The sequence below is a fragment of the Microvirga sp. HBU67558 genome (assembly GCF_018069605.1).
In the GTDB taxonomy this organism is placed as follows: domain Bacteria; phylum Pseudomonadota; class Alphaproteobacteria; order Rhizobiales; family Beijerinckiaceae; genus Microvirga; species Microvirga terrae.
Genome location: NZ_JAGPUP010000516.1, coordinates 1 through 43483, shown reverse-complemented (window position 1 = coordinate 43483; position 43483 = coordinate 1). Strand labels below are relative to the sequence as shown.

The window sequence follows — 43483 nt, the reverse complement described above, 5'->3', positions numbered from 1 at the left end:
GGCCCGTCGACGCGAAGGGGCCGGTCATCGGCAGGATCAGGCCGATCTTCAGGGGCTCCTGGGCCGACGCAGCCCCGCTCAGGGCCAGCAGGGCGGCCGCGGCGCTGGCGGCGCTGATGAAAGTCCGTCGTAACATCTGTGCTTCCTCCCGTTGCAATCTCCCCGGTATCTCCGTCGGGCACTTGTCGGCCTCTTGCAGGAACCCGGGATGGTGGTCATGTCCGCGATCCCGCGGCTATTCAGGCTTGATCCCGGCGCGTTTCACGAGATCGCCCCAGCGCGCCATCTCACTGGCGATATGACGGCGAAACTCGTCCGGCGTCGTGGTCCAAACCTCGGCGCCTTCGAGCGACAGGCGCTCGGCGATCTCCGGCGCGCCCATGGCGGCCCTGATCTCGGCGTTGAGGCGATCGACGATGGGCTTCGGCGTGCCGGCCGGCACGAGGATCCCGTACCACTGGGACGCTTCGAAACCGGGAAATCCCAATTCCGCAACGGTCGGCACGGTGGGGGCGGCCTCGAGGCGCGACAGGCCGGACACGGCGAGAGCCCGCATCGTGCCGCCTTCCACGTGCTGAACCAGGTTCGGCGCGCCGGTGAACATGACCTGCACCCGTCCGCCGAGCAGATCCGTCACCGCCGGGGCCGTGCCGCGATAGGGAACGTGGGTCATCGACATGCCGGTACGATCGCAGAGGGCGACCGTCGCGATATGCGCGGCGCTGCCGATGCCCCCGGACGCGTAGTTGAGCTTGCCCGGATTCTGCTTCGCGTAGTCGATCAGCTCCTGCAGGCTCTTGGCCGGGACGTCCGGGTGGACGACGAGCATGTTGTGCACGTTGGCGATGCCGCTCACCGGCTCGAAGCTCTTCATCGGATCGTAGGCCAGCTTGGGATAGAGCGCCGGGTTCACGGCGAACGTGCCGATATGGCCCATCACCAGGGTATGGCCGTCCGGGGTCGCGCGGGCCACGGAACCGACGCCGACGGAGCCGCCCGCGCCGGGACGGGATTCGACGATCACCGGGTTCTTCACGGCGGCCTCGAGCCGCTGACCGAGCAGCCGGGCCAGGATGTCGGTCGATCCGCCGGGCGTGAACGGAACGACCAGCAGGATGTTCTGGCTCGGCCAGGTCTGAGCCGATACCCGCGCCGAAGAGCCTGCGGACAGGCCCAGGGCGGCCGCTCCCATCAGGATCTGGCGGCGAGTGATGGCGCGGCGAGCGGAGCTCACGGGCGGATTGTCCTGCATCGATTGTTTCCTCCGGCTTGTTCTTGTGGCGTCGAGTGTCACGACTCGTGTCGTCTAGGGCGTCATCGGGTCGATCCGGTGGGCCTGGAACCGCGACGCCAGGGCGATGATCTCGATCGACTCGACGAGACCGGCCAGGGCGTACGGATCGTTCTCCGCGAAAGCCTGGGCGGCCTCGCGGGACGGCGCTTCGAGCACGCCGAAATTCCCGTTCGGCGTCTCGCCGTCGTCCTCCGTCAGGGCGCTGCCGATCAGCACCCGGGCGAGCCCTCCGCCCCCGGTAGCCACATGCCGGCGGTGCGCATCCCGGTGCTGCTCGCGCAGATCTGCCGCGTCGTTCCGGTGGCGGCAGATCATGAGCCAGTACATGGCGTCACGCGGCCGCTTCCCGGGCGGCGTCCGCCCGGTTTTCGAGGACGATCATGCCGGCTCCCGTCATGGAAGCCGGCACGAAGTAGTGCTTGTGCCGGACCACCACATCGGGATCCATGGCGCCGCGCATGACGAGCCACATCATGAGCTCGGCGCCCTCGCTGCCGAACATCTCGACATATTGCTCCCGCGACATCTTCGCGAGCCTGTCGGGATCGGCCGCGATATCGTTCAGGAAGGCCTGGTCGGCCTGCGGATTGACGAAGCCCGCGCGGGCGCCCTGGAGCTGGTGGGACAGCCCGCCGGTTCCGACCACGACGAAGCGCTCGTCGCTGTCATAGCTCTCGATGGCCTGACGCAGAACGCGCCCCATCTCGTAGCAGCGGCTCGGCAGCGGGATCGGGTACTGGATGACGTTAACGAAAATCGGCACAACCTTCACGGGCCAAGCGTCCGGCTTGCCCCAGAACAGCTCCATCGGCACCTGCAGGCCGTGATCGACCTCGATCTCCTGGCAGATCATCGGGTCGAAGCGGTTCTCGACCAGGGTGTCGATGAAATGCCACGAGAAGTCGACCGCTCCCTCGAACGGAGCGATCGCCCGCGGCCCCCAGCCCTCGTCGACCGGCCGGTATTCCTCCGCGCAGCCGACCGCGAAGGTCGGCACCTTGTCGAGGAAGAACGTGTTGCCGTGATCGTTGAAGATCACCACGGCCACGTCGGGCTTGTGCTCCCGCACCCAGTCCTGGCCCGGGATGTATCCGTCGAAGAACGGCTTCCAGTCCGGCGTATCCCGCAGCCCCTTGTCGAGGGCCGCGCTGATCGAGGGAACATGGGACGTTCCGAGACCTCCGATGAGTTTTGCCATTCCTACTTCTTCCCCAAACGATCCCGCAGGAAATCCGCGTGTTCCATGCCCGCCTGATGGGCGCCGATCTCCGTGATGCGGACCGGATCGACGGCCGAGATCTTGAGAATGAAGAAGAGGTTGCCGCCCAGGCGCACCATCTCGCGCCAGTTGCGGGTCATCACCGCCTCCTTCTCCTCCGGCGTGAGACCGAAGCGGTCGAGATAGGCGCTCTCGTCCTGGCGGAACGCCTCCCGGTTGGCGGCCGTGCCGAGACCCATGGCCATCTTGTTGATCCGGTAGCCGCGAAGCGACCGCTTGCGGTCGAACAGGGGCGTGTCCGGAATGGTGTCGTGGCTCATCGGCTCAACCTCTCCGGCTGCGCCGCGCTCGGCAGCCATGCGGTCGTTCTCGAAACCCAGAAACCGCAGCAGGGCCCGGGACACCTGCTCGGGCTGCTCCAGCAGGGACATGTGTCCGCTGTCCTCGATCACCACGAGTTCCGCGTTCGGGATCAGGCGCGCCATCTCCTCGTGCTGGGCCAGCGGGCTCCAGCGGTCCTGGCGTCCGACCATCACCAGGGTAGGACAGGTGATGGCCTCGAGATGCGGCCGAACGTCCGGACGGTTGAGAAGCGCCTGGATCTGCCTGTGATGCTGCTCGGGCGTGGCACGCATCACCATGGCCTTGAGGGGAGTCAGAAGCGTCTGATCTTCCGCCCTGCCCTCGTGCAGCATCGGCGGCAGCCACCGGTCGGCCAGGGCTTCCATGCCCTCCGCGAACGCGAGGTCAATCAGGACCTGGCGCTTTTCCGCCTCGCCGTCCCGCCGGCTGTCGACGCCTGTGTCGATGAGAGCGAGCTTCTCGATGCGCTCGGGCGCCTGGCGGACCATCTCCATGGCCACGCGCGCCCCCATCGAATGCCCGATGGCGAACAGAGGCCCGTCGGCGAGAGCCAGCGCGGAGCGGGCCATCGCGTCGATGGAATCGAGTTGCGAGAAATCTGCGATCCGGATGTCGGCATGGGGCGCGAGCGCTGCCCTCTGCGCCTCCCAGATGCTGGCATCGCAGAGGAGCCCGGGCAGCAGGACGATGGTCGGCCCTTTGCTCATGGGTCGTTCTTGTTCCTCACGCCGGCAAGGATGAGCCAGCGGCCAAAGATGAAGCAAATGGTTTGTTTTGAAGGATTGATGAAAATCCTTCATGGACCGGCGCCTACTGCTTCGGGATGCCGGCCTTCTCGATCACCGCCCGCCACTTCTCGATGTCGGAGCGCAGCCGCGCGCTCAGCTCGGCCGGCGTTTCGCTCCGCGCCTCGATCCCGAGGTCAAGAAGGCGTGCCTTGACGTCGTCCTCCTTGAGGATGTCCTGCAGGGCCTTGTTGAGGGTGTCGATGATCGGCTGCGGGGTTCCCTTGGGGGCGAAGAGCGCGTTCCAGGAGGTCACGTCGAAGCTCTCGAACCCGGATTCCCGCACGGTCGGAACGTCCGGCATGGCGGCCGAGCGGCGCGGGCCGGAAGACGCGATCGCCCTCACCTGCTTGCCCTCGAGGCCGGACTTCACGGCCGCCTGGCTGTCGATGAGCAAATGCGTGTCGTCCCTGAGCAGGGACACCAGGGCATCAGGCGTGCTGCGGAACGGCACGTGGACCAGATCAGCCCCGGTCTCCTGCTTGAACAGAACCGAGGCGAGGTGCTGCGAGCTGCCGACCGCCACCGTGGCGACGTTCAGGCTGCCCGGCTTGTCCTTGGCCTGCTGCAGGAAATCCTTGAGGTTCTCGAACTTCGAGTTCGCGTTGACCACGAAGAGGAAGTCGAAGGTGCCAAGGGTCGAGATCGGGACGAAATCCGCCTGAGGATCGAACGGGAGCTTCGCGAACAGCGGCACGCTGATCGCGGTGCCGTTCGTCAGCATGGTCAGGGTGTATCCGTCCGAGCCGCCCGACAGGGCCGCCCGGGCCGCCGTGATGCCGCCGGCGCCCGGCATGTTCTCGACGATGAACCGCTGCCCGAGCTTCTCGCTCAGCTTCTCCGACACGATGCGGATGGTGATGTCGGCCACGCCGCCGGCCCCGAAGGGAACCACCACCTTCACGGGACGTGTGGGATAGGCGGGCTGAGCGTGGGCGGCGCTTCCGAGCCCGGCCGCCACGGCGAGGGCCAGAAGGGATCGTCTCGTGAGGGTTCCAAGCATGACGTATTTCTCCCTGTTTTCATGTCGCGCCGCCTGTCTTGGCAGGCTTGCGGCGATGCCCCTCACTCCGCGAAGCGGAAGAGGCGCGCGGGGTTGTCGACGAGAAGCTTCTGCCGGATGTGCGGATCCGGCGCGTAGAGCGGAATGAGATCGACGAGATCGCCGTCGTCGGGCATGACCGGCACGTTCGGATGCGGCCAGTCCGTTCCCCACAGCACCCGGTCGGGCGCCGCGTCGATCAGAGCCTTGCCGAAAGGCGCGACATCGTGGAAGGGCGGCCCCGCCCGCGAGATGCGCTCCGGGCACGTGACCTTGACCCAGCACTTCTCGTCGTCCCGCACCAGATCGAGCAGGGCCTGGAAGGCGGGCTGGTCGAGCCCGAGGCTCGCATCGACGACCCCCATGTGGTCGAGCACGTAGGGAACGGGCAGCGCCGTCAGCCGGGGCCGGAAATCCGTCAGCAGGGTCGCGGGAAGATAGAGATCTACATGCCAGTCGAGGACGCCGATCCGCTCGACGATCCTGTCGAAAGACGACATGTCCGGCAGCTTGCCAAGACGCGGCAGGAAGGTGAAGCGACATCCGGTGATGCCGGCGTCGGCGAGACGTCGGAGATCCTGGTCGCTGAAGGTCTCGTCCACGTTCGCCACGCCCTTGTAGCGCCCGTTGCTCTGGGCGATGGCGTCGGTTACGACCCGGTTGTCGCGTCCGTGCGGCGTCGCGTTGACGATCACCGCCCGCTCGACGCCGAGGCGGTCGTGCAGCGCGCGGAACATCTCCAGCGGGGCATCCGGCGGCGTGTAAGGACGCTCCGGCACGTAGGGGTAGCGCTCGTTCGGCCCGAAGATGTGACAATGAGTGTCGCAGGTCCTCGGCGGCAGCTTGAAGGACGGAACGTGCGGATCGGGATGCGGAGGCGGAATCGTCGGCGCTGACGTCATGCGAACGGACTGACCTTCATCGAGCGGTTGCGGCGCCCATGAGATGCTTCCACGGTGAAATGAAGCAAATGGTTTGTTTTTGGCGATTGATGAAGATACTTCATATATCGACGCCAGCCCGAATGGTGGCTTCCTCAGAGCGGATAGAGAGACCCGATGCGCATCGATTTTCTCGGCCTTCATGCCTTCGTGGCCATCGCCGAGCGCGGCAGCTTCCAGCATGCGGCGGCGCATCTCAATCTCTCTCAGACGGCTCTGAGCCACCGGATTCGCAAGCTGGAAGAGGATCTCGGCGTGAAGCTTCTGTCGCGCACCACCCGCGAGGTATCGCTGACCCAGGCGGGGCTCAACCTCCTGCCGAAGGTGAAGGAGACGATCGAGAATCTCGCGGGCTCCCTCGACGAACTCCGCCAGGAGGGCCGCAGCCGCCAGGAAACCCTATCGATCGGGTGCCTCCCGACCATCGCGTCCGGCCGCCTGCCCGGGGCCCTGCGCCGCTTCCAGGAGCGGCATCCGGACGTGGTGCTGCGCATCTACGACAACTCGGCCACCGAGATCAGCAACCTGGTCCAGGACGGGACGATCGCATTCGGCATCACCCTGGTGGCGGCCCACCGGTGGGACTTCGACATCGAGATGCTGATCAAGGATCCGTTCACGCTGGTCTGTCCCGAGGACCATCCTCTGGCGGCGCAATCGGACGTGAGCTGGTCCGATCTCGCCGAGGAGCCGCTGATCCGGATCAGCCCGCAGACGGGGAACCGGATCATCATCGACGATGCCCTGGGGAGCCGCCGGGAGACCCTGAGCTGGCGTTTCGAGGTCCAGCACATCCAGACCGCCGTCGCCCTCGTCCGAGCGGGCGTCGCCCTCACGGTCATCCCGAGCCTCGCCTTCGACACGGTCGACGAGCGCGGGCTCAGGCTGATTCCTCTGCGCAATCCCAGCGTCACCCGCCAGCTCGGCATCATCTCGAAACGCGGCACCCCGCTCTCGCCCCTCGCGGACGAGCTGCGCCGGCTCATCGTGCAGACCTTCGGCGAGCCGAAGCGGGCGTCCTCGGCAGGGCGCAGGCGGAAGACCACACGACTGAGTGAAAAAAATTCATGAAAGCCCATAAACAGATCATTTGATGCACCCATACCGCTGATGCACCCTTCCAGCCCATCATCGACCAGACGGCGGGAGACGGACCATTCAGCCTCGCATTCCCTGCATGATCCTTCGGGGCGGCACCTCGAAGGGTGCCTATTTCCTCGCACAGGATCTTCCGTCCGATCCGGCGCGGCGTGACGCGCTCCTTCTGTCCATCATGGGATCGCCCGATCCGCGCCAGATCGACGGCATGGGCGGCGCCCATCCGCTCACGAGCAAGATCGCCATCGTGTCGAAGTCGCAGCGTCCGGATTGCGACGTGGACTTCCTGTTCGGCCAGGTGGTCGTGGACAAGCCCAAGATCGACGTCACGCCCAATTGCGGGAACATCCTCGCCGGCATTGGGCCGTTCGCCATCGAGCGCGGCCTCGTGCCTGTGCGCGGGCCCGTGACGCGGGTGCGCGTGCACACGGTGAACACCGGCACCATCGCGGAGCTTAGCGTGCAGACGCCCGACGGTCGCGTGGCTTACGGGGGCGACGCGCGCATCGACGGCGTGCCCGGAACCGCGGCGCCGATCGCCGTCGAGTTCCTGGACGCCGCGGGCTCCGTCTGCGGCTCGCTTCTGCCCACCGGCAAGGCCGTCGACCGCGTCGCCGGGATCGACGCGACCCTGATCGACAACGGCATGCCCGTGGTGGTGCTCGAAGCCGCCGCCGTGGGCCGGACCGGGTACGAGCCCCGCGACGTGCTCGACAAGGACATGGAACTGAAAGCACGCCTCGAGGAGATCCGCCTCGAAGCCGGCCGGCTCATGGGGCTCGGCGACGTCTCGTCCAAGGTCGTGCCCAAGATGGCCCTGGTGGCGCCGCCGCAAGCGGGCGGGCATGTCTGCACCCGCAGCTTCATCCCCCATGAATGCCATGCCTCCATCGGGGTTTTCGCCGCCGTCACGGTCGCGACCGCCTGCGTGCTGCCGGGATCGCCGGCGGCCCGCGTTGCGCGGATCCCGCCGGGCCGTGAGAAGACGCTGTCCGTCGAACACCCGACGGGCGAGTTCAGCGTCGTGATCGAGGTCGGGGGAACCGAGGACAGCCCGGTCGTGGAGAAGGCCGGGCTCCTGCGCACCGCGCGCCTGCTCTTCGAGGGCCATGCCTTCGCGCACGAGACCCTGGCCGAGGCGCTCGACACCGGCCGGGACGCCGCCTGAATCAACGCTTCTTCTCGAGGACATCATGAGCACTGGAAAGACCGGACTTGTCGTCACCGCCCATCCCGGCGACTTCGTATGGCGCGCGGGCGGCGCCATCGCGCTCCATGCGAAGAAGGGCTATCGCATGAAGATCGTCTGCCTGTCCTTCGGCGAGCGCGGCGAGAGCCAGTGGGCCTGGAAGAAGGGCGACATATCGCTCGCCGACGTGAAGGCGCAGCGGCGCGAGGAGGCCGAGCGCGCCGCCGAGACTCTCGGGGCCGAGATCGAGTTCTTCGACGCCGGCGACTACCCGCTCCACACCACCCCGGAGATGCTCGACCGCCTCGTCGACGTCTTCCGCGAGCTCAAGCCCTCCTTCGTGCTGACGCATTCCCTGGAGGACCCGTACAACGTGGACCATCCCGAGGCGACGCGCTTCGCCCAGGAGGCGCGCATCATCGCGCAGGCGGCGGGCCACAAGCCGAGCCCGGACTTGGCCTACAATGCCCCGCCGGTGTTCCTGTTCGAGCCGCACCAGCCCGAGCAGTGCAACTACAAGCCCAACGTGATCCTCAACATCGACGACGTGTGGGAGACGAAGCGCAAGGCCTTCGAGATCCTGGCGGCCCAGAAGCATCTCTGGGAATACTACACCCGCGTGGCCCTGAACCGGGGCATGCAGGGCGGCCGCAACTCGGGCCGGGCCATGACCTACGGCGAGGCCTACCAGCGCATCTTCCCCCAGATCGTCGAGGAACTGGCATGAAGCCCGTCGTCGTCACCAACATTCCGCGCGTCGATCAGTCCATGGTCTATCGCCTCGCCGAGCTCGGCACCGCGACCACCCACGAGGCCATGGGCCGCGTCGGCCTGATGAAGCCCTACATGCGGCCGATCTGGGCCGGCGCCCAGGTGGCCGGCAGCGCCGTGACGGTGCTCGCCCAGCCCGGCGACAACTGGATGATCCATGTGGCGGTCGAGCAGTGCCGGCCGGGCGACATCCTGGTCGTCGGCGTGACCACGGACAACACCGACGGGATGTTCGGCGACCTGCTGGCAACCTCCCTGAAGGCCCGCGGGGTGGTCGGCCTCGTGATCGATGCCGGCGTGCGCGACGTGAAGACCCTGACCGAGATGGGCTTCCCCGTCTGGTCCCGCGCCGTTTCCGCGAAGGGCACCGTGAAGGCGACCCTCGGCTCGGTGAACGTTCCGGTGGTCTGCGCCGGCGCCCTGGTGAAGCCCGGCGACGTGATCGTGGCCGACGACGACGGCGTCGTGGTGGTGCCGCGCCGGGAGGCCGAAGCCGTTGCCGTCGCCGGGGAGGCACGTGTCGCCAACGAGGGATCGAAGCGCGAGACCCTCGCGTCCGGCGTGCTGGGACTCGACCTCTACAAGATGCGCGAGCCGCTGGCGAAGGCGGGTCTCACCTATGTCGAATACAAGGACGAGGACTGACGGTCACAGGTCCCCTTAATCAGCGGTGCACACACATGAGCCTCGAGATCGCCTTCATCGGCTATGGAGAAGTCGGACAGCTTTTTGCCTACCAGCTCGCGGGCAAGCCGGGCGTGCGGATCAGGGTCTACGACATCCTGTTCGACGATCCCGGCAAAGGTCCGGAGCTGCGGCGGCGGGCTCTGGCGGCGGGCGTTCACGCCGCGGACGGCCCGGCGGATGCGTGCCGGGGGGCCGGCATCGTGATCTCCGCCGTCACGGCGGACTCGGCCGTCGCGGCGGCCGAACAGGTGGCGCCGCATCTTCATGCCTCGCAGATCTATGTCGACCTGAACTCGGTCTCTCCCGCCACCAAGGAGCGGGTGGCGAAGCCCGTGCGGGACCGGGGCGCCGACTTCGTCGAGTTCGCCGTCATGGCGCCCGTGAAGGAGCCGGGACTCGCGGTTCCGATCCTGAGCGGCGGCGAAAGAGCCGCGGAGGTTTCGGCCCGCCTCAACGATCTCGGCATGCGGATCACCCCGGTCAGCACCGGGATCGGCACGGCGTCCGCCACGAAACTGTGCCGCAGCATCGTGATCAAGGGCATGGAGGCCCTGATGGTGGACTTCTCGCTGGCGTCCGACAAGGCCGGCGTCATGCCGGCCGTCCTGGCGAGCCTGACGGCCTCGTATCCGGGCATGGACTGGGAAAATCTGGCCAGGACCATGATGTCCCGCGTGCGCCAGCACGGCATCCGGCGCGCGGCGGAAATGCGCGAGGCGAGCCGCATGATCGACGAGCTCGGCCTCGACGGCTCCCTGGCGAGCGCCATCGCGGACCGCCACGAGAGTTTCGCCAAGGCCGACAAGACGTAAGAAGTCCGCGGTCGAAAACACTCCGCGTCATGGCCGGCCTTGTGCCGGCCATCCCGATCCGGTGAGGCCGAGCCGGAAACTCACATCGGCAACCCCGTGTAGTTCTCCGCCAGGGACCGCGCGGCAGCGTCGGAACTTCTGAGGTAATCGAACTCCGCCCGCTGGATCCGGCGGCTGAAGGCGTCGGTCTCGGGGAAGGTGTGCAGGATCGAGGTCATCCACCAGGAGAACCGCTCGGCCTTCCAGATCCGCGCGAGCACGCGCGCCGAATACCCGTCGACGCCCGCGGTGGACCGCTCGGCGTAGAACTCGACGAGCGCCTCGGCCAGGGCCCCGACATCGCTCGCCGCGAGGTTCAGCCCCTTGGCGCCGGTGGGCGGCACGATATGGGCGGCGTCGCCGGCCAGAAAGAGACGCCCGAACCGGAGCGGCTCGGCCACGAAGCTCCGCAAGGGCGCGATCGACTTCTCGATCGAAGGTCCGGTCACCAGAGCGTCGGCCGTCTCCCGGTCGACCCTGCGCCGCAGCTCGTCCCAGAAGCGGTCGTCCGACCATGCCTCGACCTTCTCGTCCGCCGGCACCTGGACGTAGTAGCGGCTGCGGCTGTGCGAACGCATGGAGCACAGGGCGAAGCCGCGCTCGTGATGCGCGTAGATCAGCTCCTCGGCGACGGGCGGCCTGTCGACCAGGATGCCGAGCCAGCCGAAGGGATAGACCCGCTCGAACGTGCGGATGGCGCCCTCCGGCACGCTGGCGCGCGCCACCCCGTGATAGCCGTCGCACCCGGCGATGAAGTCGCAGGCGATCTCGTGCTCGACGCCGTCCTTGACGTAGCGCACGCTCGGCCGGTCGCTGTCGAAGCCGTGGAGCGACACGTTCTCGGCTTCGTAGATCGTGGTCGCGCCCGAAGCGTCGCGGGCCTGCATCAGGTCGCGGGTGACCTCCGTCTGCCCGTAGACGGTCACCGTCCTGTCGATCAGCGCGCGGAAGTCGAAGCGGTGCCTGTCGCCGTCGAAGCAGAGCTCGACCCCGTCATGGACGAGCCCATCCGCATGCAGTCTCTCGCCGACGCCCGCCTTGTCCAGGAGCTCGACCGTGCCCTGTTCGAGGACGCCGGCGCGGATGCGTCCGAGCACGTAATCCTGGCTCCTCCGTTCGAGGATGACGGTGTCAATCCCGGCCCTGTCGAGAAGGCGGCCGAGCAGGAGCCCGGCGGGTCCCGCCCCGATGATGGCGACCTTGGTGCGCATGCGCGATCTCCTCCGGAATGGCAGCCGCGGCCGCCTTGTTCATTGGGTCCAAGAATGAACTCCGGCCGCCCAACGGCCAATAGACAAAGCGAGCATCAGATTGGACATTCCGAACATTCGCTGATGCAGGACGGATCGACCCGACGTGACCATCGCCGACATTCCAACCTACGCGCTCTATGGAGAATCCGGCGAGGATCCGGCGGCGGACTGGGTTCATTGCGAGACCATCCAGGTCCGCAGCCGCTTGCACAATTACAGGATCCTGCCGCACCGGCACGAGCGGCTATTCCAGATCCTGCATCTCGCGGCCGGGACGGCGGAGATCGTGATCGACGGCCGGAGCACAGGATTGACCGGCCCTGCCCTCGTGGCCCTGCCCCCGATGAGCGTGCACGGCTACGCCTTCTCGCCGGACGTCGCGGGAACGGTCCTCACGCTGTTCGACAGCCGCCTGTCCCAGATCCTCGCGGACATGCATGGTGTCCGCGAGACGTTCCGGTCGGTTCAAGTGGCCGATCTCGGCGAGCATGAGGACATCAGCCGCACGCTGAGCCGAGACATCGCGTGCCTCGCGGAGGAGTTCGGCGGGCGCGGACACGGGCGTTCCGAGGCGATCCAGGCCCGGCTGATGCTGATCCTGATCGCGATCCATCGCCTGCTGGGCTCGGCGGCCGCTCCCGGCCACAACGGGTCCGGGCGCCCGGCCCTCCGGCACGCCCTGCGCTTCCGGGAACTCGTCGACCGGGATTTCCGCAGCCACCAGCCGATCGACGCCTATGCCCGCAGGCTCGGCCTGACGGCGCCCCATCTCAACCGTATCTGCCGCGAGCATCTCGGCGACACCGCGCTCGGAATCGTGCACCAGCGGATCGTCCTCGAGGCGAAGCGCTACCTGACCTTCACCACCATGAGCGCCAAGGAGATCGCGCTGGCCCTGGCCTTCGACGACCCGGCCTATTTCGCCCGCTTCTTCAAGCAGAGGACCGGGCTCGCGCCCCTCGCCTTCCGGGCCCTGCAGCAGAGCGCCATGGCCTGACCCTCGCCAGAACCCGCGAAGGTCCCCGGCGTTACCCAGCGAAGGAGCCAGCTCATGTCGGATACCGATCGGAAGAATCCCGGGGACGAGGATGTGCCGGGCGCCAAGCAGACCGGAGAAAACGTCTGCCCCACCTGCGACGGATCCGGCAGCGTCGGGCAGAAGCCGTGCCCGGATTGCGGCGGCTCCGGGCGGGTCACCGTGATCGTCGGCGATGCCTGACGGAGGTCAGGTCTCGACGGCTTTCGAGGGCGCGAAGGTGATGCCGGCGATCAGTCCGTGAGCCCTGCTCAGGGCTGCGGCGGCTGAAACCACCATCGGCGGCAGCACCATCCATTCCAGCGTCCAGGCCGCACCGGAGCGCTCGCCCTCGTGCACGAGAGCCTGATGCAGGGTGCCGAGCATTCCGGCATTGAAGCGGGCCAGCGCGACGAGCACCTCGGCGGGCACCGGATTGGACTTGTGCGCCATGGCCGACGAGCCTCCGCCTGCGGCGAGCTTCACCTCGCCGACCTCGTTCTGCGCCATCAGGGCGACGTCCTGCCCGAGCTTGCCGAGAGTGCCCGTGAGCAGCGACAGGAACGCCCCGAACTCGCCGATCCTGTCGCGCTGGGAATGCCACGATGGAGCGAGGCCGAGCCCCAGGGTTTCGGCTATCTGGCCGGCGACCGCGTCGCCGTGCTGTTTCAGCTCACCGCGGGTTCCGATCGGGCCGCCGAGCTGAACGACGAGCAGGCGGAGAGCGAGGTCCTGCAGGGCCTCCCGGTGCCGCTCCAGGGGCTGGAGCCAGGTGTCGATCTTGTCGGACGCCGTGAACGGAAGCGCCCGCTGCATCCGGGTATGGGCCATGAGGCGCACGGCGCCGTCCCGGCGCTTCAGGCCGTCGAGGGAATGGATCAGCGTATCGAGCCGGTGCCCGAGGATCTCGACGACGCTCTTCAGGCGCAGGACCAGGGCGGTGTCGATGATGTCCTGGCTGGTCGCTCCCAGATGCACGGCTTTCGCATGGGGCTCGCCCACGGCGGCGCGCAGCTGCTTGACGAAATCCGGAACGATCACGCCGTCGCGGGCGAGGCCCTCGGCGAGTTTGCCCCAGTCCGCCTGGAAGGCGCCGCAGACCTCGACGATCCGGCGCCCGGCGTCCTCGGCGATCAGCCCGACCTTGGCCTCGGTCTCGGCCAGGGCAGATTCGACCCGCAGCATGGCCGCGAGTTCGGCCTCGTTGGAAAAGAACGCCTCCACCACCTCGTCGCCGACGAGGGCCTGCAGGACGGGACGGGGGAGCGTGTGCATCGTCACGGACCTCGCGTCAGACTGCCTCGAGGGCGATGGCGATGCCCTGCCCGACCCCGATGCACATGGTGGCCAGCGCGCGCCTCTTGCCGGTGAGCTTCAGCTCCAGGGCGGCCGTGCCGGTGATGCGGGCGCCGGACATGCCGAGGGGATGGCCGAGCGCGATGGCGCCGCCGTTCGGGTTGACGTGTTCGGCATCCTCCGGAATGCCCAGCTCGCGCAGGACCGCGATGCCCTGGCTGGCGAAGGCCTCGTTGAGCTCCACCACGTCGAAATCCGTCGGCTTCAGATCGAGGCGCGCGCAGAGCTTCTTGGTGGCGGGCGCCGGGCCGATGCCCATGATGCGCGGCGCGACGCCGGCCGTAGCGCCGCCGAGCACGCGGGCGATCGGTTCGAGCCCGAACTTGCGGACCGCATCCTCGGAGGCGACGATCAGGGCCGCCGCGCCGTCATTGACGCCGGACGCGTTGCCGGCCGTCACCGTGCCGTCCTTGCGGAACGGCGTCGGGAGCTTCGCCAGCTGCTCGATGGTGGTGTCGCGGGGATGCTCGTCCGTGTCGACCACGACCGGATCGCCCTTGCGCTTCGGAATCGTGACCGGAACGATCTCCCGGGCGAGGCGCCCGTTGGCCTGGGCGGCCGCCGCCTTCTTCTGCGAGCGCAGGGCGAAGGCGTCCTGGTCCTCGCGGGAGACGTTGAAATCGGCCGCCACGTTCTCGCCGGTCTCCGGCATGGAATCGACGCCGTACTGGCTCTTGATCAGCGGGTTGATGAAGCGCCAGCCGATGGTGGTGTCGTAGATCTCGGCGTTGCGTGAAAACGCCGTGTCGGCCTTGGGCATCACGAAGGGCGCGCGCGACATGGATTCGACGCCGCCCGCGATCATGATCTCGGCCTCGCCCGCCTTGATGGCGCGGGCCGCCGCGATCACCGCGTCCATGCCCGAGCCGCAGAGGCGGTTCATGGTGGTTCCGGGGATCACACCCGGCAATCCCGCGAGCAGCACGGCCATGCGGGCCACGTTGCGGTTGTCCTCGCCGGCCTGGTTGGCGCAGCCGTAGATCACGTCGTCCACGGCCTCGAAATCGAGGTTCGGCAGGCGCTCCCGCAGCGCCTTCAGGGGCACGGCCGCAAGGTCGTCGGCGCGGACGCCGGACAGGGAGCCGCCATAGCGGCCGATGGGCGTGCGCACATAGGCACATATAAAGGCTTCACGCATCTCAAGTCCCCTTCTTGCCGCCGTGAGCTTTCTCGGTCCGGGCCTGAAGCTCGCGCAGGGTGGTGAGTTCGAGGTCGGTCGGCGGAGGCGTCTCCTCGAGGCGCTCGGAGAATCGCACCGTCCAGCCGCAGGTTTCCTGCACCATATCCCGGGTCACGCCGCGATGCATCGACACCACGGTGAATTCCTTGGTCTCCGGATCCGGCTTCCAGATGGCCAGATCCGTGATCAGGAGCGTGGGGCCCTTCGTGGTGATGCCGAGCCGCTCGCGGTGGTTGCCGCCCTCGCCATGGCCGAACGACGTGTAGAAGTCGATCTTGTCCACCATGCCGCGGGTCGCCTGCTTCATGGTGATGAACACCTCCTTGCAGGAACTGGCGATCTCCGGCGCGCCGCCGCCGCCGGGCAGGCGCACCTTGGGCTTGTGATAATCGCCGATCACCGTGGTGTTGATGTTGCCGAAGCGGTCGAGCTGGGCGGCGCCCAGGAACCCGATGGAGATGCGCCCGCCCTGGAGCCAGTAGCGGAACATCTCCGGCACGGACACGGTCGTCACGGCGGTCTCGCACAGCTCGCCGTCGCCGATGGAGAGCGGGAGCACGTTCGGCGCCGTGCCGATGGTGCCGCTCTCGTAGATGAGGGTGATGTCCGGCGCATGGGTCAGGCGCGCGACGTTGCAGGCGGCGGACGGCGCCCCGATGCCCACGAAGCAGACATCGTCGTTGGACAGGGCCCGGGCCGCCGCGATGGTCATCATCTCGTTGGGCGTGAAGTCGGACAGGCTGGTCATGCTTGCAATCCCTTCACGCGCTGGGCGAACACCTCGGGCCCCTGGTCGAGCACGTTCTCCTTCATCCAGGCGGTGAAGAGATCGCGGTCGGCCGAGATCTTGTCCCATTCGAGATAGGCGGCGTTGTCGCGGTCGTAATAGCCGTGGGTGTAGGAGGGATGCGCGCCGCCCGGCACCTGCGCGATGGACGTGACGGTCCAATGCGGCAGCACGCAGAGATTGGGATGCAGGTCGTCGAAATCCTCCACGATCTCCTCGACCGTCACCACCGAGCGCTTGGCCGCGAGCACGGCCTCCTTCTGCACGCCGATGATGCCCTCCACCAGCACGTCGCCGCGCCGGCTCGCCTTCTGGGCATGGATGACGGCAACATCCGGACGGTGCGCCGGCACGGCCGCCAGCTCCTCGCCGGTGAACGGGCAGACGATGCTTTTGATCGAGGGATTGACCTCCTTCAGGCCCGCCCCGCGATAGCCGCGGAACACCGCGCAGGGCAGGCCCGCCGCGCCCGCCTCGTAGGCGTTGGCCATGGCGGCATGGCTGTGCTCCACGGTCTCGATGGCGCGCGGCCAGGCGTTCTCGATGGCATCGCGCATGCGGCGCAGCAGGCCGACGCCGGGATTGCCCGCGTAGGAGAAGATCACCTTCTTCACCAGACCCATGCCGATCATCTGGTCGTAGACGATGTCCGGGGTCATGCGGATGACGGTGAGGTCCCGGATCCCCTGGCGGATCACCTCGTGGGCGGCCGCATGGGGGATCAGGTGGGTGAACCCTTCGAAGGCGACCGTGTCGCCCTCGCGCAGGTTCTCGGCGACGGCCTCCTTGAGGCTCTGGAACTTGGCCATGATATGCTCTCGGGTCGGCGATCAGATGTCGAAGAACACGGTTTCCTTGTCACCCTGGAGATGGATGTCGAAGGTGTAGGCCGGCAGACCGTTCTCTTCGCCGCGGGTGGCGATCAGGGTGGGGATCCGGTTCTTGCGGGCGATCTGGGCGAGCACCGGGCATTCGGCGTTGGCCGCCTCCTCGTCGGAGAAATACAGGCGCGTGTGCAGCCCGATATTGATGCCGCGCGCGACGATCCAGACCGTGATGTGCGGGGCCATCATCCGTCCATCCCGGAACGGCACGCGGCCCGGCTTGACGGTCTCGAAGCGGTATTCGCCCGTGGCGCCGTCGCAGGGCTGACGGCCCCATCCGACGAAGTTCGGATCGGCCTTGCCGCGGGTCTCCTCGGGGCTGTTGTAGAGCCCCTCGGCATCCGCCTGCCAGATCTCCACGAGGGCATCGCGCAGGACGTCGCCGGCGCCGTCGAAAATGCGGCCCTTCACGATGATGCGCTCGCCCTTGGTCTCCGGGCCGACCAGCACCAGTCCGAGATCCTCGTTCCAGACGCCGGTGATTTCGACCCAGTTCGGGTTCGTGCCGATATGGACATAGGGTCCCGCCGTCTGCGAGGGCGTCTCTTTCAGGAAATCGAGCTTCTGAACCATCAGTTCCCCTCCATCCGGTTCTCGAACATGGTCGAGCGGCGGCCGCGCAGGACGATGTCGAATTTGTAGGCGAGCGAATCCATCGGCAGGGTGTTCTGCCGGTCGAGCGCCGCGATGAGCTGTTCCACGGCGGCCCTGTCGGGCACCGTCATGGCGATCGGGTCCTGCCAGATCATCGGGTCGCCCTCGAAATAGCACTGGGTGATCAGGCGCTGCGCGAAGGCGTGGCCGAAGATCGAGAAATGGATATGCGCCGGGCGCCAGTCGTTCACGCCGTTCGGCCACGGATAGGCGCCGGGCTTGATGGTGCGGAACCAGTAGCGTCCCTCCTCGTCCGTGATCATGCGCCCGCAGCCGCCGAAATTCGGGTCGATGGCCGCGAGATAGGTTTCCTTCTTGTGGCGGTAGCGCCCGCCGGCATTCGCCTGCCAGAACTCCACCAGGGCGCCGGGTACCGGACGGGCATTCTCGTCGAGCACCCGGCCGTAGACGACGATGCGCTGCCCGATGGCCTCGCCGGTCTTCGCGTAGTTGCGGATCAGGTCGTTGTCCAACGGGCCGATCTTGGAATGCCCGAACACCGGACCGGTCGATTCCGAGAGCGTGTTCTCGAGCGAGATCAGCGCCTGCTGCGGCGCGCGCAGCACCGAGGTCTTGTAGGACGGCGTGAAGGCCGGCGGATGCCAGGTCCGGTCACGCTGGAAATATTGGCCGTTGTCACTCATGCTTGTTCCTCCCGGATCCGCCTTCCTGTTCCGAAGCGGCTTCCATGTCGGCGAATGTCTTCTTGACGATCTTGATGGCGTGGTTCGCCGCCGGCACGCCCGCATAGACGGCCACGTGCAGCAGCGCCTCCTTGATGTCTTCCTTGGTCGCGCCCGTGTTGCGCGTGGCGCGCACATGCATGGCGACCTCGTCGTCCTGGCCGAGCGCGGCCAGGAGCGCGATGGTCACGATGGAGCGCTCGCGCTTGGTGAAGCCGGGGCGCGACCACACCGACCCCCAGGCGCCTTCGGTGATGAAGGTCTGGAAATCGGCGTCGAACTCCGTCATCTGGGCGGTCGCCCGGTCCACGTGGGCGTCCCCGAGCACCTCGCGGCGCACCGCCATGCCGGCCTTGTAGCGTTCGCTTCGTTCCTGTTCAGACAAGTCCCGCCTCCTCAAGATGCTGGCCGATGAGCCGCGACAGCACGGCCGGCTTCTCGACGCAGGGGATGTGCCCTGCCCCGTCGATGAGCGCGAAGCGCGCGCCCGGAACGAGATCCGCCGTGCCCTTGACCACGTCGGCCGGCGTCGACCCGTCCTGGTCGCCGGCGACGCAGAGAGTCGGCGCGGCGATCCGGCCCGCATCAGGCCGCAGGTCCGCGTCGCGGATCGCCGCGCAGGTGCCGGCATAGCCGTGATCGGGCGTACGCACCAGCATGTTGCGCCAGCCCGCGACCTCGTCCGGACGCGTCTCGCGGAACAGCGGCGTGAACCAGCGCTGGAGCACGGCGTCGGCGATGGGCTCGATGCCGCCGTCCTCGACGGCCGCGATGCGCTCGGCCCAGCTTTCCGGCGTGCCGATCTTCGCGGCCGTGCAGCAGAGCACGAGCGCCCGGACCCGCTCGGGAGCCCGCACGGCGATGCGCTGGCCGATCATGCCGCCCACGGAGAGGCCGACGACAGCGGCCCTGTCGACCTTCAGTTGATCGAGCAGCGCCAGGAGATCGTCCGTATGATCGTCGATCGTATAGGGCGCGGGCGGCGCGTCCGAGAGCCCGTGCCCGCGCTTGTCGTAGAGGACGATCCGGTACCTATCCGCGAAGGCCGGCACGACGTCCTGCCAGATGCGGAGGTCGCTGCCGAGGGAATTGACGAAGACGAGCGCCGGCCCGTCAGCCTGCCCGAGCACCTGATGATGCAGAACGATTCCGTTGACGCGTGTGAATGCCATGCCAAACCTCAATGCAACGAGCCGACGCCGATATAGTGCTCGACCAGGTTCTGGTCGGCGCGCAGAGCCTCGCTCGTCCCCTGCCAGGCGATGCGACCGCGCTCCAGGATCAGGATCGATTCGGCGAAATCCAGCGCGCTCTCCAGGCGCTGCTCGACGAGCAGGATCGTCATCTCGCCGCTGGAGGCAAGCCGCGTGAAGGCCGCCATGAGCTCCTCGCAGATCACCGGCGCCAGTCCTTCGAGCGGCTCGTCGAGGAGCAGGACGGACGGGCGGCCCAGGATGGTGCGCGCGGTCGAGAGCATCTGCTGCTCGCCGCCCGACAGCTGCCAGCCGAGATTGGCGCGCCGCTCGTGCAGGCGCGGGAACATGTCGTAGGCTTCCTGGATGACGCTGCGCGGCCGGTCCTTGACTCCGACGACCAGGTTCTCCTCCACGGTGAGCGAACGGAAGATGTCGCGGGTCTGCGGCACGAGGCCGATGCCCCGGCGCGCCCGCTCGGAGCTCTTGAGGGACGACACGTCGGCGCCGCCGATCAGGATCTCGCCGCCATAGCGGCGGTTCATGCCCATCAGGGTCGAAAGCAGCGTGGTCTTGCCCATGCCGTTGCGGCCGAGAATGGACAGGCGCGCCCCGGAGGGCACGGAGAAGGACACGTCCTCCAGGACGACCGTCGGGCCGTAGCCCGCGCTCAATCGGCGGACCTCAAGCGATTCTGCGGGCATGGGCATAGTTCCCCAGATAGGCTTCACGGACCCGGTCGTCGGCGGCGACCTCGGAGGGCAGGCCCTCGAAGATGATCTCGCCCGCCGCCAGCACGACAACGCGCTTGGCGAAGCGGAAGACGAGATCCATGTCGTGCTCGATCATCAGCACGGCGAGGCTCGGCGGCAGGCGCTCCAGCGCCTGCTCGATCCTGGGCGTGTCGCTCGACGGAACGCCCGCGGCCGGCTCGTCGAGCAGCAGCACCTTCGGTCGCAGCGCCAGCGCGATGCCGATCTCCAGCAGACGCTGCTGGCCGTAGGCGATCTCGCCGACCCTGCGGCGCGCCACGTCGAGCAGGCCGAGCGTCGAGAGAATCCCCTCCACCTCGCCGGCCACCTCGGAATGGCCCGTGAAGCGGCTCAGGATGCGGCGCGCCTTGCCTTCGCGCTGGAGCACGGTGAGCGTCACGTGCTCTTCCGGGGTCAGCTCGGAGAAAAGGCGCGTCACCTGGAAGGTGCGCACCAATCCCTTGCGCACCCGCCGCACGGCCCCGAGGCCGGTAACGTCCTCACCGTTGAGAACCACGCGGCCGGCGCTCGGGGGGATCTGTCCCGTCACCAGGTTGACGAAGGTGGTCTTGCCGGCGCCGTTCGGCCCGATCAGGGCCAGCCGCTCGCCCGCGGGCATCGACAGCGAGATGTTGCGGCTGACCGCGAGGCCGCCGAAATTCTTGGTCAGGCCCTCGACGCGGAACAGGTCGCTCATGAGCGCCCTCCCTTGCTGCGCCGGGCCGATCCGGCGAGCGTTTCGAGCACGCCGCTCAGGCCGCCGGGCGCCGCGAGCACCACGGCGATGAGCAGCGCCCCCACCATGGTCATCCAGTGGAACGGATTGATGGCCGACACGATGTGCTCGAACCCCATGAAGATCACCGTTCCGACGAGGGCGCCGTAGAGCGAGCCGAGACCGCCGAGCACCAGCATGACCAGGGCATTGGCGGAGAGTTCGAAGCTGACGCTGTCGAGGCCGACCACCTGGGTGGAGATCGCAGCCAGTGCCCCGCCCATGCCGGCCACCGCGCCCGAGATCACGAACATCTTCAGGAGCACCGGGAACACGAAGGACCCCATGGCGCGAATGCGGATCGGGTCCTGCTTGATGCCCCGGCACAGCATGCCGAAGGGCGACGACACGATGAATTTGAGCGCGACGAACACGACGACGAGCAGGGCAAGCCCGAAGAGATAGGCGGTCTGCCCCCAGAGGTCGAACTCGAATACGCCGAAGAGCGGGCTCACCGTCAGGCCCGCGAGCCCGTCGCTGCCGCCGGTATAGGCCGAGGCCTTGTTGGCCGCCTCGTGAAAGAGCTGGACGATGGCGATGGACAGGACGAGCTGGGCGAGGCCATGGGCGCGCAGCATGATCGTGCCCATGAGAAGGCCCGCCACCGCTCCGGCGACCGACCCGATGACGATGAGGGTCAGGGGCTCGGTGACGCCGTTCACGCAGGCGATCCCCGCCGCGTAGGCGCCCGCGCCGAAGAGCGAGGCCTGTCCCAGCGAGGCAACGCCGCAATAGCCCGTGATGAGGTCCAGCGAGAGGACGAGCAGCGCCACCGCGATGACCCGGGTCAGGAGCGCCAGGTTGTCGGGGAACAGCCAGTATCCCGCAAGGCCCGCCGCGATGATCAGGGCGAGGCCGATCGCGTCCCGCAGCCACCGGTTCCCGACGTCCGACGGCGATGCGATTCTCTGTGCTTGAGCGGCGACCTGCACGTTACTGGGCCCTTCCGAAGAAGCCGCGCGGGAACACGCACACGATGGCGATCACGGCGGCATAGAAGAAGAAGTTGCCGAACTCGGGCATGAGGTAGCGCCCGGTCGTATCGACCGCACCGAGCAGAAGGCAGGCGGCGACCGCGCCGGGGATCGACCCGGCTCCGCCGACGGACACGACGACGAGGAACGTCACCATGTAGCGAAGGGCGTAGTAGGGCTCGATGGGCAGGAACTCGGCGCCGACGACCCCGCCCAAGGCCGCAAGCCCGATGGCGATGGCGAAGCTGACGGCGTAGACCACCTGCGTGCGCACCCCCAGCGCGTCGGCCATGGCGGCGTTGTCGACGGTGGCCCGCAGCTTGATGCCGAAATCGGTCTTCTCGATCAGGTACCAGAGCCCGCCGGCCACGACGATTCCGCAGGCCATCACGAAGAGGCGGTGCGCGGCGATCGTCTTGAAGCCGACATCCACCGGCTGGCTCAGGCTGCCGGGGAGCGGGATCGTCTTCAGGGTCGGGCCGAAGAAGTAGTTGGTGATGCCGATGATGCAGAACGTGATGCCGATGGTCATCAGCACCTGGGTCAGCTCGGGCCGGCCGTAGATCCGGCGGTAGAGCAGGCGCTCCAGGGGAATGGAGATCACGACCGTGCCGATGATCGCCAGGAAGATCGCGACTGCGTAGCCGAGTCCGAGATCGCGCGCCGCGTAGGAGGCGATGTATCCTGCGATCATCGCGAAGGCGCCATGCGCCAGGTTCACCACCCGCATCAGCCCCATCGTGAGCGACAGGCCGATGCAGATGATGAAGAGGGCCATGCCGTAGGCAAAGGCGTCGATCGCGATGCTGAGGACGGTCTGCATGGAGAATCCCGGACGCGCGGCTGATCGGTTGAGCGGAAGACGCGGCGTCACCACGCCGCGTCTTCGAGAGTGCAGGCCGCCCGCTTACTGGGTGGCGAGGCCAGGATCCTTCTGGTTCGGGAAGGTCTGGATTTCCTTGTTGGTGGTCTTGCCGTCCGGACCCTTCACGACCTCGCGGAGATAGATGTTCTCCGTGATGTGCCGGGTCTCGGCGTCGATGCTCACGGGACCACGGGGGCTCGTCCAGGCCAGGCCCTTCACCGCGTCCACGGCCTTCTGGGCATCCTGCTTGCCGTCCGTCGCCTCGATCATCTTGTAGATCACGTGCATGCCGTCATAGGCGCCGACCGACGGGAAGGAGAGCTGGTCGGCTCCGCCGACGGCCTTGGTGGCGGCCTCGACGAACTTCTTGTTCTCGGGGCTGTCGTGCGAGACCGCGTAATGGAACGTGGTGAGCAGGCCCACGGCGCCGTCGCCCAGCGCGGGAAGATCCGATTCCTGCGTGAGATCGCCCGGTGCGAAGAACTTGATCCCGGCCTGCTTCAGGCCGGTCTCGTTGTAGGCCTTCACGAAGCCCAGGGTCGTGGGGCCGGACGGCAGGAAGGCGAAGACCGCCTCGGCGCCGGAATCGCGCACGCGCTGCATGATCGGGCTGAAATCGGTGGTGTTGAGCGGCATCCTGATGGCTTCCACCACCTGGCCGCCGGCGGCCTCGAACGCCTTCTTGAAGGCCGCTTCCGCATCGACGCCCGGGCCGTAATCGCTCACCGCCGAGATCACCTTCTTGACGCCGCGCTCGGTGGCGATCTTGCCCAGGGGCGAGGTCGTCTGCGCGGTCGTGAAGGAGGTGCGCACCACCAGGGGCGACTGGGTCATGATCGCCGAGGTGGCGGCGTTGAAGATCACGAGCGGCGTGTTCGCCTGCTTGAGCAGGGGCGTGATCGCCATGGCGTCCGGCGTGAAGTACACGCCGCCGAGATATTGCACCTTCTCCTTCACCACCAGCTCCTGCGCCAGGGCGCGGGACTGGGCGGGATTGGCCGCCGGGAGATCGCGGTAGATCACCTCGATGTCATGGCCCTTCACGGACTTGCCGTTGAGCGCCATGTAGGCCTCGACGCCGGCCTGGAAGTTCTTTCCCTGGAGCGCGAAGGGCCCCGAGAACGGCCCGATGATGCCGACCTTGATCGTGTCGGCCATGGCCGAACCCGCCAGCAGAGCCCCGATGGCGGCTCCGAGAATTGCGTTGGAAACCTTCATTCCGTTCCTCCCTCTAGGCGCCCCGATCTCGTTATCCAGGATCGCGGTCTTCTCATCCTATCGTCTAGCCCTTTGTGCGCATCGCGAACATTGAAAGCTATATCGCACATGTAGTACGGTTTGGCATGGGGGTGTCAAGGCTACCAAAGTTCACCATACCCCTCCGGAGCGGGCGATGCAGGGTGCAAATATCGAGGATCAGGGCAGCGACCGGGATTTCGTCGCGAGTCTCGAAAAGGGCCTCCTCGTCATCGAGGCCTTCGATGCCAGCCGGCCCCGCCTGACCCTGTCCGACGTTTCCAAGCTGACCGGCATCACCCGGGCGGCGGCCCGGCGCTACCTGCTCACGCTGACCCGGCTGAACTACGCGAGCTTCGACGGGCGCTACTTTTCCCTAAGCCCCCGGATCCTGCGGCTGGGCTACGCCTATCTCTCGTCCGCGTCGCTCTCGACCCGGGTACAGCCCTTTCTCGAGCAGATCTCGGAGGCGACGGGCGAATCCAGTTCCGCCGCGATCCTCGACGGCGACGACATCGTCTACATCGCCCGTTCGGCCACGCGCCGGATCATGTCCATCGGCCTGGGGGTCGGCAGCCGTCTCCCGGCCTATTGCACTTCCCTGGGCCGGGCGATCCTGGCCTACCAGCCCGAGGAGGCGATCGACGCCTATCTCGGGCGCGTCCGCCTGGAGGCGAGGACGCCGAAGACCGTGACGGACAAGGCGGAATTCCGTGCCGTCCTCCAAGCCACGCGCGGCCAGGGCTATGCCATCGTGAACGAGGAGCTCGAATTCGGCCTGCGCTCCATCGCCGTGCCGGTGGTCCAGAAGAACGGCCAGGTGACGATCGCGCTCAATCTCAGCGCGCAGGCCGGGCGCGTCTCGGCGGACGAGATGCGCGAGCGCTTCCTGCCGTCGCTGAGCGCGGCGAGCGAGTCGCTGCGCTACCTGCTTTAGCGCATCGGACGTGAGACGTGGAATTGCGCTTTCGGGTTCGAAACAATGCTTCTTTTCCCGTGATGGCACCGTGCGGAGAAACAGGCCCGGCTCGTGGCTCGTCACATGGACCTCGGACGCTCGCCAAACGTTGTCATCACATAGTTTATTTATAGAACTGGTGATCATGATGAGCGGTGACGATTCAAGAATTCATGCAAAAATCACGGATGCCGAGAATGAAATCGACCGCCTGGAAAAGATCGTAACGACGGTCATCTTCGTGACGCTCCCGATCGCCATAGCCACCTATTCGACTATTTTGTGAACCGAGCTCTTGGCTTGAGGCTGCAACAGGTGCGCAATGTGCGTCATCGTTGCGCCTCCGATGATATTTTTTCCCTGTTTGATGGAATAATCCGCCTGCCACTTCCGTTCAGTCCTCATGCCGCCGTGCAATTCAGGCAGGAGAGGTCATGGATCGTGTTCGAAGCGTAGAGGAATCGCAAGGTGTCGGCTCACGCCCATCAGGCGCGGAAGCGAAACCGTCTCTCACCCGAGCCGCGATACTTTTTGCTGCGTCTTTCGGTTGCCTGATCGGATCAAGTCTTCTGCTGGCCAGCATCGGGCAGTAAACGCGACCTCAATCTGGCAGAATCAATCCAGGGAAAATGATCCAGGCCTTTCTCTATAATGCAGATGGACATGACCGAGAGGTCGATCTCGATGAGCAATGCCTGGCGGGCCTCGACGAACGAACGCTCCTGTGGGTCGACGTCAGCGGCCGCAATCGCGATGAGGTGGAGCATCTCGCCGGTCTCTTCAGCCTGGACCGCGGTTCTGTCAGGGAACTGCTCAATCCTCAAGAGGCGCCGTATCTGGACAACTACGGCGAGTACTTCCAGTTCGACGTTATCGGCCTCTCGCGCGGAGAGAACGGCAACGGGGATCGGGCCCTAACCAAGTGGCGTCCCGTCCACTTGGACTTTCTCATTGGCCCGCGGTGGATCATTACCGTGCATGATGGCGAATTGCCGTTCCTTCAGGCCTTCCGCGACCAGGGCAAGGGTGAGACGGTGATCGGGGCTCTGAGCCCACCGGCGCTCGCGGCATCCCTGCTGGACTGGCATTTGAGCGCCTATTTCGAGGCCGTCAGCGAACTCGAGGAGTTTCTGGACCGGATCGACGAGGCGATGCTGGCGCACTCGGCCCGGCGCAGCCTGCTCGCAGGCGTGGTCGGGATGCGGCGCAAGGTGTCCGAACTTCGCCACTTCCTGAATCAGCAACGCCCTGTCTTCTACGGGCTCTCACGTCCGGACTTCGCTCAAATCTTCGAGTCCGAGGCGGCTGCGCATTATCAATCCCTGGAACGACGGTTCGAGCGTGCCGTGGATGCCGTCGACCACGCCCGCGAACTGGTGAACGGCTCGTTTGAGTTATTTACGACCCGTACGGCAGAAGCGACGAATGACCTTGTCCGCAGGCTGACTTTCGTCACCGTGATGTTGGGCGTGATCGGGGCGGTGGCGGGCGTGTTCGGCATGAATTTCGAGACGCCCTACACACAAACTGGCGTCATCGGCTTCTGGGTTGTTATCTCCGCCTTGGGTACCTTCATCGGCATCGCGGCCGGTGTCGCCCGTCGCAGAGGTTGGATCTGAGAGCGATACACCCGCTCTAGGTCGCAGGAACCGGTCTGCAGCCCAGCAGCGCCCGGGCCTCGTCCGGGGTCGCGACCCGGTGGCCGTGCCGCTCGACGGACAGCACCGCGTGCTCCACGAGTTCCGCGTTGCTGGAGGCGAGCCGATCCCGGGTGATGCGGATGTTGTCCTCGAGCCCGGTCCGGACCGCGTCCGCACCCCGCGCGAGCGCCCAGTCCATGACCGGGGCCTGATGGCGCCCGATCCCGGCCGCCGTCCAGGTGCAGTTCGGAAACAGGTGCTTGGCTTCCTTGAGCAGGATGTCGAGCAGGCGCTCCTCGGCCGGAAGCGCATTCTGGATTCCCATGACGAACTGGATATGCGGCTGATCGTCGAGCAGCCCCTTGTCGGCGAGGCGCCTGGCCCCGTGCAGATGAGAGAGATCGAAGATCTCGATCTCCGGGCGGATTCCGAACTCCTTCATCTTTCCCGCCATCTCGTCCACCAGAACCGTGTGGTTCTCGTACACGATGGTGGGGAAGTTGACGGAGCCCGTCGAGAGGGAGGCCATGTCGGGGCGCAGGCCGAGGGCGGAGCTGCGCTGGGCCGGATCACGCCCCCGGCCGCCGGTCGAGAATTGGATGATCATGCCCGGGCAGTGCCTGGCGACACCGGCCTGGACGGCCGCGAAGCGATCCGGATCGGACGAGGGCGTCTCGTCGTCGTTGCGGACATGGATGTGGACGAGCGTGGCGCCCGCCTCGTAGGCCTGACGGGTCGACTCGATCTGCTCGTCCGGGGTGATCGGCACCGCCGGATTGTCCTTCCTGCGCGGGACCGACCCCGTGATCGCGACGGCAATGATGACCGGCCTCACGAATGCTCTCCTGACGGCGCCCTGGCTGAGGGTGCTTCTTCTCACTTAGGGCGCCGCGCAGGGCAAGCGAGCCGGACGGGCGAAGTTCCCGGCAAGAATCCAAGGATCGTGGCAGGCGTCCTCAGATCGGGAAATGCTGCGGGCCGGTCTCGATGGTGATCCAGCGCAGCTCCGTGAACTCGGCGATCCCGGCCTTGCCGCCGAAGCGGCCGTAGCCGCTCGCCTTCACGCCGCCGAACGGCATCTGAGCCTCGTCGTGCACCGTGGCCCCGTTGATGTGGCAGATGCCGGACTCGATCCTGTGCGCCACGTCGAGGGCGCGCGTGACGTCCCGGCCGAAGACCGCCGCCGACAGGCCGTATTCCGTGTCGTTGGCGATCCGGACCGCCTCCTCGAGTCCCGCCGCCCGGATCACGCAGACCACCGGGCCGAAGGATTCCTCGCCGTAGAGCCGCATGGCCGGGGTGACATGGTCGAGAACCGTCGCCGACATGACCGTGCCGTCGACCCGGCCGCCGGCCAGGAGCCTGGCGCCTTTCGAGACGGCGTCGTCCACGAGCCCGCTGATCCGCTGGGCCGCCTCGACGCCGACGAGGGATCCGAGGGCGAAGTTTCCGTGGCGCGGATTGCCGGCCTGGAGCGAGTCCGCCTTCGCGGCGAGCCTGGCGACGAAATCGTCCGCCACCGCGTCGTCGACCACGATGCGCTCCGTCGACATGCAGATCTGGCCCTGGTTCATGAAGGCCCCGAACGCCGATGCCGCAACGGCGGCGTCGAGATCGGCATCGTCCAGCACCACGAGGGACGCCTTGCCTCCGAGTTCGAGAAGCACGGGCTTCAGGAAGCGCGCCGCCGTCTCGGCGATGATGCGCCCGACCCGGGTCGACCCGGTGAAGTTGATCCGGCGCACGGCCCGATGGGCGATCAGGGCCTCGATCACCTCCGGGGCGTTCTCCGGCGCGTTCGTGATCACGTTGACGGCGCCGGCCGGCAGACCGGCCTCCCGCAGGACGGCACCGATCAGATGATGGGTTCCGGGGCAGATCTCGGAGGCTTTCAGGACGACCGTGTTGCCGCAGGCGAGCGGCGTCGCGATGGCCCGGACGCCGAGGATGACCGGCGCGTTCCAGGGCGCGATGCCGAGCACGACCCCGGCCGGCTGGCGCACCGCCATGGACACGCAGCCCGGCTTGTCGGACGGGATGATCTCGCCGGTGATCTGCGTCGTGAGCGAAGCCGCCTCGCGCAGCATGCCGGCCGCGAGCTTCACGTTGAACTGCGCCCAGCCGGCGGTCGCGCCGATCTCGGTCGCCATCAGGGTCACGAAGTCCTTGGCCCTGCCCTCGAGCAGATCGGCAGCCTTCAGGAGCACCGCGCGCCGGGCGTTCGGCCCGAGCCTGGACCAGGCCGGAAAGGCGGCTGCCGCCGCATCGGCGGCCGCCTGCGCATCGGCGACGCCCGCGGCGGCGGCCCGGCTCGCCACGTCACCGGAGATCGGGTCGCGCCGCTCGAAGGTGGCGCCATTGGAGGCGGGCACGTCCCGGCCGTCGATGAGAAGATGGATGTCCGTCATGTCTGCTGCTCCAGGATCGGCCCAGTGGGAAGGATGAAGGTGTGGCAGGGCGACGATATCGCAACCGTGCCGCGGCGATCGAGCCTCGTCCGTCGACGGCCGGTAGGTTTTCCCGCCCGGACAGAGCGGCGGTGCACCGGCCCCGCGCCGACGGGACCGGTGGAATCCGAATGGAAGGCGCAATTGGTATGCCGTTCCAGGGATCTGCCAGCTTTGATCCAGGTCAAAGCGGATCGCGAAGCTTCCATGCAAGCTTCCATCATGACCCCTGAACTCATTGCCCGCTACGACCAGCGCGTCCCGCGCTATACGAGCTATCCCACCGCCCCGCACTTCAAGCCGGACGTCACGGCTGAGACCTATGCGTCCTGGCTCGCCGAGTTGGAGCCGGGCAAGCCCCTGTCCCTGTACCTGCACGTGCCGTTCTGTGCGGAACTCTGCCTCTATTGCGGCTGCAACACCGCCGTGACCCGCAGCTACACGGCCGTCGCGGCCTATGTGGAGTGCCTGGAGCGGGAGATCGAACTCGTGGCGCGCCACCTGCCCGGCCGCATGGCTGTCACCCATATCCATTGGGGCGGAGGAACGCCAACGATCCTGTCCCCGGGCGATCTTCTGCGGATCTCCCGTACCCTTGGCTTGGCCTTCGAGATCCGGCCCGAGGCCGAGATCGCCGTCGAAATAGACCCGAGAACGATCACGCCGGAGCACGTTCAAGCCCTTGCGGCAGCCGGCCTCAACCGGGCAAGCCTGGGTGTCCAGGATTTCGACCCGAAGGTCCAGGAGAACATCCGGCGGATCCAGTCGTTCGAGCAGACCGCCCAGGTGGCCGCATGGCTCCGCCAGGCCGGCGTGAACGGCCTGAACCTGGACCTGATGTACGGCCTGCCGTTCCAGAGCGTCGAGAGCGTGAGGCGCTCCGTAGAGCGTGCCCTGAGGCTCGATCCCGACCGCATCGCATTGTTCGGATACGCCCATGTCCCCTGGATGAAACGCCATCAGGCCCTCCTGCCCGAAGCGGCGCTCCCCGATGCGGTGGCGCGCGTCGAGCAGCGCGAAGCCGCAGCCCATGCCTTCATTGAGGCCGGGTATGTGCAGATCGGGATCGATCACTTTGCCAAGCCGGACGACGCCATGACGATTCGTCAGCAGGACGGACGGCTTCACCGCAACTTTCAGGGCTATACGACGGACGAGGCTGCAGCCCTGATCGGTTTCGGTACTTCGGCGATCGGCTCGGTGCCGCAGGGCTATGTCCAGAATGCGCCGACGACGCCCTCCTACCGGGAGGCCGTTCTCGGTGGCCAACTCCCGGTCGTCCGCGGCGTCGCCCTGACCGAGGATGACCGCCTGCGCCGAACGATCATCGAACGCCTGATGTGCGACTTTTCCGTTGATCTCCAGGACGTTGCGTCGAACGCCCGAGGCGAGGCCCCGAATTTCAGGCACGAGATCGAGGTCATCGACGAACTGGCGGCGGACGGCCTCGTCGTGCGCGACGGACTGACCCTGACGATCCCGGACGAGGGCCGTGCCCTTGTCCGAAACGTCTGCGCGGTGTTCGACCGCTACCTCGGGAACGACGGCCAGCGTCACTCCACCGCCCTCTAAGGCGCCGGCGTCCGGCCATTGATCTGCATCAATGCCCCCTCCCGCCCCTCCCATTACACGACTCTACTGACGGCGAAGCTCACGGCTTCGCCGATAATCTCAAAAGGTCGAAGCCTATGGCTCAAGCGGCAGCACCCTCAAAAGGAATGACCTTCGGCGAAATGGGCTCCGCCCTTGCCTTCGCCGGGCTGGCACTCCTCAGCATCATCATCGCGGCGAAGGCCTATACGCCCGAATACGCCTTTCACGCCTACCTCTTTGCAGCGGCCAGTGTCGCCGCCGTATTCGCTATCGTAAACCGGTTTTACGAGCGGCCGGCCGAACTGCCACCGCTGACCATCGGCGGCAAGCCGAACTACAACATGGGTCCGGTGAAGTTCGCCACGATCGCTTCCGTGTTCTGGGGCGTCGCGGGTTTCACAATCGGCCTCCTGATCGCCCTTCAACTCGCCTTCCCGGCGCTCAATTTCGACACGGCGTGGCTGTCCTTCGGCAGGATGCGGCCGCTGCACACCTCGGCGGTGATCTTCGCCTTTGGGGGCAACGTCCTGATCGCCAGCTCGTTTTATGTCGTGCAGCGCACCTGTCGCGCCCGGATGGTCGGCGACATCGCACCCTGGTTTGTGGTGCTAGGCTACAATTTCTTCATCGTGATCGCCGGAACGGGATACCTGCTCGGCATCACCCAGGGCAAGGAGTATGCCGAGCCCGAATGGTACGCGGACCTCTTCCTTACGATCGTTTGGGTCACGTATTTCCTGGTGTTCCTCGGCACGGTCATGCGCCGCAAGGAGCCCCACATCTACGTGGCGAACTGGTTCTACCTCGCCTTTATCCTGACTATTGCGGTCCTTCATCTGGGCAACAACGCTGCGACTCCGGTCTCCCTCTTCTCGCCCAAGAGCTACATCGTATGGTCGGGCGTGCAGGATGCTCTGGTGCAATGGTGGTACGGCCATAACGCGGTCGGCTTCTTTCTCACTGCCGGCTTCCTTGCCATTATGTACTACTTCATCCCGAAGCGGGCCGAGCGGCCGGTCTATTCCTACCGTCTGTCGATCATTCACTTCTGGTCGCTGATCTTCATGTACATCTGGGCAGGTCCCCACCACCTGCACTACACCGCCCTGCCCGACTGGGCGCAGACCCTGGGCATGGTGTTCTCGGTCATGCTGTGGATGCCCTCTTGGGGCGGCATGATCAACGGCCTCATGACGCTCTCGGGCGCTTGGGACAAGCTGCGCACCGATCCGGTTCTTCGTCTCATGGTGGTGTCGGTCGCATTCTACGGCATGGCGACGTTCGAAGGACCGCTCATGTCGGTGAAGGCGGTTAACTCTCTGTCTCACTACACCGATTGGACCATCGGCCACGTTCATGCCGGAGCCCTCGGCTGGGTCGCCTACATCTCCTTCGGCGCCATCTACTGCCTCGTACCGTGGCTGTGGAACAAGAAGGAACTCTACTCCATGAAGGCCGTGTCTTGGCACTTCTGGATCTCGACCCTCGGGATCGTCCTGTACATCTCGTCGATGTGGGTGGCAGGCATCCTCCAGGGCCTCATGTGGCGCGCCTATACCAGTCTCGGCTTCCTCGAATACTCCTTCATCGAGACCGTGGAAGCGATGAACCCCTTCTATGTCATCCGTGCGCTCGGCGGTGCCTTCTTCGTGGCCGGCAGCCTGATCATGGTCTGGAACGTCTGGAAGACGATCTCGGTCGGCGAGGCGGTCGAGGAGGCTCCTCAGGCCATGCAGCCCGCACTCATTGCCGCGGAATAAAGGAAACGGTCATGTCTTTCTGGTCCCGCCACAAGATTTTCGAGACCAACTCGATCATCCTCATCATCGGCGTGCTGATCGTGATCTCCATCGGCGGCCTCGTGGAGATCGTGCCGCTCTTCTACCTCAAGAGCACCATCGAGAAGGTGGAGGGCGTCCGTCCCTACACCCCTCTCGAGCTCGCCGGCCGCAACATCTACGTGCGTGAAGGCTGCTACAATTGCCACAGTCAGATGATCCGTCCCCTGCGCGACGAGGTCGAGCGCTATGGACACTACTCGCTCGCCGCCGAGAGCATGTACGACCGGCCCTTCCAATGGGGATCCAAGCGCACTGGCCCGGATCTCGCCCGCCTCGGAAACAAGTACTCCGACGACTGGCACAAGGATCACCTGAAGGATCCGCGCGCCGTGGTGCCCGGCTCGATCATGCCCGGCTATCCCTGGCTCGAAACGACCGAGCTCGATGCATCGGCCATCTCTGAGGAGCTGAAGGTGCAGGCGACGCTCGGCGTTCCCTATACCGACGAGATGCTCAAGCATGCCGAAAGCGATGTCCGAATCCAGGCCAATGCCGACGATCCGAATGCCATCGATCTCGCCAAGCGCTATCCCAAGGCTCAGTCCCGGGCCTTCGACGGCAATCCGCAGAAGGTCACGGAAGCCGACGCCCTGATCGCGTATCTGCAGATGCTGGGCACCCAGGTTGACTTCAAGCTCTATGACAACAAGGCCAACGTGCGCTGAGGATCACGACCATGCCAGCCGCATACAAGTTCTTTGCAGAATTCGCCCAGACATGGGGGCTCCTCTACTTCGTCGCCGTCTTCCTAGCGGTGCTGATCTATGCCCTCGCTCCCTCACGGAAGGACCGCTTCGACGCGGCCTCCCGCATGCCTCTCCAGGAGGATTGATCCCATGGCCCATGACAAACATGAACAGGTCGACGCCGTTTCCGGCGTGACCACCACCGGGCATAGCTGGGACGACATCCAGGAACTCAACAATCCTCTGCCGCGCTGGTGGCTGTGGACGTTCTATGCCTGCATCGCGTGGGCGATCGCCTATTGCATCGCCTACCCGGCGTGGCCACTGGTCTCCTCCTACACCAAAGGAGCGCTCGGCTGGCACTCGCGGGATGCGGTGACGGCCGATCTCGACGCTCTCAAGCAGCAGCGTTCCGGCATGACCGCGAAGCTCGCCGCAAGCTCACTGGACGAGATCAGGCAGACCCCTGAACTGTTCGCGTTCGCGCGGGCCCAGGGCAAGGCGGCATTCGGAGACAACTGCGCCCCCTGCCACGGAGCCGGCGGCGCAGGCGCCAAGGGCTACCCGAACCTGAACGATGACGACTGGCTTTGGGGCGGGTCGCTCGCCCAAATCGACCAGACGATCCGCCACGGCGCCCGCTCCACGAGCGATCAGGGCCATTCCGGCTCCATGCCGGCCTTCGGTCGCGACGGGATGCTCAAGCGCGAAGAGATCCTGCAGGCGGCCGATTACGTCCGTTCCCTCGCGGGCCTGCCGACCGACAAAAGCGCCAATCTGGCTGCGGGTGCGAAGGTTTTCGCAGACAACTGCGCGGCCTGCCATGGGGAGAAGGGACTAGGGAACCAGGACCTCGGCGCACCCAACCTGTCCGACAAGATCTGGCTCTTCGGCTCCGACAAGGCCACCATCGTCGAGGGCCTGATGAACGGGCGCGGCGGAGTCATGCCGACCTGGCATGGGCGGCTCGACGACACGACCATCAAGGCGCTCACCCTCTACGTGCATTCCCTGGGTGGTGATCAGGCTCGCTAAGTCGTTGACACCGCAAGACGCAGCGACCGGGGTGCGCTCCGATCGCTGCTTGATTTGAATCAAGGCGGCTCTGTCACGCTCATCGTATCTCATCGTCATTCAGATCGAGACGATTGCGACAGATTCGATGGCTGACGCCCCCCTTCCCCACCCTCTCGGAGCCTCGGCCGACGACGCTCCGCTCTATGCTCCTCGGAAGCAGATCTACCCGCAGGCGGTCAAGGGCCGCTACCGTACGATCAAGTGGATCGTGCTCGCTATCACGCTAGGGATCTATTACTTCCTGCCCTTCATCCGTTGGGATCGCGGCCCCAACGCGCCGGATCAAGCCATCCTGGTCGATCTTGCCAATAGTCGGTTCTACTTCTTCTTCATCGAGATCTGGCCACAGGAGGTTTACTACATCACCGGCCTTCTCGTGCTGGCGGCCCTGACCCTCTTCCTCATGAATGCGGTCGCCGGCCGGATCTGGTGCGGCTATCTCTGCCCTCAGACTGTCTGGACCGACCTCTTCTATGCGGTGGAGCGTTGGGTCGAGGGCGACCGGCGAGAGCGCATGCGCCAGGACAAAGGGAAGCTCACCCTCCCTGTCCTCGGCAGAAAAGCCCTCAAGCACGTCATCTGGCTCATGATCGCGTGGTGGACCGGCGGCGCCTGGGTGCTTTACTTCGCCGATGCGCCAACCCTGGTGTATGAGCTCGCGACCTTCCAGGCGTCGTTCGTCGCGTATCTGTGGATCGGCATCCTGACCTTCACGACCTATACGCTTGCCGGGTTCATGCGAGAGCAGGTCTGTACCTATATGTGTCCTTGGCCGCGGATCCAGGCGGCGCTGACCGATGAATATGCCCTCAATGTCACCTACCGCTATGATCGTGGCGAACCGCGCGGCTCAGTGAAGAAGAACGACGTCCTGAAGCTACAGGGGTTGCCCGCCGGCGACTGCATCGACTGCAATCAATGCGTGGCCGTCTGCCCGACAGGCGTCGACATTCGCAAGGGCCTTCAGCTCGACTGCATCCAGTGCGGCCTGTGCATGGATGCCTGCGACAACGTGATGGTGAAGATCGGACGTCCGCAGGGCCTAATCGCCTATGACACGGACATGAACGTCCAGGCCCGGATCGAGGGCCGCCCGGAAGTCCGCCGCATCGTGCGCCCCCGCACCCTTTTCTACGCGGGGCTCATGACCGTCGTCGGTCTGGTGATGATCGGGTCGCTCGCCATGCGCCAGAGCCTCTACCTGAGCGTGATGCACGATCGCAACCCGCTCTACGTGCGCCTCTCGGACGGGTCCATTCGCAATGGGTTTACGATCCGGGTCGCCAACAAGACACTAGACGAACGGCGCTACTCCCTCACCCTGGAAGGTCTGCCGGAGGCGAGGATCGACGTCGTGGGCGGAGACCTTGATCAGCAGGGCCGTCCCACCGTCACCGTCGGTCCGGATCAGACCCTCGAAGCCCGGGCTCTCGTGACCGACACGAGTTCGCGCGCCGAGGATTCGGTACCGCTCCGGTTCGTTCTGACCGATCTCGCCACCGGCGACACGACCAGCACGAACGATCACTTCAAGGCCCCCTGAGGAGAAATCAGATGTCCACTCCCGTCAGCACACCAGGCCGGGCGCCGCGACCGATCACCGGACGGACGGTTTTGCTCTACTTCGTCACATTCTTCGGCGTCATCTTCGCCATGAATTTCTACATGGTTCGGGTCGCCATCTCCAGCTTCAGCGGGGTCGAGACGGAGAGCGCCTACAAGGCCGGCCTGTCGTTCAAGAACGATGTCGCGGCGGCTCAAGCCCAGGACGCGCGCCATTGGTCCGTCGAGGCGTCCCTCGAACGCAATGGTCCGGCCGGCGTGATCATCACGGCGAGGGATGCCCAGGGACAGGCGCTGGCAGGCCTCGGCCCCGAGATCCGATTGGCCCATCCGACCGACAAGCGTCGCGACGTGCCGCTCGAGTTCGTCGAAGTGACCCCAGGCCGGTTCATGAGCCTCACTCCCATGCCGGAGGGCCAATGGGACCTCGTCATCGAACTCAGGCGGGAGACTGAGACTCTGTTTCGCTCGAAGACCCGCATCTCGCTCTAGGAGGTCTCTGTGATGGCCGAAGCGCTCGACCTGTCAATCTATGTGAAGCACCAGGACGATGGCACATCCCATCTCGACCTCGCTATCGAAGGGATCGACTGCGCCGCCTGCATTGACGAGATCGAAGGCGGCGTGTGCCGGCTTCCCGGCATCGTGGATGCACGGCTGAACTACACCAACCATCGTCTCGCCGTCGAATGGCGCGTGGGGGCGCTCTCCCCGGCTCAGGTCGTAGACGAATTGGAGCGGCTCGGCTACCGGGCCCATCCCTTCCGGTCCAGGCTCGTGGAGGAGGAAGAGGACCGCCGGGCCAAATGGCTCCTGAAATGCCTTGCCGTGGCCGGCTTCGCCTCCATGAACATCATGCTGCTGGCGGTGTCAGTCTGGTCCGGCAACGTCACGGACATCACACCTGAGACCCGTGATTTCTTCCATTGGCTGGCGGCTCTCATCGCGCTTCCGGCGGTGGCCTATGCGGGCCAGCCCTTCTTCCAGAGCGCGATGAACGCCCTGCGCAACGGCCGCACAAACATGGACGTTCCGATCGTCATCGGCATCCTGCTGGCGCTCACCGTCTCCGTTGTCGAGACGATCAACTCCGCTGAGCACACCTATTTTGACTCGGTGGTGATGCTCCTGTTCTTCCTGCTCTGTGGCCGCTACCTCGATCAGGCCATGCGTCGAAGAACCCGCGCCGTGGCAGGCAACCTGGCATCGTTCCGGACCGAAGTGGCTCACAGGATCGAAGACAGCGGCGAGGTCGTTCTCCTACCAACCGCTGCCGTGAAGATCGGGGACCGGGTCTTGGTGCGTCCTGGCGAGCGCATTGCGGTCGATGGCATCGTCATCGCCGGTTCGTCCGAGATCGACGAGAGCCTCGTCACCGGCGAGACCGCTCACCGCCCTGTCCGGGCCGACAGTCAGGTTTATGCGGGGAGCCTTAACTCCCATGGCACCCTGACCGTGAAGGTAACCGCCGCCGGCAAGGGCACGCTCCTCGACGAAGTCGAGCGCCTGCTGGAGAATGCCGCGGCAGCCAAGTCCCGCTATGTGCGACTGGCCGACCGCGTCGCGAAGGTCTACGCCCCGGTCGTGCATGCGGCAGCCGCCCTCACGGCGTTGACCTGGATTGCCACCGGGGCGTCCGTTCACGACGCGCTGATCACCGCCGTCGCGGTGCTCATCATCACCTGTCCCTGCGCTCTGGCACTCGCCGTTCCGGTGGTCCAGGTGGTCGCCTCGGGAGCCCTCTTCCGCGCCGGCGTCTTCCTCAACACGGGAGATGTGTTCGAGCGGCTGGCTAAGGTCGACACCATCGTGTTCGACAAGACCGGAACCCTGACGATGCCGGGTATGAGCATCGTCAACGCCGGCGATATCGATCCCACCGTGCTGGGAGCGGCCGGTCGTCTTGCCTTGTCGAGCCACCACCCGCTGGCGGCCACCATCGCCCGCATGGCTCAGGCCAGCCCCTATGATGGCGTGATGGAAGAACCCGGTCAGGGCGTTCGAGCCATTGTCAACGGCGAGGAGATGCGGTTGGGCCGACCCGCCTTCTGCGGGATGGATGATCTCGCGGCCCAGGTCGCCTCTACCGATCCGGCAGCGTCCGCGATTGCATTCTCCTGGGGTGGCAAGAAGGCTGTTCTGCTCGTGCGGCAGGCCCTTCGCCCGGATGCCGCCGCGGTCGTTCAAAGCCTGCGCGAATCTGGCCTCGATTGCTATATCCTGTCGGGCGATCGACCGGAGGCCGTCGCGCCAGTCGCCTCGGCCCTCGGGATCGAGTGGTGGCGCGGCGGCTGCAAACCCACTGACAAGATCGACGCGCTCGAGGCTTTCAAGGCCGAAGGACGTAAGGTGCTGATGGTCGGGGACGGTCTCAACGATGCGCCGGCCCTGGCCGCGTCGCACGTGTCGCTTTCGCCGATCATCGCCGCCGATCTGACCCAGACACAGGCCGATGCCGTCTTCCTGGGCGAGATGTTGAAGCCCGTGCAGGACACCATCAACATTGCCCGGCGGGCCCACCGCCTGATGCGCCTGAATCTCGGCATCGCCCTCGTGTACAACCTGATCGCGGTTCCGCTCGCCTTTCTCGGCTACGTCACGCCGCTGGTCGCCGCTCTCGCGATGTCCGGCTCCTCGACCATCGTGACCCTTAATGCCCTCCGGGCTCGCGGGCGCATGCCGGGCGCGCCGCAGACCGAGCCGATCCCGTCGTCTCCCCGTCCGGCAGCGCAAGGAGCCTGAGCCATGGAAGTTCTGATCTATCTCGTTCCGATGGCACTCCTGCTGGGCCTGTCCGGTCTGGCTGCCTTCATGTGGTCGCTGAAAAGTGGCCAGTATGACGATGTGCAGGGAGCCGCCGTGCGCGTCCTGTCCGACGACGATGTCCGGAAATGATCGTTTCAGTCCCCATGCCCCGGGCGGGACAGCTCGAATGCGTCTGTGACCCGGGCACGCTGGGTCGGACAAACGAGGGCCGCTCCGGCACGATCCCTCTGGCCGCAGGCTTCGCGTTCTCGGTTCTCGCGCAGATCCTGACACTCAGCATCCTGCCCTTGGCCGGGCTGGCGCTCGCACCAAGCCACGGCTTGGTCGCGCTTCCCTATATGGCCTTCTATATCGGGGCGGCTCTTGCGAGCCTGCCCGCCTCGTTCCTGCTCGACTCGTTCGGCCGGCGGGCCGCCTTCTCCCTCGGAGCGAGTCTGGGTGCCGCCGGGGGCCTCGTGCTCGTCTTTGCTCTTGCGTCCATGCATTTCGGAGCCCTGGTGCTCGGCTCGTTCTGGCTTGGAATTGCTGGCGGTTTCAGCCTGTTCTATCGCCATGCCGCGGTGCCTGTCGGCGGCAAGGGAGCCGGCACCGTTTTGATCGTGTTCGGCGCAGCCACCCTGGCGGGCCTTATCGCTCCGACCCTTGCCTTTGTCGCGGAGGATCTGGCGTCTACGCGGGTATTTGCCGGCACGGCCGCTGCGGCTGCCGTGGCCCATGTGGCGTCTCTGGTGGCGACCGCCTCTCTGCCTTACCAAAGCCGTCGCGAGCACAAGACCGAAGCCGTCGGCACGCCAGGATGGCGCGCCTTCCTGCCGCCGACCCTGATCAGTGCGGTCGGATGGTTCATGATGACCGCACTGATGGGTGCAACCCCAATCGCGGTCATCGGCTGCGCGCCGTCGGAAGCGGCCGTCGGGGCCGTAGCTTGGCATGTGATGGCCATGTACGCTCCGTCGTTGCTCCTGGCGTTCCTGCCCCGCCTGGCCCTCCCTGTTCATCTCTCCGTTACAGGAGGCCTGCTGCTGGCGTTCGGCGGAGCAGCATTCATGCTGTCAACGAATGCGAGCGGCTTTTCGCTCGGAGCGGCCTGCGTCGGCGGCGGATGGTCACTGGTCGTCCTTGGGACCACGCTTTGGGTCCACAGGAACGGTTCGCTCCCGCGATGGCTCCTCGGCCTGCACGACGGCGCCGCGCTCACGGGAGCAATCCTCGGAACTCTGGCGGCGAGCATCTTCGCATAGTATCTGGTGCGCCCCCTTGACGGACTCCGGGTCACCGGAACGGCGACCTAAGGAAAACCCCTTAGGTATCAGACCTGAATTTTTGCCGCGCCTCGGCGGCGGTACCCATGGAGCATCGTCACGTTCACGAGTTCGCGAGGGTCCGATGCAGACAGCGCTCCTCAATAAGGCCACTTCTTCGACCCTTCCTCTGTTCAGCCTGGAAGTTCCGCCCCTGCGCAAGCCAGCGGAGCCCGCGGCCTCCAGCGTCGGCTCGGTCCAGTCCTTCGCCAAGGATGAGGAAATCTTCGCCGAGGGGAACCGAGCCGCTTTCGTCTACAAGGTGCTGTCCGGTGTGGTGCGCACGTCCAAGCTCCTCAGCGACGGACGGCGCCAAATTGATGCTTTTCATCTGGCAGGCGATATTTTCGGCATCGAGGCTGGCGAGGACTACCGGTTCAGCGCGGAATCTGTCGGCGACTGCATCATCGTCGCCTATCGCCGCAGCCATCTTGCCTCTATGACCGGAAGCGATGCGCAACTCGCCCGGGATATAACGATGGGAATGATGCGCTCCCTGATCCGGGCCCAGAACCACATGCTCCTGCTCGGCCGTAAATCGGCCCTGGAAAAGATTGCGTCTTTCCTACTCGATATGGCCGAGCGCACGGCCGATGAAGACGCTCTAGATCTTCCCATGTCACGCACGGATATCGCTGACCATCTCGGATTGACCATCGAGACCGTCTCGCGGTCCTTCACGCAACTCGAGCGTCAGCGCATGATCGCGCTCCCCTCGGCTCGCCACGTGGTGCTGAGCAACAGGGCGGCGCTCGAGCGCCTGAACGCTTAGCTTAGGATATCGAGCGCCTCAGCTTCCTCTTCAACCAACCCGAGCTTATTCAGCTTCGCGGTTACAAGGTCGCGAGGCCGAACGCTTTGGAGAGGAAGTCGATCCAAAACGAACAGAACAGAGTGCCGCAGGAGCACAGACCATGAGCAGGCTCGATTTTACGCGAGCGCTGCGTGAATGCTGTCGAGCAACTCGCTGTCATGCAGCGGCTTTTCTAGAACGATCCGGAATCCCGATCGGGCTGCGCGACGGTTGAGATCGTCGCTGATCTGGGACGCGATGAGGATCGCCGGGCAGTCATTTCGGCGTTGCCGCAAGTGTCCGACGAGTTCGATTCCGGTCATTCCCGGCATGTTGTAATCGATCACGTAGCACCCGCCCTCCGGCAGATCCGACGCGGCCAGAAGCTCCGCGCCGCCCTTGAACAGCCGCACGGTCAGACCCTCAAGCTCCAGGGCGAACTTCAGTGAGTTTCTGACCGCGTCGTCGTCGTCCACGACGATGACCAGCCCCGTAGGGTGAGACATCAAACGCCTGTGCAATCATCGGTTCCGGCCAATGGGCATGACATTTGGCCAACATGGCAAATTATGCACGAAGTGGGCTGCCGCCCTACTCAGGAATATCCCTTAAGGGACTATTTGGCCTCGATCAGGAGGGCTAGACGGACGAGTTCAGACAGGCTCTTGGCCTGCATCTTGGCCATGACATTGGCCCGGTAGATCTCAACCGTCCGCGGGCTGATCCCGAGATCGTAGGCGATCACCTTGTTGGCCTTTCCGGCGACCAGACCGTCAAGCACCTGCCGCTCCCGCTCGGACAAGGCATCGAAGCGCCCCTGGATTTCGGCCAGCTGGTGTCCATGGTGGCTGCTCTTCTCCTGACGGACCAAGGCGGAACGAACCGCAGCGAGGAACACCTCGTCCCCGAACGGCTTCTCCAGGAAGTCGACCGCCCCCTCCTTCATGGCTTCGACGGCCATCGGCACATCCGCGTGGCCGGTCATGACGATGACAGGCAGGGCAACGCCGCGGGCCTTGAGCCGGCGGATCAGTTCGATTCCGTCGATCCCCGGCATGCGGACATCCGTCACGATGCATCCCGTCTCGACGGCAGGCGCATCATCGAGAAAGGCCGAGGCCGATTCATGCAGGCGGACCGGGAGGCCCTCCGAGGCGAGCAGGAACGCCAGGGACTTCCGGACGGCCACGTCATCATCGACCACATGCACCGCAACATCACTCTGCATGCGACATCTCCTCCCTGCCGACCAATCTCAACGTGAATCTGAATGCCGTTCCCGTTCCTGGCGCCGATTCGGCCCAGATCTTCCCGCCATGGGCCTCCACGATCGTACGGCAGATCGACAGACCGACGCCCATTCCGTGCTTCTTGGTCGTGACGAAGGGCTGGAAGAGCTGAGCTGCGACCTCGGGCGCGAGACCCGCTCCGGTATCCTCCACGCTCAGCTCCACATGCCCGGCATCGACCGTGCGGGTGGCTACCCGGAGTTCTCGCCGCTCTGTCTCCTGCATGGCTTCGATGGCGTTTCGGATCAGGTTCAGCAGAACCTGCTGGATCTGGATCCGGTCGGCAAGCACGAAGGGAGCGTCCGGATCGAAGTCGTAAACAACACGAACCCCTTGTTCCTTCGCCCCCACGAGGGACAGAGCGCTTGCCTCCTCGATGAGCTTGGGCAGGTTCTCCAGATGACGTTCGCTCTCGCCCCGGGCCACGAACTCGCGCAGGTGGCGGATCACCTGCCCGGCTCTCAAGGCCTGCTCGCCCGCCTCATTGACCGCATCCCGCAGCATGGGAATCGCATCGCCCTCCATCCGCTCCAGGATTCTCCTGCAGCCCTTGAGATAGTTAGTGATCGCGGTGAGAGGCTGGTTAATTTCATGCGCTAACGTCGAGGCCATCTCTCCGAGAGCCGTGAAACGCGACATGTGAACGAGTTCGGATTGAAGTTCCTGCAGGCGCGTCTCCGTCCTTTGTCGCTCCGTCAGGTCGCGGATGAAGCCCGTGAAATAGCGGATCCCTCCCGAATGCATCTCACCGACCGCCAGTTCCATGGGAAAGGTTGAACCATCCTTGCGCTGCCCGACGACGACGCGTCCAACTCCGATGATCCTCCTTTCGCCCGTGTTGCGGTACCGCAGCATGTAGCCGTCGTGTTGCTCACGGTATGGCGGCGGCATGAGGATCTTGACGTTCTCCCCGATCACTTCGGCGGGCTCGTAGCCGAAGAGACGCACCGCAGTAGCGCTGAAGGACTGGATGCGGGCTTGTTCGTCAATGACCACCATGGCGTCTGGAACAGTCTCGAGGATCGATCGCAGATGTGCCTCCCGCGTTCTCAGCGCCTCCTCGGCGACAACCGACGCCGTGATGTCGCGCGTGATCATCGCAATGCCGCACTCTTCGCCGTCGGAGAGCGGCGTCAACGTCGCCAGGGCCATGAAGACCGATCCATCCTTGCGTGGCCGAAGGCCCTGGCTCCTGTGACGCCCCGTTGAGCGAGCCGCAAGGATGTCGTGACGAAGCGCCTCGGAACCGTCTGCAGCACTGTACAGTACGGACGCGGAGCGCCCGATCACCTCGTCGCGGCTCCATCCATAGATGTACTCCGCGCCGCGGCTCCAACTCTCGACCGTTCCATCGCGATCGAGCACGACGAAAGCCGTATCGGTAACGGCGTCAACCAGAAGCTCGGCGGTTCTCTCGGGGTTGAACTGTTGATCTGACAATATGACCTCTCTTCAGGGCCGCAGCATAACAATTCCCAGCCGTGATCCACCAGCGGCCAATCACCACCATACACCGTGTCATGCAGTGTCCTTTAAGGTCGCACGTCCCTTGAAGTTGGACGCATCATAACGATATTACTCTAGGGTGCCTCCTCCCTTCAGTCGCTGTTTGCGGCAGTTCCTTTGAAGAAGTCGCTTGCAAAGTGTCTGGGAGGGTTTATATGAGCGCCTCCCTTGAGGGT

Annotated in this window: 47 protein-coding genes; 21 read left to right on the top strand and 26 right to left on the bottom strand. The window is 65.7% G+C overall.

Features of this window, described 5'->3' with window-relative positions; all coding sequences use genetic code 11:
- Positions 1–235 precede the first annotated feature (235 nt).
- The 6 genes from KBI52_RS14735 to KBI52_RS14710 all read right to left on the bottom strand — a co-directional run bounded on the left by KBI52_RS14735 (position 236) and on the right by KBI52_RS14710 (position 5605).
- On the bottom strand, positions 236–1252 hold the full coding sequence (locus KBI52_RS14735; protein ID WP_210808387.1) for a tripartite tricarboxylate transporter substrate binding protein: 1017 nt from the start codon (positions 1250–1252) through the stop codon (positions 236–238).
- Between the two features lie 54 nt (positions 1253–1306).
- Positions 1307–1621 (bottom strand): YciI family protein, encoded by a 315-nt coding sequence (locus tag KBI52_RS14730; RefSeq protein ID WP_173948288.1) that lies wholly within the window; start codon positions 1619–1621, stop codon positions 1307–1309.
- 4 nt (positions 1622–1625) lie between these two features.
- Positions 1626–2492, bottom strand: coding sequence for a class III extradiol dioxygenase family protein (locus tag KBI52_RS14725; RefSeq protein WP_173948289.1), 867 nt, complete (start codon positions 2490–2492; stop codon positions 1626–1628).
- A gap of 2 nt (positions 2493–2494) precedes the next feature.
- Positions 2495–3583, bottom strand: coding sequence for an alpha/beta fold hydrolase (locus tag KBI52_RS14720; RefSeq protein WP_210808385.1), 1089 nt, complete (start codon positions 3581–3583; stop codon positions 2495–2497).
- 103 nt (positions 3584–3686) lie between these two features.
- Positions 3687–4664: a tripartite tricarboxylate transporter substrate binding protein gene (locus tag KBI52_RS14715; protein WP_173948290.1), complete on the bottom strand. Its 978-nt coding sequence runs from the start codon at positions 4662–4664 to the stop codon at positions 3687–3689.
- Positions 4665–4726: 62 nt separating this feature from the next.
- The gene (locus KBI52_RS14710) at positions 4727–5605 is read right to left on the bottom strand and encodes an amidohydrolase (RefSeq protein WP_210808384.1); all 879 of its coding nucleotides are present in this window, start codon (positions 5603–5605) and stop codon (positions 4727–4729) included.
- Positions 5606–5761: 156 nt separating this feature from the next.
- Here KBI52_RS14710 and KBI52_RS14705 point away from each other — a divergent pair, with 156 nt between their 5' ends.
- The 5 genes from KBI52_RS14705 (at position 5762) to KBI52_RS14685 (ending at position 10201) form a co-directional block, all read left to right on the top strand.
- The gene (locus tag KBI52_RS14705) at positions 5762–6715 is read left to right on the top strand and encodes a LysR family transcriptional regulator (RefSeq protein WP_210808382.1); all 954 of its coding nucleotides are present in this window, start codon (positions 5762–5764) and stop codon (positions 6713–6715) included.
- 106 nt (positions 6716–6821) lie between these two features.
- Positions 6822–7910, top strand: a complete 1089-nt coding sequence (locus KBI52_RS14700) for a 4-oxalomesaconate tautomerase (protein ID WP_210808380.1) — start codon at positions 6822–6824, stop codon at positions 7908–7910.
- Positions 7911–7935: 25 nt separating this feature from the next.
- Positions 7936–8658 carry a PIG-L deacetylase family protein gene (locus KBI52_RS14695; protein WP_210808378.1) on the top strand — a complete coding sequence of 241 codons (723 nt, stop codon included), beginning with the start codon at positions 7936–7938 and terminating at the stop codon, positions 8656–8658.
- Positions 8655–9347, top strand: coding sequence for a 4-carboxy-4-hydroxy-2-oxoadipate aldolase/oxaloacetate decarboxylase (locus KBI52_RS14690; RefSeq protein WP_210808376.1), 693 nt, complete (start codon positions 8655–8657; stop codon positions 9345–9347). Before KBI52_RS14695 ends, KBI52_RS14690 begins: the two co-directional genes overlap by 4 nt.
- Before the next feature lie 35 nt (positions 9348–9382).
- Positions 9383–10201 carry a DUF1932 domain-containing protein gene (locus KBI52_RS14685; protein WP_210808374.1) on the top strand — a complete coding sequence of 273 codons (819 nt, stop codon included), beginning with the start codon at positions 9383–9385 and terminating at the stop codon, positions 10199–10201.
- Positions 10202–10281: 80 nt separating this feature from the next.
- On the opposite strand, the gene pobA is transcribed toward KBI52_RS14685, so the two are convergent.
- Positions 10282–11451 carry a 4-hydroxybenzoate 3-monooxygenase gene (pobA, locus tag KBI52_RS14680; protein WP_173948297.1) on the bottom strand — a complete coding sequence of 390 codons (1170 nt, stop codon included), beginning with the start codon at positions 11449–11451 and terminating at the stop codon, positions 10282–10284.
- A gap of 145 nt (positions 11452–11596) precedes the next feature.
- Here pobA and KBI52_RS14675 point away from each other — a divergent pair, with 145 nt between their 5' ends.
- Positions 11597–12490 carry a helix-turn-helix domain-containing protein gene (locus KBI52_RS14675; protein ID WP_210808372.1) on the top strand — a complete coding sequence of 298 codons (894 nt, stop codon included), beginning with the start codon at positions 11597–11599 and terminating at the stop codon, positions 12488–12490.
- A 54-nt stretch (positions 12491–12544) separates the two neighbouring features.
- Positions 12545–12712, top strand: coding sequence for a hypothetical protein (locus tag KBI52_RS14670; protein ID WP_173948299.1), 168 nt, complete (start codon positions 12545–12547; stop codon positions 12710–12712).
- Positions 12713–12718: 6 nt separating this feature from the next.
- Here KBI52_RS14670 and KBI52_RS14665 read toward each other — a convergent pair whose 3' ends face one another.
- From KBI52_RS14665 to KBI52_RS14605, 13 genes are all read right to left on the bottom strand, one after another.
- Positions 12719–13783, bottom strand: a complete 1065-nt coding sequence (locus KBI52_RS14665; RefSeq protein ID WP_210808370.1) for a 3-carboxy-cis,cis-muconate cycloisomerase — start codon at positions 13781–13783, stop codon at positions 12719–12721.
- 16 nt (positions 13784–13799) lie between these two features.
- A complete protein-coding gene (pcaF, locus tag KBI52_RS14660) occupies positions 13800–15002 on the bottom strand; it encodes a 3-oxoadipyl-CoA thiolase (RefSeq protein ID WP_173948301.1) in 1203 nt (400 codons plus the stop codon).
- 1 nt (position 15003) lies between these two features.
- The gene (locus KBI52_RS14655) at positions 15004–15792 is read right to left on the bottom strand and encodes a CoA-transferase subunit beta (RefSeq protein WP_210808368.1); all 789 of its coding nucleotides are present in this window, start codon (positions 15790–15792) and stop codon (positions 15004–15006) included.
- Positions 15789–16640, bottom strand: coding sequence for a CoA transferase subunit A (locus tag KBI52_RS14650; protein WP_210808366.1), 852 nt, complete (start codon positions 16638–16640; stop codon positions 15789–15791). The genes KBI52_RS14655 and KBI52_RS14650 overlap by 4 nt, the downstream gene beginning before the upstream one ends.
- Positions 16641–16661: 21 nt before the next feature.
- Positions 16662–17288 carry a protocatechuate 3,4-dioxygenase subunit alpha gene (pcaG, locus tag KBI52_RS14645; RefSeq protein ID WP_210808364.1) on the bottom strand — a complete coding sequence of 209 codons (627 nt, stop codon included), beginning with the start codon at positions 17286–17288 and terminating at the stop codon, positions 16662–16664.
- Positions 17288–18013, bottom strand: a complete 726-nt coding sequence (gene pcaH / locus KBI52_RS14640) for a protocatechuate 3,4-dioxygenase subunit beta (protein WP_210808362.1) — start codon at positions 18011–18013, stop codon at positions 17288–17290. The genes pcaG and pcaH overlap by 1 nt, the downstream gene beginning before the upstream one ends.
- Positions 18006–18398, bottom strand: coding sequence for a 4-carboxymuconolactone decarboxylase (gene pcaC / locus KBI52_RS14635; protein ID WP_371823173.1), 393 nt, complete (start codon positions 18396–18398; stop codon positions 18006–18008). Before pcaC ends, pcaH begins: the two co-directional genes overlap by 8 nt.
- A gap of 31 nt (positions 18399–18429) precedes the next feature.
- On the bottom strand, positions 18430–19224 hold the full coding sequence (pcaD, locus tag KBI52_RS14630; RefSeq protein ID WP_210808358.1) for a 3-oxoadipate enol-lactonase: 795 nt from the start codon (positions 19222–19224) through the stop codon (positions 18430–18432).
- 8 nt (positions 19225–19232) lie between these two features.
- Positions 19233–19949 carry an ABC transporter ATP-binding protein gene (locus tag KBI52_RS14625; protein ID WP_210808356.1) on the bottom strand — a complete coding sequence of 239 codons (717 nt, stop codon included), beginning with the start codon at positions 19947–19949 and terminating at the stop codon, positions 19233–19235.
- A complete protein-coding gene (locus KBI52_RS14620; RefSeq protein WP_173948308.1) occupies positions 19930–20694 on the bottom strand; it encodes an ABC transporter ATP-binding protein in 765 nt (254 codons plus the stop codon). Before KBI52_RS14620 ends, KBI52_RS14625 begins: the two co-directional genes overlap by 20 nt.
- Positions 20691–21704 (bottom strand): branched-chain amino acid ABC transporter permease, encoded by a 1014-nt coding sequence (locus KBI52_RS14615; protein ID WP_210808354.1) that lies wholly within the window; start codon positions 21702–21704, stop codon positions 20691–20693. The genes KBI52_RS14620 and KBI52_RS14615 overlap by 4 nt, the downstream gene beginning before the upstream one ends.
- Before the next feature lies 1 nt (position 21705).
- Positions 21706–22569, bottom strand: a complete 864-nt coding sequence (locus KBI52_RS14610) for a branched-chain amino acid ABC transporter permease (protein WP_173948310.1) — start codon at positions 22567–22569, stop codon at positions 21706–21708.
- 84 nt (positions 22570–22653) lie between these two features.
- Positions 22654–23829 (bottom strand): ABC transporter substrate-binding protein, encoded by a 1176-nt coding sequence (locus KBI52_RS14605; RefSeq protein ID WP_173948311.1) that lies wholly within the window; start codon positions 23827–23829, stop codon positions 22654–22656.
- Between the two features lie 175 nt (positions 23830–24004).
- On the opposite strand from KBI52_RS14605, the gene KBI52_RS14600 reads away from it, so the two are divergent.
- Positions 24005–24784, top strand: a complete 780-nt coding sequence (locus KBI52_RS14600) for an IclR family transcriptional regulator (RefSeq protein ID WP_173948312.1) — start codon at positions 24005–24007, stop codon at positions 24782–24784.
- A 169-nt stretch (positions 24785–24953) separates the two neighbouring features.
- Entirely contained in the window at positions 24954–25091 is a 138-nt protein-coding gene (locus KBI52_RS14595) for a hypothetical protein (RefSeq protein ID WP_173948313.1), read from the top strand.
- A gap of 274 nt (positions 25092–25365) precedes the next feature.
- Here the strand turns inward: KBI52_RS14595 and KBI52_RS32950 are convergent, their stop codons facing one another.
- Entirely contained in the window at positions 25366–25572 is a 207-nt protein-coding gene (locus tag KBI52_RS32950; RefSeq protein WP_247654400.1) for a hypothetical protein, read from the bottom strand.
- On the opposite strand from KBI52_RS32950, the gene KBI52_RS14590 reads away from it, so the two are divergent.
- Positions 25564–26424: a magnesium transporter CorA family protein gene (locus KBI52_RS14590; protein WP_371823172.1), complete on the top strand. Its 861-nt coding sequence runs from the start codon at positions 25564–25566 to the stop codon at positions 26422–26424. The two genes, KBI52_RS32950 and KBI52_RS14590, sit on opposite strands and share 9 nt — an antisense overlap.
- 16 nt (positions 26425–26440) lie before the next feature.
- Here KBI52_RS14590 and KBI52_RS14585 read toward each other — a convergent pair whose 3' ends face one another.
- On the bottom strand, positions 26441–27280 hold the full coding sequence (locus KBI52_RS14585) for a 3-keto-5-aminohexanoate cleavage protein (protein ID WP_210808352.1): 840 nt from the start codon (positions 27278–27280) through the stop codon (positions 26441–26443).
- Positions 27281–27401: 121 nt separating this feature from the next.
- Positions 27402–28853: an aldehyde dehydrogenase gene (locus tag KBI52_RS14580; protein WP_210808350.1), complete on the bottom strand. Its 1452-nt coding sequence runs from the start codon at positions 28851–28853 to the stop codon at positions 27402–27404.
- 261 nt (positions 28854–29114) lie between these two features.
- Here KBI52_RS14580 and hemN point away from each other — a divergent pair, with 261 nt between their 5' ends.
- From hemN to KBI52_RS14525, 11 genes are all read left to right on the top strand, one after another.
- Entirely contained in the window at positions 29115–30464 is a 1350-nt protein-coding gene (hemN, locus tag KBI52_RS14575; protein WP_210808391.1) for an oxygen-independent coproporphyrinogen III oxidase, read from the top strand.
- Between the two features lie 116 nt (positions 30465–30580).
- Entirely contained in the window at positions 30581–32245 is a 1665-nt protein-coding gene (gene ccoN / locus KBI52_RS14570; protein WP_210808348.1) for a cytochrome-c oxidase, cbb3-type subunit I, read from the top strand.
- Positions 32246–32256: 11 nt separating this feature from the next.
- Entirely contained in the window at positions 32257–32991 is a 735-nt protein-coding gene (ccoO, locus tag KBI52_RS14565; RefSeq protein ID WP_173948318.1) for a cytochrome-c oxidase, cbb3-type subunit II, read from the top strand.
- An 11-nt stretch (positions 32992–33002) separates the two neighbouring features.
- On the top strand, positions 33003–33158 hold the full coding sequence (locus tag KBI52_RS14560; protein ID WP_173948319.1) for a cbb3-type cytochrome c oxidase subunit 3: 156 nt from the start codon (positions 33003–33005) through the stop codon (positions 33156–33158).
- Between the two features lie 4 nt (positions 33159–33162).
- Entirely contained in the window at positions 33163–34047 is an 885-nt protein-coding gene (ccoP, locus tag KBI52_RS14555; protein WP_173948320.1) for a cytochrome-c oxidase, cbb3-type subunit III, read from the top strand.
- Positions 34048–34174: 127 nt separating this feature from the next.
- The gene (gene ccoG, locus KBI52_RS14550) at positions 34175–35632 is read left to right on the top strand and encodes a cytochrome c oxidase accessory protein CcoG (protein ID WP_210808346.1); all 1458 of its coding nucleotides are present in this window, start codon (positions 34175–34177) and stop codon (positions 35630–35632) included.
- An 11-nt stretch (positions 35633–35643) separates the two neighbouring features.
- Positions 35644–36144: a FixH family protein gene (locus KBI52_RS14545; RefSeq protein ID WP_210808344.1), complete on the top strand. Its 501-nt coding sequence runs from the start codon at positions 35644–35646 to the stop codon at positions 36142–36144.
- Between the two features lie 12 nt (positions 36145–36156).
- Positions 36157–38394: a heavy metal translocating P-type ATPase gene (locus KBI52_RS14540; RefSeq protein ID WP_210808342.1), complete on the top strand. Its 2238-nt coding sequence runs from the start codon at positions 36157–36159 to the stop codon at positions 38392–38394.
- Between the two features lie 3 nt (positions 38395–38397).
- Positions 38398–38547: a cbb3-type cytochrome oxidase assembly protein CcoS gene (ccoS, locus tag KBI52_RS14535; RefSeq protein WP_173948324.1), complete on the top strand. Its 150-nt coding sequence runs from the start codon at positions 38398–38400 to the stop codon at positions 38545–38547.
- Complete coding sequence (locus KBI52_RS14530) at positions 38544–39659, top strand: hypothetical protein (RefSeq protein WP_210808340.1); 1116 nt, start codon at positions 38544–38546, stop codon at positions 39657–39659. Before ccoS ends, KBI52_RS14530 begins: the two co-directional genes overlap by 4 nt.
- Positions 39660–39804: 145 nt before the next feature.
- Positions 39805–40491: a helix-turn-helix domain-containing protein gene (locus tag KBI52_RS14525; protein ID WP_173948331.1), complete on the top strand. Its 687-nt coding sequence runs from the start codon at positions 39805–39807 to the stop codon at positions 40489–40491.
- A 158-nt stretch (positions 40492–40649) separates the two neighbouring features.
- Here KBI52_RS14525 and KBI52_RS14520 read toward each other — a convergent pair whose 3' ends face one another.
- The 3 genes from KBI52_RS14520 to KBI52_RS14510 all read right to left on the bottom strand — a co-directional run bounded on the left by KBI52_RS14520 (position 40650) and on the right by KBI52_RS14510 (position 43241).
- Positions 40650–41018 (bottom strand): response regulator, encoded by a 369-nt coding sequence (locus KBI52_RS14520; RefSeq protein ID WP_173948326.1) that lies wholly within the window; start codon positions 41016–41018, stop codon positions 40650–40652.
- 110 nt (positions 41019–41128) lie between these two features.
- Positions 41129–41740 carry a response regulator FixJ gene (gene fixJ, locus KBI52_RS14515; protein WP_210808338.1) on the bottom strand — a complete coding sequence of 204 codons (612 nt, stop codon included), beginning with the start codon at positions 41738–41740 and terminating at the stop codon, positions 41129–41131.
- Entirely contained in the window at positions 41730–43241 is a 1512-nt protein-coding gene (locus tag KBI52_RS14510; RefSeq protein WP_247654395.1) for a PAS domain S-box protein, read from the bottom strand. Before KBI52_RS14510 ends, fixJ begins: the two co-directional genes overlap by 11 nt.
- Positions 43242–43483: the final 242 nt, after the last annotated feature.

What these genes read in the sequence shown, in the direction of transcription:
- pobA (WP_173948297.1), bottom strand. Translation starts at nt 11,451, where the DNA reads ATGCGCACCAAGGTCGCCATCATCGGGGCGGGACCCGCCGGGCTCCTG.
- KBI52_RS14620 (WP_173948308.1), bottom strand. Translation starts at nt 20,694, where the DNA reads ATGAGCGACCTGTTCCGCGTCGAGGGCCTGACCAAGAATTTCGGCGGC.
- KBI52_RS14625 (WP_210808356.1), bottom strand. Translation starts at nt 19,949, where the DNA reads ATGCCCGCAGAATCGCTTGAGGTCCGCCGATTGAGCGCGGGCTACGGC.
- ccoS (WP_173948324.1), top strand. Translation starts at nt 38,398, where the DNA reads ATGGAAGTTCTGATCTATCTCGTTCCGATGGCACTCCTGCTGGGCCTG.
- KBI52_RS14670 (WP_173948299.1), top strand. Translation starts at nt 12,545, where the DNA reads ATGTCGGATACCGATCGGAAGAATCCCGGGGACGAGGATGTGCCGGGC.
- KBI52_RS14600 (WP_173948312.1), top strand. Translation starts at nt 24,005, where the DNA reads ATGCAGGGTGCAAATATCGAGGATCAGGGCAGCGACCGGGATTTCGTC.
- KBI52_RS14735 (WP_210808387.1), bottom strand. Translation starts at nt 1,252, where the DNA reads ATGCAGGACAATCCGCCCGTGAGCTCCGCTCGCCGCGCCATCACTCGC.
- KBI52_RS14690 (WP_210808376.1), top strand. Translation starts at nt 8,655, where the DNA reads ATGAAGCCCGTCGTCGTCACCAACATTCCGCGCGTCGATCAGTCCATG.
- KBI52_RS14520 (WP_173948326.1), bottom strand. Translation starts at nt 41,018, where the DNA reads ATGTCTCACCCTACGGGGCTGGTCATCGTCGTGGACGACGACGACGCG.
- KBI52_RS14545 (WP_210808344.1), top strand. Translation starts at nt 35,644, where the DNA reads ATGTCCACTCCCGTCAGCACACCAGGCCGGGCGCCGCGACCGATCACC.
- KBI52_RS14730 (WP_173948288.1), bottom strand. Translation starts at nt 1,621, where the DNA reads ATGTACTGGCTCATGATCTGCCGCCACCGGAACGACGCGGCAGATCTG.
- KBI52_RS14700 (WP_210808380.1), top strand. Translation starts at nt 6,822, where the DNA reads ATGATCCTTCGGGGCGGCACCTCGAAGGGTGCCTATTTCCTCGCACAG.
- KBI52_RS14610 (WP_173948310.1), bottom strand. Translation starts at nt 22,569, where the DNA reads ATGCAGACCGTCCTCAGCATCGCGATCGACGCCTTTGCCTACGGCATG.
- KBI52_RS14710 (WP_210808384.1), bottom strand. Translation starts at nt 5,605, where the DNA reads ATGACGTCAGCGCCGACGATTCCGCCTCCGCATCCCGATCCGCACGTT.
- KBI52_RS14720 (WP_210808385.1), bottom strand. Translation starts at nt 3,583, where the DNA reads ATGAGCAAAGGGCCGACCATCGTCCTGCTGCCCGGGCTCCTCTGCGAT.
- KBI52_RS14685 (WP_210808374.1), top strand. Translation starts at nt 9,383, where the DNA reads ATGAGCCTCGAGATCGCCTTCATCGGCTATGGAGAAGTCGGACAGCTT.
- KBI52_RS14715 (WP_173948290.1), bottom strand. Translation starts at nt 4,664, where the DNA reads ATGCTTGGAACCCTCACGAGACGATCCCTTCTGGCCCTCGCCGTGGCG.
- KBI52_RS14560 (WP_173948319.1), top strand. Translation starts at nt 33,003, where the DNA reads ATGCCAGCCGCATACAAGTTCTTTGCAGAATTCGCCCAGACATGGGGG.
- ccoO (WP_173948318.1), top strand. Translation starts at nt 32,257, where the DNA reads ATGTCTTTCTGGTCCCGCCACAAGATTTTCGAGACCAACTCGATCATC.
- KBI52_RS32950 (WP_247654400.1), bottom strand. Translation starts at nt 25,572, where the DNA reads ATGCTCCACCTCATCGCGATTGCGGCCGCTGACGTCGACCCACAGGAG.
- fixJ (WP_210808338.1), bottom strand. Translation starts at nt 41,740, where the DNA reads ATGCAGAGTGATGTTGCGGTGCATGTGGTCGATGATGACGTGGCCGTC.
- KBI52_RS14665 (WP_210808370.1), bottom strand. Translation starts at nt 13,783, where the DNA reads ATGCACACGCTCCCCCGTCCCGTCCTGCAGGCCCTCGTCGGCGACGAG.
- pcaD (WP_210808358.1), bottom strand. Translation starts at nt 19,224, where the DNA reads ATGGCATTCACACGCGTCAACGGAATCGTTCTGCATCATCAGGTGCTC.
- KBI52_RS14655 (WP_210808368.1), bottom strand. Translation starts at nt 15,792, where the DNA reads ATGACCAGCCTGTCCGACTTCACGCCCAACGAGATGATGACCATCGCG.
- KBI52_RS14595 (WP_173948313.1), top strand. Translation starts at nt 24,954, where the DNA reads ATGAGCGGTGACGATTCAAGAATTCATGCAAAAATCACGGATGCCGAG.
- KBI52_RS14540 (WP_210808342.1), top strand. Translation starts at nt 36,157, where the DNA reads ATGGCCGAAGCGCTCGACCTGTCAATCTATGTGAAGCACCAGGACGAT.
- KBI52_RS14605 (WP_173948311.1), bottom strand. Translation starts at nt 23,829, where the DNA reads ATGAAGGTTTCCAACGCAATTCTCGGAGCCGCCATCGGGGCTCTGCTG.
- KBI52_RS14695 (WP_210808378.1), top strand. Translation starts at nt 7,936, where the DNA reads ATGAGCACTGGAAAGACCGGACTTGTCGTCACCGCCCATCCCGGCGAC.
- KBI52_RS14530 (WP_210808340.1), top strand. Translation starts at nt 38,544, where the DNA reads ATGATCGTTTCAGTCCCCATGCCCCGGGCGGGACAGCTCGAATGCGTC.
- KBI52_RS14725 (WP_173948289.1), bottom strand. Translation starts at nt 2,492, where the DNA reads ATGGCAAAACTCATCGGAGGTCTCGGAACGTCCCATGTTCCCTCGATC.
- ccoP (WP_173948320.1), top strand. Translation starts at nt 33,163, where the DNA reads ATGGCCCATGACAAACATGAACAGGTCGACGCCGTTTCCGGCGTGACC.
- hemN (WP_210808391.1), top strand. Translation starts at nt 29,115, where the DNA reads ATGACCCCTGAACTCATTGCCCGCTACGACCAGCGCGTCCCGCGCTAT.
- ccoN (WP_210808348.1), top strand. Translation starts at nt 30,581, where the DNA reads ATGGCTCAAGCGGCAGCACCCTCAAAAGGAATGACCTTCGGCGAAATG.
- ccoG (WP_210808346.1), top strand. Translation starts at nt 34,175, where the DNA reads ATGGCTGACGCCCCCCTTCCCCACCCTCTCGGAGCCTCGGCCGACGAC.
- pcaH (WP_210808362.1), bottom strand. Translation starts at nt 18,013, where the DNA reads ATGAGTGACAACGGCCAATATTTCCAGCGTGACCGGACCTGGCATCCG.
- pcaG (WP_210808364.1), bottom strand. Translation starts at nt 17,288, where the DNA reads ATGGTTCAGAAGCTCGATTTCCTGAAAGAGACGCCCTCGCAGACGGCG.
- KBI52_RS14705 (WP_210808382.1), top strand. Translation starts at nt 5,762, where the DNA reads ATGCGCATCGATTTTCTCGGCCTTCATGCCTTCGTGGCCATCGCCGAG.
- pcaC (WP_371823173.1), bottom strand. Translation starts at nt 18,398, where the DNA reads ATGGCGGTGCGCCGCGAGGTGCTCGGGGACGCCCACGTGGACCGGGCG.
- KBI52_RS14650 (WP_210808366.1), bottom strand. Translation starts at nt 16,640, where the DNA reads ATGGCCAAGTTCCAGAGCCTCAAGGAGGCCGTCGCCGAGAACCTGCGC.
- KBI52_RS14525 (WP_173948331.1), top strand. Translation starts at nt 39,805, where the DNA reads ATGCAGACAGCGCTCCTCAATAAGGCCACTTCTTCGACCCTTCCTCTG.
- KBI52_RS14580 (WP_210808350.1), bottom strand. Translation starts at nt 28,853, where the DNA reads ATGACGGACATCCATCTTCTCATCGACGGCCGGGACGTGCCCGCCTCC.
- pcaF (WP_173948301.1), bottom strand. Translation starts at nt 15,002, where the DNA reads ATGCGTGAAGCCTTTATATGTGCCTATGTGCGCACGCCCATCGGCCGC.